Origin of the sequence: Polaribacter reichenbachii (genome assembly GCF_001975665.1) — a bacterium.
GTDB classification, from domain to species: domain Bacteria; phylum Bacteroidota; class Bacteroidia; order Flavobacteriales; family Flavobacteriaceae; genus Polaribacter; species Polaribacter reichenbachii.
Map to the genome: position 1 here is coordinate 230,685 of NZ_CP019419.1, position 57,671 is coordinate 288,355.

At 30.0% G+C, this 57,671-nt stretch carries 49 protein-coding genes (2 of these 49 cut by a window edge); 18 read left to right on the forward strand and 31 right to left on the reverse strand.

Going from position 1 to position 57,671, the window contains the following annotated elements:
* Window positions 1-210, forward strand: the 3' end of a protein-coding gene (locus BW723_RS00985; RefSeq protein ID WP_175335423.1) for a pyridoxal phosphate-dependent aminotransferase. 978 nt of this gene lie to the left of the window's left edge; the window shows 210 of its 1,188 coding nt (coding positions 979-1,188); its start codon lies beyond the left edge, outside the window; the stop codon is at window positions 208-210.
* Between the two features lie 87 nt (window positions 211-297).
* Here the strand turns inward: BW723_RS00985 and BW723_RS00990 are convergent, their stop codons facing one another.
* The 14 genes from BW723_RS00990 to mraZ all read right to left on the reverse strand — a co-directional run bounded on the left by BW723_RS00990 (window position 298) and on the right by mraZ (window position 16,178).
* On the reverse strand, window positions 298-510 hold the full coding sequence (locus BW723_RS00990) for a hypothetical protein (protein ID WP_068363803.1): 213 nt from the start codon (window positions 508-510) through the stop codon (window positions 298-300).
* 268 nt (window positions 511-778) lie between these two features.
* A complete protein-coding gene (gene ftsZ / locus BW723_RS00995; RefSeq protein WP_068363800.1) occupies window positions 779-2,668 on the reverse strand; it encodes a cell division protein FtsZ in 1,890 nt (629 codons plus the stop codon).
* 66 nt (window positions 2,669-2,734) lie between these two features.
* Window positions 2,735-4,060 (reverse strand): cell division protein FtsA, encoded by a 1,326-nt coding sequence (gene ftsA / locus BW723_RS01000; protein ID WP_068363797.1) that lies wholly within the window; start codon window positions 4,058-4,060, stop codon window positions 2,735-2,737.
* Window positions 4,061-4,066: 6 nt separating this feature from the next.
* Complete coding sequence (locus BW723_RS01005; protein WP_068363794.1) at window positions 4,067-4,792, reverse strand: cell division protein FtsQ/DivIB; 726 nt, start codon at window positions 4,790-4,792, stop codon at window positions 4,067-4,069.
* A complete protein-coding gene (murC, locus tag BW723_RS01010; protein ID WP_068363791.1) occupies window positions 4,782-6,134 on the reverse strand; it encodes a UDP-N-acetylmuramate--L-alanine ligase in 1,353 nt (450 codons plus the stop codon). The genes BW723_RS01005 and murC overlap by 11 nt, the downstream gene beginning before the upstream one ends.
* Complete coding sequence (gene murG, locus BW723_RS01015; protein ID WP_068363788.1) at window positions 6,131-7,222, reverse strand: undecaprenyldiphospho-muramoylpentapeptide beta-N-acetylglucosaminyltransferase; 1,092 nt, start codon at window positions 7,220-7,222, stop codon at window positions 6,131-6,133. The genes murC and murG overlap by 4 nt, the downstream gene beginning before the upstream one ends.
* Window positions 7,209-8,396 carry an FtsW/RodA/SpoVE family cell cycle protein gene (locus BW723_RS01020; RefSeq protein WP_068363785.1) on the reverse strand — a complete coding sequence of 396 codons (1,188 nt, stop codon included), beginning with the start codon at window positions 8,394-8,396 and terminating at the stop codon, window positions 7,209-7,211. The genes murG and BW723_RS01020 overlap by 14 nt, the downstream gene beginning before the upstream one ends.
* 37 nt (window positions 8,397-8,433) lie before the next feature.
* Entirely contained in the window at window positions 8,434-9,768 is a 1,335-nt protein-coding gene (gene murD / locus BW723_RS01025; protein WP_068363782.1) for a UDP-N-acetylmuramoyl-L-alanine--D-glutamate ligase, read from the reverse strand.
* A 1-nt stretch (window position 9,769) separates the two neighbouring features.
* Entirely contained in the window at window positions 9,770-10,996 is a 1,227-nt protein-coding gene (gene mraY / locus BW723_RS01030) for a phospho-N-acetylmuramoyl-pentapeptide-transferase (protein WP_068363779.1), read from the reverse strand.
* Between the two features lie 2 nt (window positions 10,997-10,998).
* Window positions 10,999-12,465 carry a UDP-N-acetylmuramoyl-L-alanyl-D-glutamate--2,6-diaminopimelate ligase gene (locus tag BW723_RS01035; RefSeq protein ID WP_068363775.1) on the reverse strand — a complete coding sequence of 489 codons (1,467 nt, stop codon included), beginning with the start codon at window positions 12,463-12,465 and terminating at the stop codon, window positions 10,999-11,001.
* A 1-nt stretch (window position 12,466) separates the two neighbouring features.
* Entirely contained in the window at window positions 12,467-14,428 is a 1,962-nt protein-coding gene (locus tag BW723_RS01040; protein WP_068363772.1) for a penicillin-binding protein, read from the reverse strand.
* A 59-nt stretch (window positions 14,429-14,487) separates the two neighbouring features.
* Window positions 14,488-14,814 carry an FtsL-like putative cell division protein gene (locus BW723_RS01045; protein WP_068363769.1) on the reverse strand — a complete coding sequence of 109 codons (327 nt, stop codon included), beginning with the start codon at window positions 14,812-14,814 and terminating at the stop codon, window positions 14,488-14,490.
* 1 nt (window position 14,815) lies between these two features.
* Complete coding sequence (rsmH, locus tag BW723_RS01050) at window positions 14,816-15,718, reverse strand: 16S rRNA (cytosine(1402)-N(4))-methyltransferase RsmH (RefSeq protein WP_068363766.1); 903 nt, start codon at window positions 15,716-15,718, stop codon at window positions 14,816-14,818.
* A complete protein-coding gene (gene mraZ, locus BW723_RS01055; RefSeq protein ID WP_068363762.1) occupies window positions 15,711-16,178 on the reverse strand; it encodes a division/cell wall cluster transcriptional repressor MraZ in 468 nt (155 codons plus the stop codon). The genes rsmH and mraZ overlap by 8 nt, the downstream gene beginning before the upstream one ends.
* A gap of 203 nt (window positions 16,179-16,381) precedes the next feature.
* Here mraZ and BW723_RS01060 point away from each other — a divergent pair, with 203 nt between their 5' ends.
* The 3 genes from BW723_RS01060 to BW723_RS01070 are packed head-to-tail and all read left to right on the forward strand — an operon-like array spanning window position 16,382 to window position 18,463.
* Window positions 16,382-17,146 carry an alpha/beta fold hydrolase gene (locus BW723_RS01060; protein WP_068363759.1) on the forward strand — a complete coding sequence of 255 codons (765 nt, stop codon included), beginning with the start codon at window positions 16,382-16,384 and terminating at the stop codon, window positions 17,144-17,146.
* A 12-nt stretch (window positions 17,147-17,158) separates the two neighbouring features.
* On the forward strand, window positions 17,159-17,770 hold the full coding sequence (yihA, locus tag BW723_RS01065) for a ribosome biogenesis GTP-binding protein YihA/YsxC (protein WP_068363757.1): 612 nt from the start codon (window positions 17,159-17,161) through the stop codon (window positions 17,768-17,770).
* A gap of 6 nt (window positions 17,771-17,776) precedes the next feature.
* Window positions 17,777-18,463, forward strand: coding sequence for an RluA family pseudouridine synthase (locus BW723_RS01070; RefSeq protein ID WP_068363753.1), 687 nt, complete (start codon window positions 17,777-17,779; stop codon window positions 18,461-18,463).
* A gap of 11 nt (window positions 18,464-18,474) precedes the next feature.
* Here the strand turns inward: BW723_RS01070 and BW723_RS01075 are convergent, their stop codons facing one another.
* Entirely contained in the window at window positions 18,475-20,859 is a 2,385-nt protein-coding gene (locus BW723_RS01075) for a penicillin acylase family protein (RefSeq protein WP_068363750.1), read from the reverse strand.
* A gap of 73 nt (window positions 20,860-20,932) precedes the next feature.
* Here BW723_RS01075 and BW723_RS01080 point away from each other — a divergent pair, with 73 nt between their 5' ends.
* Both BW723_RS01080 and galE read left to right on the forward strand, forming a co-directional pair.
* Window positions 20,933-22,096: a DegT/DnrJ/EryC1/StrS family aminotransferase gene (locus BW723_RS01080; RefSeq protein WP_068363747.1), complete on the forward strand. Its 1,164-nt coding sequence runs from the start codon at window positions 20,933-20,935 to the stop codon at window positions 22,094-22,096.
* Window positions 22,097-22,119: 23 nt separating this feature from the next.
* Complete coding sequence (galE, locus tag BW723_RS01085) at window positions 22,120-23,130, forward strand: UDP-glucose 4-epimerase GalE (RefSeq protein WP_068363744.1); 1,011 nt, start codon at window positions 22,120-22,122, stop codon at window positions 23,128-23,130.
* Between the two features lie 81 nt (window positions 23,131-23,211).
* Here galE and BW723_RS01090 read toward each other — a convergent pair whose 3' ends face one another.
* The 4 genes from BW723_RS01090 to BW723_RS01105 all read right to left on the reverse strand — a co-directional run bounded on the left by BW723_RS01090 (window position 23,212) and on the right by BW723_RS01105 (window position 27,068).
* Window positions 23,212-23,754, reverse strand: coding sequence for a DUF2911 domain-containing protein (locus BW723_RS01090; protein ID WP_068363742.1), 543 nt, complete (start codon window positions 23,752-23,754; stop codon window positions 23,212-23,214).
* Window positions 23,755-23,958: 204 nt separating this feature from the next.
* On the reverse strand, window positions 23,959-26,070 hold the full coding sequence (gene feoB, locus BW723_RS01095; RefSeq protein ID WP_068363739.1) for a ferrous iron transport protein B: 2,112 nt from the start codon (window positions 26,068-26,070) through the stop codon (window positions 23,959-23,961).
* Window positions 26,070-26,300: a FeoA family protein gene (locus BW723_RS01100; protein WP_068363735.1), complete on the reverse strand. Its 231-nt coding sequence runs from the start codon at window positions 26,298-26,300 to the stop codon at window positions 26,070-26,072. The genes feoB and BW723_RS01100 overlap by 1 nt, the downstream gene beginning before the upstream one ends.
* An 87-nt stretch (window positions 26,301-26,387) precedes the next feature.
* Entirely contained in the window at window positions 26,388-27,068 is a 681-nt protein-coding gene (locus BW723_RS01105) for an SCO family protein (RefSeq protein ID WP_068363732.1), read from the reverse strand.
* Between the two features lie 171 nt (window positions 27,069-27,239).
* Between BW723_RS01105 and rseP the strand changes: the two genes are divergently transcribed.
* Window positions 27,240-28,586, forward strand: a complete 1,347-nt coding sequence (gene rseP, locus BW723_RS01110) for an RIP metalloprotease RseP (RefSeq protein WP_068363730.1) — start codon at window positions 27,240-27,242, stop codon at window positions 28,584-28,586.
* Between the two features lie 56 nt (window positions 28,587-28,642).
* Here the strand turns inward: rseP and BW723_RS17665 are convergent, their stop codons facing one another.
* The 5 genes from BW723_RS17665 to BW723_RS01130 all read right to left on the reverse strand — a co-directional run bounded on the left by BW723_RS17665 (window position 28,643) and on the right by BW723_RS01130 (window position 37,022).
* The gene (locus tag BW723_RS17665; protein ID WP_157578326.1) at window positions 28,643-28,801 is read right to left on the reverse strand and encodes a hypothetical protein; all 159 of its coding nucleotides are present in this window, start codon (window positions 28,799-28,801) and stop codon (window positions 28,643-28,645) included.
* A 301-nt stretch (window positions 28,802-29,102) separates the two neighbouring features.
* Window positions 29,103-30,719 (reverse strand): RagB/SusD family nutrient uptake outer membrane protein, encoded by a 1,617-nt coding sequence (locus BW723_RS01115; RefSeq protein ID WP_068363727.1) that lies wholly within the window; start codon window positions 30,717-30,719, stop codon window positions 29,103-29,105.
* Window positions 30,720-30,749: 30 nt separating this feature from the next.
* Window positions 30,750-33,881, reverse strand: coding sequence for a SusC/RagA family TonB-linked outer membrane protein (locus tag BW723_RS01120; protein WP_068363725.1), 3,132 nt, complete (start codon window positions 33,879-33,881; stop codon window positions 30,750-30,752).
* Window positions 33,882-34,167: 286 nt separating this feature from the next.
* Window positions 34,168-36,060 carry a phosphoglycerate dehydrogenase gene (gene serA / locus BW723_RS01125; RefSeq protein ID WP_068363722.1) on the reverse strand — a complete coding sequence of 631 codons (1,893 nt, stop codon included), beginning with the start codon at window positions 36,058-36,060 and terminating at the stop codon, window positions 34,168-34,170.
* A gap of 140 nt (window positions 36,061-36,200) precedes the next feature.
* On the reverse strand, window positions 36,201-37,022 hold the full coding sequence (locus BW723_RS01130; protein ID WP_068363719.1) for a UbiA prenyltransferase family protein: 822 nt from the start codon (window positions 37,020-37,022) through the stop codon (window positions 36,201-36,203).
* A 186-nt stretch (window positions 37,023-37,208) separates the two neighbouring features.
* On the opposite strand from BW723_RS01130, the gene gcvP reads away from it, so the two are divergent.
* From gcvP to BW723_RS01145, 3 genes are all read left to right on the forward strand, one after another.
* Complete coding sequence (gcvP, locus tag BW723_RS01135; RefSeq protein WP_068363716.1) at window positions 37,209-40,094, forward strand: aminomethyl-transferring glycine dehydrogenase; 2,886 nt, start codon at window positions 37,209-37,211, stop codon at window positions 40,092-40,094.
* Window positions 40,095-40,236: 142 nt separating this feature from the next.
* The gene (locus tag BW723_RS01140; protein ID WP_068363713.1) at window positions 40,237-40,941 is read left to right on the forward strand and encodes a FadR/GntR family transcriptional regulator; all 705 of its coding nucleotides are present in this window, start codon (window positions 40,237-40,239) and stop codon (window positions 40,939-40,941) included.
* 205 nt (window positions 40,942-41,146) lie between these two features.
* Window positions 41,147-41,770, forward strand: a complete 624-nt coding sequence (locus BW723_RS01145; protein ID WP_068363710.1) for an outer membrane beta-barrel protein — start codon at window positions 41,147-41,149, stop codon at window positions 41,768-41,770.
* A gap of 65 nt (window positions 41,771-41,835) precedes the next feature.
* Here the strand turns inward: BW723_RS01145 and BW723_RS01150 are convergent, their stop codons facing one another.
* Window positions 41,836-42,507: a class I SAM-dependent methyltransferase gene (locus BW723_RS01150; protein WP_068363706.1), complete on the reverse strand. Its 672-nt coding sequence runs from the start codon at window positions 42,505-42,507 to the stop codon at window positions 41,836-41,838.
* Window positions 42,508-42,670: 163 nt separating this feature from the next.
* Here BW723_RS01150 and BW723_RS01155 point away from each other — a divergent pair, with 163 nt between their 5' ends.
* The 3 genes from BW723_RS01155 (at window position 42,671) to BW723_RS01165 (ending at window position 45,444) form a co-directional block, all read left to right on the forward strand.
* Complete coding sequence (locus tag BW723_RS01155) at window positions 42,671-43,600, forward strand: GYDIA family GHMP kinase (RefSeq protein ID WP_076686293.1); 930 nt, start codon at window positions 42,671-42,673, stop codon at window positions 43,598-43,600.
* Window positions 43,597-44,808, forward strand: a complete 1,212-nt coding sequence (locus tag BW723_RS01160; protein WP_068363700.1) for a BaiN/RdsA family NAD(P)/FAD-dependent oxidoreductase — start codon at window positions 43,597-43,599, stop codon at window positions 44,806-44,808. The genes BW723_RS01155 and BW723_RS01160 overlap by 4 nt, the downstream gene beginning before the upstream one ends.
* A 69-nt stretch (window positions 44,809-44,877) precedes the next feature.
* On the forward strand, window positions 44,878-45,444 hold the full coding sequence (locus BW723_RS01165; RefSeq protein WP_068363697.1) for a thioredoxin family protein: 567 nt from the start codon (window positions 44,878-44,880) through the stop codon (window positions 45,442-45,444).
* A gap of 5 nt (window positions 45,445-45,449) precedes the next feature.
* On the opposite strand, the gene BW723_RS01170 is transcribed toward BW723_RS01165, so the two are convergent.
* Window positions 45,450-46,958, reverse strand: a complete 1,509-nt coding sequence (locus BW723_RS01170; protein ID WP_068363694.1) for a hypothetical protein — start codon at window positions 46,956-46,958, stop codon at window positions 45,450-45,452.
* A 43-nt stretch (window positions 46,959-47,001) separates the two neighbouring features.
* Window positions 47,002-48,039 carry a glutaminyl-peptide cyclotransferase gene (locus BW723_RS01175; protein WP_068363691.1) on the reverse strand — a complete coding sequence of 346 codons (1,038 nt, stop codon included), beginning with the start codon at window positions 48,037-48,039 and terminating at the stop codon, window positions 47,002-47,004.
* Between the two features lie 241 nt (window positions 48,040-48,280).
* Here BW723_RS01175 and BW723_RS01180 point away from each other — a divergent pair, with 241 nt between their 5' ends.
* Window positions 48,281-48,532, forward strand: coding sequence for a type B 50S ribosomal protein L31 (locus BW723_RS01180; RefSeq protein WP_068363688.1), 252 nt, complete (start codon window positions 48,281-48,283; stop codon window positions 48,530-48,532).
* A 262-nt stretch (window positions 48,533-48,794) separates the two neighbouring features.
* On the forward strand, window positions 48,795-50,300 hold the full coding sequence (locus BW723_RS01185) for an FMN-binding glutamate synthase family protein (protein ID WP_068363685.1): 1,506 nt from the start codon (window positions 48,795-48,797) through the stop codon (window positions 50,298-50,300).
* Between the two features lie 359 nt (window positions 50,301-50,659).
* On the opposite strand, the gene BW723_RS01195 is transcribed toward BW723_RS01185, so the two are convergent.
* From BW723_RS01195 to BW723_RS01205, 4 genes are all read right to left on the reverse strand, one after another.
* Window positions 50,660-51,373 (reverse strand): DUF4197 domain-containing protein, encoded by a 714-nt coding sequence (locus tag BW723_RS01195; RefSeq protein ID WP_068363679.1) that lies wholly within the window; start codon window positions 51,371-51,373, stop codon window positions 50,660-50,662.
* 57 nt (window positions 51,374-51,430) lie between these two features.
* Window positions 51,431-51,595, reverse strand: coding sequence for a DUF5522 domain-containing protein (locus BW723_RS17795; RefSeq protein ID WP_162274028.1), 165 nt, complete (start codon window positions 51,593-51,595; stop codon window positions 51,431-51,433).
* 52 nt (window positions 51,596-51,647) lie between these two features.
* Window positions 51,648-53,456: a Xaa-Pro dipeptidyl-peptidase gene (locus BW723_RS01200; protein ID WP_068363677.1), complete on the reverse strand. Its 1,809-nt coding sequence runs from the start codon at window positions 53,454-53,456 to the stop codon at window positions 51,648-51,650.
* Between the two features lie 154 nt (window positions 53,457-53,610).
* Window positions 53,611-55,527: a CocE/NonD family hydrolase gene (locus tag BW723_RS01205; protein ID WP_068363674.1), complete on the reverse strand. Its 1,917-nt coding sequence runs from the start codon at window positions 55,525-55,527 to the stop codon at window positions 53,611-53,613.
* A 293-nt stretch (window positions 55,528-55,820) separates the two neighbouring features.
* On the opposite strand from BW723_RS01205, the gene BW723_RS01210 reads away from it, so the two are divergent.
* From BW723_RS01210 to cdaA, 3 genes are all read left to right on the forward strand, one after another.
* Window positions 55,821-56,549, forward strand: a complete 729-nt coding sequence (locus tag BW723_RS01210) for a DJ-1/PfpI family protein (protein ID WP_068363671.1) — start codon at window positions 55,821-55,823, stop codon at window positions 56,547-56,549.
* Between the two features lie 141 nt (window positions 56,550-56,690).
* Window positions 56,691-57,296 carry an ExbD/TolR family protein gene (locus BW723_RS01215; protein WP_068363669.1) on the forward strand — a complete coding sequence of 202 codons (606 nt, stop codon included), beginning with the start codon at window positions 56,691-56,693 and terminating at the stop codon, window positions 57,294-57,296.
* A 51-nt stretch (window positions 57,297-57,347) separates the two neighbouring features.
* On the forward strand, window positions 57,348-57,671 hold the 5' portion of the coding sequence (gene cdaA / locus BW723_RS01220) for a diadenylate cyclase CdaA (RefSeq protein WP_068363666.1). It continues 453 nt past the right edge of the window; 324 of the gene's 777 nt are visible here — the first part of the coding sequence; it begins with the start codon at window positions 57,348-57,350; its stop codon lies beyond the right edge, outside the window.

Consider the following 57,671-nt stretch of genomic DNA (forward strand, 5'->3'; position numbering starts at 1 on the left):
CCTGATGTTTCTGCATTTTTTGGTAAAACAATTGATGGTGTAAAAATTGAAACTGCTAGCGATTTTTCTTTATTTATTTTAGAAAAAGCAAATGTAGCTACAGTAACTGGTGATGCTTTTGGTGCACCTGATTGTATTAGAATTTCTTATGCAGCTTCTGAACTGCAAATTAGAGAAGCTATAAAAAGAATTAAAGAAGCTTTAAGCTAGTTTTAGTTCTTAAAATAGTTTTTATATATAAACATAAAATCCATCTAAAAAAGATGGATTTTTGTTTTACACTAGTTTTTTAGATGGTTATGAGATGATCATAATTATAGATCCAAAAAATAAGGCAACTCTTAAAATAGTACCTGTTTGACTTTGCACATGATCTTGATGAGTTTCTATCATAGATTTCATATTAGATAATGTTGCTCTTTTAGATTCTGAAATACTTTGCTTAATTTCTCTTTTATAAGCTGATGTTAAAATTCCTCTTTCTACTGTGTTTGTGTATACTGATTTCATAAGGTTTGGTTAAATTGATTACATACTTAAGACGAGATATATTTTATTTTGTTACAAGTTAAACATCGAGTAATCAGCCCTACAATTCCACTTTTGTAGCAATGACGGTTTACGACAATGAGAAAAAAAATTAAAAAAAAATTAAAAAACCATCAAAAACATCAACTTTAAAGTATTGAAAAAACGGTATAATTTGTTCTTATACCAATTTACAAAAAAAGCCACATCAAAAAGATGTGGCTTTTATAAATTAATTTAAATTTAATATTTAGTCTACATTATCATGTAAAAAAGAGTTATTTGATTTAAAATCAATACCTTCATTATCTTTTTTTAATGCAGTTTTAGTTTTACTAGTTGTCACATTTCTGTCTAAATCTACGCCTTGTCTTTTATAAGCTGGCTGACGTTCTATTTCATCTATGTTTTTATTTAAGCTTTCTTTAAAATCGTAATTGAATTTTTTCATATTCTTACGTCTTTCCTCTGCTCTTTTTTGCAACTCGCTTATGGTTAAATCCATAGGAGAAACTTCTTCACTTAAAGTATCTATGTGATTAACTTCATTAGGAGTAGCAGTTTTTAATTCGAACTTAATTTCTTCTTCTGCAACTTTTCTTTCTTCAGTAATTCTAGAACTTTTACCAATAGTTGGTGCTGCATCAAAATCTTCTAAAACATAACGTGTTTCTTTTTTTGCTACAATTTCTGTTGCATCAAACACTTCAATATCATTAACATTTACTTGCTTTTCATCGTTTGTAATGCTAAATTTAATTTCTTCATCTTTTGTTACTTCTGTGTAAGAATTTAAAGGTAAGTCAAATAACAAATCAGTTTGTATCTGTTTTGGCTCTTCTACTATTTTTTCTTCTTTAACTACATCAGTTATTATAAAATCTTCTTCTGCGACAGGATTCGAAGAAATTTCTTCGAATTCTACAGGCATACTTGCAATAATAGGATTTGTTTTAACTAAATCCATCTTAGGTTTTGTCTCTACTGCTTCCTCTACTAAAGTGTGTACAATTTTTTCTTCTACTTTATTGGTAGCTAAAGGTGCATCAATAATAGGTTGTCTTGTAATTGTTTTTTCAGCAAAATTATAAGTTGCTTTTTGCTCATCTTCTAAAGTATGAATTACTTTTTTTACTTCTGTGTTTGTAATTGTACTTTGTTGATCTGCAGCAAAACCTGTAGCTACAATAGTTACAGAAATAGCATCACCTAATTCTTCATCTTCACCAACACCCATAATAATGTTAGCATCATAACCTGCTTCATCTTGAATATAATCATTAATCTCTCCAATTTCATCTAAGGTAACCTCATTTGTACCAGAAACAATTAACAATAATACATTTTTAGCTCCTGTAATTTTATTATCATTTAATAAAGGAGAATCTAAAGCTTTAACAATTGCACTTTTTGCTCTTGTTTCACCTTCTTCTTTTGCAGAACCCATAATTGCTGTACCACTGTTAGATAAAACAGTTTTAGCATCATGTAAATCTATATTTTGTTTGTAGTGATGTGTAATAACTTCTGCAATACCTTTAGATGCAGTAGACAAAACCTCATCAGCTTTAGAAAAACCAGCTTTAAAACCTAGGTTTCCATAAACTTCTCTTAGTTTATTATTATTGATAACAATTAAAGAATCTACATTTTGGCGCAGTTGATCAATTCCTAATTGTGCTTGTTTTGTACGTCTTTTACCTTCGAAAGCAAATGGCATTGTTACGATACCAACCGTTAAAATGTCCATATCTTTTGCAATCTTAGCAATAATTGGTGCAGCTCCTGTACCTGTACCACCACCCATACCAGCTGTAATAAATACCATTTTTGTCTGGGTATTTAACATTTGCTGTACTTCTTGTAAACTTTCTTTTGCGGCTTGTGCACCAATTTCTGGATTTGCACCTGCACCCAAACCAGAAGTAAGGTTTGCACCTAATTGAATTTTATTAGGTATAGGGCTGTTTTCTAGAGCTTGTGCATCTGTATTACAGATTACAAAATCTACTCCGTTAATGTGTTGCTTAAACATGTGGTTTACAGCATTGCTACCACCACCACCAACACCAATTACTTTAATGGTATTAGATTGTGTTTTTGGCATATCAAATAAAATGTTATCAAATTCTGCGCTCATAATAACGTTTATCTTTTTTAAATTTATATTGTTCTTTGTTACTTATTGTATTATTCTTTACTGATGTTACTCAGCATTATCTAAAAAATCTTTTAATCCTTCTGTAAATTTTTCGAAAAAAGATTTCTTTTTTGGCTTTGCCTTAATTTCTACTTTTGGGGCTATTTCTTCTTCTGTTTCTTCTTCAATTTGTTCATTTACAATTTCTTCTACAACCTCTTCAATTTTTATTTCTTTTTCTAAACCTTCCATTAATAAACCAACTGCTGTTGCATAAGAAGGGCTTGACAAAGCTTCATCTGAATCGCCTGCTAAATGTTCGTTAGGAAAACCAATTCTAGCATCCATACCAGTAATATATTCTACTAACTGACGTAAATGTTTTAATTGAGAGCCACCACCTGTTAACACAATACCAGCAATTAGTTTCCCTTTTGCTGTTTCATGTCCGTAATTTTTTATTTCTAAATATACATGTTCAATAATTTCTTGGACTCTTGCATGTATAATTTTTGATAAATTTTTAAGCGTAATTTCTTTTGGTTCTCTACCTCTTAAACCTGGTATAGAAACAATTTCTGTTTCTTTATTTTCTCCTGGCCAAGCAGAACCAAACTTAATTTTTAATAACTCGGCTTGTTTTTCTATAATTGAACAACCTTCTTTAATATCATCTGTAATAACATTACCTCCAAAAGGAATTACAGCTGTGTGTCTAATAATTCCGTCTTTAAAAATGGCTAAATCTGTTGTACCACCACCTATATCTATTAAAGCAACACCTGCTTCTTTTTCTTCTTGACTTAAAACTGCTTGTGCAGATGCTAACGGCTCTAAAGTAATTTCACTTAAATCTAAACCTGCACTTTTTACACAACGCCCAATATTTCTGATAGATGAAACTTGCCCAACCACTACATGAAAATTAGCTTCTAAACGACCACCATACATACCAATTGGCTCTTTAATATCCGCTTGAGAATCTACCTTAAATTCTTGTGGTAACACATGAATAATTTCTTCTCCTGGCAACATTACTAATTTATGTACTTGGTTTACCAAATCATCTATATCTACATCTTCTATTACTTCGTCTGCGTTATTTCTTGTAATATAATCGCTATGATGTAAACTTCTAATATGCTGGCCAGCAATACCCACAACAACATTTTCAATTTTTACACCAGACACACTTTCTGCTTCATCTACTGCTTGTTGTATAGATTGTATGGTTTGTGTAATATTACTAACCACACCACGTTTAACGCCTAAACTTTTTGCCTTACCTATACCAACAACCTCAATTTTTCCATATTCGTTTTTACGACCAATCATGGCAACTATTTTGGTTGTACCAATATCTAAACCAACAGCTATTTTATTATCTTCCATTTTAGTTTATTTAGTGCACACAACTTGGTTGTGATATTTTACATTTATTGTTTTATAATTTTGAATGGTTTTATCCAAAAATGTTTTATTATAAAACGCTTTTAATTTTTTAAATTTTACATCAACCTCTTCTAATTTTCCGAAATCGATTTTATAATTACCACTTCTTACAGAAAATTTATAATCAGAAGCGTCAGATTTCTGAATTCCAACTACTTCTTTTTGCAAAAAATCATCCTCTAGAATTTTAGATATTAAAGGTAATATTTCTTTAATTTCTTCATCCTTTTCTACACCAGAAACCAAGATAACTCTTGCTGAATAATTCTCTGACAAAGGCACCTTTAACCCTTGTCTATCAACATAATAAGAACTACCATCAGCAATAATTCTTGCTACAGGAGTTCTTTGTTTTATGATAGATTTTAGTGTACCTTTTATGGTTAAAAATACAGATGCCTTTTCTACATAAGGGTTCTTAGCTACCTGTTTTTCTAAACCATATAAATTTATCACAGATTTTGCTTGGTTTATCACACTCGAATCATTTTGTATTAACAATTTATTAACCATTGCATGTGTTAAGAAATTATTGTCTCCATCTTCAAATTCTATGACAATTTCTGACACTTTTTTCTGTTGATTTCTTACCGACGAAAAACTATACAAAAACCCTAAACTTGCTATTATAACAAGAAATACTACGTATTTTAAAACCTTTTTAAACTTCATTTTCTTGGGGTTTTAAAAATTGATCTCTTACTTCATTTATCATTACTCCAATATCTCCTGCACCTAACATAACTACTATTTTTGATGCTGAATTCTTAATATCTTTAACTAATTTCGTTCTATTTGTTAACTTTTTGTTGCTATTCTCAATCTTATTTAATAACCATTCAGAATTTACTCCTTTTATTGGTTCTTCTCTAGCAGGATAAATGTCTAATAACAAGATTTCATCAAACTTTGATAAAGCATTTGCAAAATCATTAATAAAATCTTTTGTTCTTGAAAATAAGTGTGGCTGAAAAACAACCAACACTTTTTCATTTGGATACATTTCTCTTACAGCACTTTTAACCGCATTAATTTCTGTTGGATGATGTGCATAATCATCAATTAAAACAAAATCATTCGTTTTAATTTTATAAGAAAACCTACGTTTAACGCCTTTAAATGTTGCTAAACTTTTTTTGATATTCTCTAAAGAAACGCCATACACATCTGCCATAGCTAAAGCTGCTAATGCATTCATAACATTATGATTACCAGGCAAAAGAAACTCAATATTATTTATTTTTTCTGATGGAGTCTGTACATCAAAAATATATTTTCCTCTTTCAATTCTTAAGTTAAACGCCTTATAATCTGCATCTTCATTTATTGCATACGTTAATCCTTCAATTGGCAAACCTTTGGCAACAATTAAAGTATCTGATACTTTTTGAGAGAAAGCAAAAAATGATTCTTGCAATGCTTCTGGCACTCCATAAATATCTAAATGATCTGCATCCATAGAAGTTATACAAGCAATATTCGGACTTAATTGCAAGAAAGATCGATCGAATTCATCTGCTTCTACCACAGAAATTTTATCTTCTCCTAAAATTAAGTTAGAATTGTAGTTTTCTGCAATTCCGCCTAAAAAAGAAGTCGCATTTACTTCTGCCATAATATGCCCTAAAATCGAAGAAGTTGTTGTTTTACCATGCGTACCTGCAACACCCAAACAAAAAGTAGATTTTGTTATTTCTCCTAAAATTTCTGATCTTTTTAAAACCTTAAAATCATTCTCTAAAAAATAATTTAATTGCTTATGATTTTTAGAAATTGCAGGTGTATAAACCACCAAAGTTTTATCTTTATTTAAAAAAGATATCGGAATATTTTTAACAGCATCATTAAAATGAATTTCTACACTCAATTCCTCTAAATCTTTAGTGATTTGAGAAGGAGTTTTATCATAACCAGCCACAGCTTTTTTATTGGCAGCAAAATAACGTGCAATTGCACTCATACCTATACCTCCAATACCTATGAAAAAAACGTTATGTATATTTTTTAAATTCACTTATTTAATAACTTTTCTATTTCGTTTACAATATTTGTTGTTGCACTTGGCAAAGCCAATTCTTTAATGTTTTCTGATAAATTTTCTTGTTTCCCTTTATCTTTTAATAAAGTTTCAAAAACTATCGGAAATGTGTCTATTTCTTTTTCTGGTAACAAAATTGCCCCATGATTATCTGCAATTGCTTTGGCATTTTTTGTTTGATGATCTTCTGCCACATTTGGAGAAGGAATAAAAATTACAGGCTTACCTACAATACATAATTCAGAAACTGAACTTGCACCAGATCTAGAAATTACAAAATCTGCAGCTGCATAAGCCAAATCCATTCTATTGATAAATTGATGTACTTGAATATGCTTTAAATCAGAGTATTTTTTATAATCATCAATATAAAATTTACCACATTGCCAAATAACTTGAACTTCTTGTTTTTTAAAAAACTCTAAATTACTTTCTATTAACTGATTTATTTTTCTTGCTCCTAAACTTCCGCCTAAAACTAAAACTGTTTTCTTTGTTTTATCTAACTTAAAAAACTGTTTTGCCTCCTCTACTTTTGTATAAATATTTAATAAATCTTGACGAACAGGATTACCCGTTTTTACGATTTTATCCGAAGAAAAAAAACGCTCTAAATTATTATAAGCCACACAAATTTTATGAGCTCTTTTACTCAATAATTTATTAGTTATCCCTGGAAAAGAATTTTGTTCTTGTATTAATGTTGGCACTCCATTTCTACTTGCCATTATTAATGTTGGCCCACTTGCAAAACCTCCTGTACCAATAGCAATATCTGGCTGAAACTGTCTTATTATACTTGATGCTTTAATTAAACTACTGATGAATTTAATTGGAAACATTAAGTTACTGAATGTTATTTTTCTTTGAATACCAGAAATCCATAAGCCTTTAATTTTGTAACCTGCTTGTGGCACTTTTTCCATTTCCATTTTATCTTTTGCCCCAACAAACAAAAAGTTTGCATCTGGATAACGCAATTTTATTTCGTTTGCAATTGCAATTGCAGGATAGATATGACCTCCTGTTCCCCCTCCAGAAATAAGTATGTTATATCGTCTCATGCAAAATATCTAAAGGGTTATCATCTAAAATATCTTCTTCTGTTTCTTCTTTTGATGCACTTACACTTAAAATCATTCCAAGTGCAAAACAAGTCATCCAAATAGAAGTACCTCCACTACTAATTAATGGTAATGTTTGCCCAGTTACCGGAAACAAATTTGTAGCAACTGCCATATTTATCGTTGCCTGAAAAATGATTGGGCAACCTACACCAACTACTAATAAAGTTCCGAAAATTGTAGTTGTTTTTCTAATAACCACAAAAATTCTAAACAACAATAGAAAGTATATAAATATTACCATAAGCCCGCCAGCCAAACCATATTCTTCTATAATTATTGCAAAAATAAAATCTGATGATGATTGTGGTAAAAAATTTTTCTGCACACTTTTTCCTGGACCTCTACCAATTGGTCCACCTGTTGCTATTGCAATTTTCGCTTTTTCTACTTGATAAGCTTCTTTGCTTTCTTTATCAGAAAAATTGGCTATTCTATTTTGCCAAGTTTGCACTCTGTTTGGCATTGCATCTGGAAATGCTTTAGCTATTAATACAAAAAATGCTAGTGCAAAAATACCAGCTCCTAAAATGATTCCTATATATTTTATTGGGTATCCACCTATAAAAACGACCATTAAAATCATTATAAAAATAATGGCTGTTGTAGAAAAATTTGCGGGTAAAATCAATATTAAAACAAGAGCAACTGGTAACCAAAGCTGAAAAACACTTTCTTTAAATTTTATTTCTTTTTCTTTATTCTTTGCCAAATATCTTGCTACATAAACCATTAACACCAAACCTGCCAAAGTTGATGTTTGAAAACCAACACCAACAAACGGAATACGAATCCATCTACTTGCGTTTGCCCCTCCAATTGTGGTTCCTTGCATTAAAGTAAAAATCAATAGAATAATAACTATTGGCAACATTAAAACAGATCCACCAGAAAAATATCTGTACGGAATTTTATGGACTCCATATATAATTGCAAAACCCATAATTAATAAAACCATATGTTTTATTAAATATCCAAAAGTAGAACCTGAACCCACAACATACACCAGATTTGTACTAGCACTATATACCGGCATAAATGAGAAAACCGCCAAAATGGCAACAATTGCCCAAATGGTTTTATCTCCTTTTATATGTTGAAAAACGGTTTTCATTCCTAATTTATCTCTTTTTAAAACAAAGATTTATTTATTATAAATTTCTAACTGCATTTTTAAATTGACGCCCTCTATCTTCGTAACTTTCGAATAAATCGAAACTTGCACAAGCTGGCGATAATAAAACTGCATCTCCTTTTTCTGCCAATTTATGAGATACTTTTACAGCTTCTTCTGCACCTGCAGTTTCTACAATAAAATCTACAACATTGCCAAACGTGTTTTTAATTTTGGCATTATCTAAACCCAAACAAACAATTGCCTTAACTTTTTCTCTTACTAAAGGCAATAAATCTGCATAATCGTTCCCTTTATCTACACCACCAACAATCCAAACTGTAGATTTATCCATACATTCTAATGCATAAAAAGTAGCATTAACATTGGTAGCTTTAGAATCGTTTATATATTCTACGCCCATAATTTTACCAACATTTTCTAGACGATGTTCTGCACCCTCAAACTCTGCCAAACTTTCTTTAATAAACTCTTTTCTTACACTTAACAATTGTGCAGCCATAGCAGAAGCCATCGCGTTTTTTGTATTGTGTTTTCCTTTCACTGATAATGTTGAAATAGGCATATTTATTTTTTCTTTATTTATATTGATCATTATTGTATTTTCTTTGATATAAGCTCCATATTCTAATTCCTTTTCAAGCGAAAAAGGAACCAGTTTTGCGCTTGTTTTATTAACTTTTAACCAATTATTTATAGCTTCATCATCTGCGTCATAAATTAAATAATCAGTTAATTTTTGATTTTTTGTTATTCTAAATTTTGAGTCGATATATTTATCAAAATCATATTCATATCTATCTAAATGATCTGGTGTAATATTGGTTATAATTGCAATATGTGGACAGAATTCCTGAATACCATCTAACTGAAAACTACTGATTTCTAACACATAATTCTTAAAATCGTTTTCTGCTACTTGTTTTGCAAAACTGTCGCCAATATTACCAGCAACACCAACATTAATACCTGCATTTTTTATAATATGATGCGTTAATAATGTGGTCGTTGTTTTACCATTAGAACCTGTAATTCCGATAATATTTGCATTAGTAAATTGTGCTGCAAATTCAATTTCAGAAATTACCGGAATCGAATTTTTTATCAATTTTTGAATTAAGGCAACTTTATCAGGAATACCTGGACTTTTCATTACAACATCAGCATTTAAAATTCTGCTTTCTGTATGTTGATTTTCCTCAAAATCTATTTCGTTATGTAAAAGAACTTCTTTATACTTTTTTGATATTGCGCCTTTGTCTGACACAAAAACTTCAAAACCTTTTTGTTTTCCTAAAATTGCTGTTCCAGCTCCACTTTCTCCTCCTCCAAGAACAACTAGCCTTCTCATACTATCTTAATTTTAAAGTAACAATTGTAAATACTGCTAATAGAATTCCGATAATCCAAAAACGTACTACAATTTTACTTTCGTGATAATTTAACTTTTGATAATGATGATGCAAAGGCGCCATTTTAAAAATTCTTCTACCTTCACCAAATTTCTTTTTTGTGTATTTAAACCAAGAAACTTGCATAATTACAGATAGGTTTTCTACTACAAAAACCCCTGCTAAAATTGGCAATAACAATTCTTTACGAATCGAAATTGCAATAACAGCTATAATTCCACCAATGGTTAAACTACCAGTATCACCCATAAAAACTTGAGCAGGATATGTATTGTACCATAAAAACCCAATTAAAGCTCCTGCAAAAGCAAGGATAAAAACTGTCATTTCTCCCGAGTTTGGTATGTACATTACATCTAAATAATCTGCAAAAATGATATTACCAGAAACCCAAGCAAATACTGCTAGTGTTATCACAATAATTGCTGATGAACCTGCTGCTAATCCATCAATACCATCTGTTAAATTTGCTCCGTTAGAAATACCTGTAATAATAAATACTGATATAAAAATGAAGATTATCCAACCGTATTTTTCGTAACCATCACCTAAAAAACTTAAAGGTTTTGCATAATCGAATTCATTATTTTTAAAGAAAGGCACTGTTGTTTTTGTTGATTTATGTGCTTCTCCAAAAACTTGTTTCTTTCCATTTTCTTGTATAATTTGTTGTTCAACTGGTAATTGTTCTTTAATAGTTACTCCATCATTAAAATAAAGCATAGAACCAACAATAATTCCTAAACCAACTTGACCTAATACTTTAAACTTGCCACTTAAACCTTCTTTGTCTTTTTTAAATACTTTAATATAATCGTCTAAAAAACCAATAGAACCCATCCAAACTGTGGTAATTATTAAAATTACGATGTAAATATTATCTAACTTTGTTAATAAAATTACCGGAATTAAAGTTGCCAAAATAATGATTACACCACCCATTGTTGGTGTACCCGATTTTTGTTTTTGACCATCAAGTCCTAAATCTCTAACTGTTTCACCTATTTGTTGTTTTCTTAAAAAATCGATAATTCTTCTACCATAAATAGAGGAAACTAATAAAGACAAAATAAAAGCTGCTGCAGCTCTAAATGTGATAAACTGAAACACACTTGCACCTGGAATGCTAAACTGACTTTCTAAATATTCGAATAAATAATACAGCATTTCTAGTTCTTTTTTAGTTGTTTAAAACAATTAGTAACTTCCTCTAAATCATCAAAATGAGTTCTTACCCCATTTATTTCTTGATAATTTTCATGTCCTTTTCCAGCAATTAAAATGATGTCTCCAGTTTTAGACATTTTACACGCTGTTTTTATAGCTTGCCTTCTGTCTAATACTGTTAATGTTTTTCTATAGTTTTCAGGAGAAACCCCAACTTCCATTTCATCTAAAATGGTTTGTGCATTTTCTGTTCTTGGATTATCTGAAGTAAAAATGGCTTGATTACTTAATTGTGATGCAATATTTGCCATTTTTGGTCTTTTTGTTTTATCTCTATCACCTCCACAACCTACAACTGTAATTACATTTTCGTTGTTGGTTCTAATATCGTTAATGGTTTCTAATACATTTTTTAATGCATCTGGTGTGTGTGCATAATCTACAATTGCAGTAATTCCATCCTCAGAAATTGTGTACTGAAAACGCCCACTTATACTCTCTAACTGACTTACAATGGTTAAAATTTCTAGATTATCTAAACCTAATAATTCTGCTGTTGCAATAATTGCAGTTAGATTATAAATATTAAAAACGCCAATTAATTTAGTCCAAACTTCAGTTCCATCTACAGCAATTAAAGTTCCAGAAAGTTGTTTTTCTAAAATTCTAGTTTTATAATCTGCTAAGGTTTTTAAAGCGTAACTGTATTTTTTTGCCTTGGTGTTTTGCAACATAAAGTTGCCATTTTTATCGTCGATATTAGTTAATGCAAAAGCCGATTTTGGCAAAGCATCAAAAAATTTCTTTTTTACATTTCTGTATTCAGCAAAAGTTTCATGATAATCTAAATGATCGTGAGAAAGGTTGGTGAAAATTCCGCCAGCAAATGTTAAACCTTCAGTTCTTTTTTGATGAATTCCATGCGAACTTACTTCCATAAAACAATACTCAACACCAGCCTCTAACATCATATCTAAATACTTGTTGATTGTAACTGAATCTGGAGTGGTATGTGTGGCCTTAAATTCGGTTTCATCAACCAAAATTTTAACCGTAGACAATAAGCCTACTTTATAACCTGCTTTATGAAATAATTGATACAAAAGTGATGCAATTGTAGTTTTACCATTTGTACCTGTTACGCCAACAACCTGGAATTTTGTTGATGGATTATCATAAAAATTAGAAGCCATAATTGCCAAAGCAACATTAGCATCATTTACTTGAATATAAGTAATTCCTTCTTTTTTATCCGAAGGAAAATCTTCGCAAACAATAGCAGTTGCACCTAATTCAATGGCTTTATTTATGTATAAATGCCCATCTACTTGCACACCCTTTTGCGCAATAAAAACATCGTTCTTTTCAATTTTTCTAGAATCGAAAACAATCTGATTTACATCAATATTGGTAACACCAAACACTTGTTTAATAGCTACTTTGTATAATATGTCTTGTAAATTTTTCAGTTTATGATAATTTTAAAATAATGGTACTTCCTTTTACTAACTTTTCTCCTTTTTTTATCGACTGCGATTTTACTTTCCCTACTCCAGAAAATTTTACTTTTAAGCCAATGTTTTCTAACATAGAAATGGCATCCATTCCACTCATTCCCTTAACATCTGGCACTTTCGTAAAATCTACACTTAAAAGTTTGTTATACTTTTTATATTGATCGTCTATTGTAGCAAATTCTACTTTATCATCTACAGACTGATTATCAATAGGCGTAGTTGTATAAATTTTCTGAGCAATTTCTTTAAAAACAGGCGCTGCAACAGTTGCACCATAATATCCTTTCTTTTTATCAGGATTATGCACAACCACAATGCATGAATATTTAGGAACATCCGCAGGAAAAAAACCAGCAAAAGAAGCCACATATTCTTTTGTAGAATAGTAACCACCCTCCCATTCACCTTTATTATTTTTAGTTCTTGGAATATATTTTTTAGCAGTTCCTGTTTTACCAGCCATAGAAAAATTAGAAGAGTAAATATTATCTGCAGTACCTTTAATCACCACATTTTCCATTACTTTTCTAATCTTTTTTAAAGTTTCTTCGGATGCAATTTGTGGATTTATAATTTCGGTTTCAAAAACTTTTTCTGCTTTATCTTCTCTTCTTAATTCTTTTACAAAACGAGGTTTTACCATTACTCCGTTATTAGCAACCGCGTTGTAAAACATTAGCGTTTGCATTGGTGTTACAGAAATTCCATACCCCCAAGACATCCATTCTAAAGAAATTTTACTCCAACTTTTATCTGATGGTTTTGGCACATAAGGTTTACCTTCTCCTTTAATTTGAAAACCAATTGGTTTTGTAAATCCGTATTTTTCTACTTTATCAATAAATTTTTCTGGTTGATGATCGTAATGCTTTTTAATCAACTTAACAATACCCACGTTTGATGAAACCTCAAAAACACGAGCTGCAGAAATTTTACCATAACCACCTCTTCTAGAATCTTCTACTTTTCTATTATTGATATAAATTCTGCCTTTTTCTGTATCTACAACAGTAGAAGTATCTATTACTTTATCATCTAAAGCCGCCATTAAACTTGCCAATTTAAAAGTAGAACCTGGCTCGTGACTTTCCCAAACTGCGTAATTTCTTTTTTCGAAATATTTTCCTTTCGATGTTCTTCCTAAATTAGAAATCGCTTTAATTTCTCCTGTTGCAGTTTCCATAACAACAGCACAACCATGATCTGCCTCAAAACGCTCTAACTGACGTAATAATGCGTGATGTGTAATATCTTGAATATTAACATCTATAGTTGTAATGATATCATGACCATCTATTGGCTCTTTTTCGTTCACATCAGAAATTGGTTTCCATTGGTTTTTTGCTATTTTCTGCTTCCATCTTAAACCATTTTCACCTTGCATAAAATCAGCAAAAGCTCCTTCTATACCAGCTTCTCCTCTAAAATCATCGTAACCAATTGTACGTTCTGCAATTTTACCTATTGGATGCTCACGTACTGTTTTATGTTCTGCAATAAAACCACCTTGATAAACACCCAACTTAAAAATTGGAAATGTTTTCATTTTTAGATAATCGTTATAACCAACATTTCTGGCAATTAGCAAATACCTATTCTTACGTTTTTTTGCGTTTCTTAATTTAGTTTGATAATAATTTGCAGACCTACCAAACATTTTTGATAACTCTTTAGATAAACCTGCAATATTTTTTTCGAACACTTTACCATCTACAGCAACAACATCCATTCTAATGGTATATTTAGACATTGAAGTAGCTAACAAATTACCATCTGCAGCATAAACATTTCCTTTATTTGCAGCAATTGTAAATTGTTTAACAGTAAGTTCTGTAGAAAGCTTTTTATATTTTTCGCCTTGAAAATACTGTATATCTACAACCCTAAAAATGATTGCAAACAAAATTAGCGTCATAAAAGAAGCTACTATGTAGAATTTGGTAAGTATGCTTTTTTTGTGAGTTGCCAATTTTATTAATCTTTAATCGTTACTTTTATTTTTTTCGGAGGAGTTTCTGATGGTTTTAACCCTCTTGCCTTTGCTTTTTCTCTTATACTAGATTCCATTTTCATTCGCATTAAAATGGTACCTGTATCTACATATTCTGCTCTTAACTCTCTTTTCCTTTTATTTAATTCTGATATTTCGAAAACTTTCTTTTCAGAACTATGCGCACTATAAATCATTATTAACATTAACAACACCACAAAAATGATAATTCGCCAATTTTTAAAAGCTGATTCATCTGTAAGGAAACTTCCTCTTAGAAAATCGTAAATCCCTTTTTTAACTTTTGCCATTCTAATTCTTTAAAGTTGCAATTCTTAACTTTGCACTTCTTGCTCTGTTGTTCACTTTTATTTCTTCTGGTTTCGGCACAATTAATTTTCCCACTTTTTTTAATGGTTCATTAGAATTCCCAAAAACATCTTTCTCTGGTTCACCCTCAAACAAACCAGTTCTTATAAATCTTTTTACTAATCGATCTTCTAAAGAGTGATAAGAAATAACACTTAGCCTACCTTCTTCATTTAATAAATTTGGCACTTGTTCTAAAAACTCTTTTAAAACATCTAATTCTTCATTCACTTCAATTCTGATCGCCTGAAAAATTTGAGCCAATATTTTATGTTCTTTTGCTTTTGGCAAAACTGTTCTTAAAGCTTCTTTTAACTGAAAACTAGTTTCAATTTTTTTATTTCCTCTATCGTGAACTATAAGTCTAGCGATCTTTCTTGAATTTCTTAACTCACCATAAGCAAATAAAATAGCCGCTAATTGCTCTTCTGAATAATTATTGATGATTTCTTGCGCTGATTTTTTAGATTTCTGATTCATTCTCATATCTAAATCACCTTCAAAACGCGTAGAGAAACCTCTTTCCGCTTCGTCAAATTGATGAGAAGAAACTCCTAAATCCGCTAAAATTCCATCAACTTTTTTTATTCTGTGAAATCTTAAAAATCTTGATATGTATCTAAAATTCTCTGGAATTAACACAAAACGTTCGTCATCAATCTCATTTGCTAAAGCATCAGGATCTTGATCAAAAGCAAACAATTTTCCGCTTTTACCAAGTCTATTCAAAATTTCTCTTGAATGACCTCCACCTCCAAAAGTTACATCAACATAAACACCATCTTCTTTAATAGCTAATGCATCTATACTTTCGTGCAATAAAACAGGACTGTGGTAATTACTCATTATCATTATTATTTGAATCTCCCATTACTTCTTCAGCTAAACTTGCAAAATTATCTCTAGCAGCTGCAATTGCTTTTTCGTACTTCTCTTTATCCCAGATTTCTATAATCCCTGCTGATGCAGACATTACGATTTCTTTTTTTATACCAGCGAAATCACATAAATTCTTTGGAATTAAAAACCTACCAGTTGCATCTAATTCAACTAACTTTACACCCGCCGAAAATATTCTTATGAAATCGTTTGTTTTTTTATTGAACCTATTTTTTTTACTAACCTCTGCCATAGTTACATCCCATTCTTGCATTGGATACAACTCTAGACAAGATTCAAAAATAGATTGCTTTAACACAAAACCTTTTTGTAAAACTGGCGCAAGTGCCTTCTTGAAAGCTGATGGTAGCATCACTCTTCCCTTGGCATCTGCCTTGCAATTATGTTCACCAATTAGGTTTATCACTTAAAATCTCGATTTATAGGTCAAAAATATACAAAATATACCACTTTTTACCACTTTTTACCACTTTGTTAATAAAAACAGAGCATACCCTTTATTTATCAGCAAAAACAGTTGTTAACAACTCTAACTTACTGATACTGAAATCAATTTTTATATCATAAAAAAGAACTACATTTGCGATTAGTGAATTCAAATAAAAATCAATGACTGACAAGTTAAAAACTGAAGGAAAGTTTACATATGCAGAAGCTGGAGAAGGACCTGCAATCATTGTTTTACACGGTTTAATGGGAGCTCTGAGTAATTTTGGCTCTACATTCGAACACTTTTCTAAAGAAGGTTACACAGTGTTAATTCCTGAATTACCTCTATACACACTTCCGTTAATAAAAACTAATGTCAAGAACTTAGCGGCTTACTTAAAAGAATTTCTTGAATATAAAGAAATTGACAGCGCTATTTTGCTAGGAAACTCTTTAGGAGGTCATATTGCATTGTATTTTACTAAGCATTACCCAGAAAAAGTGAGTGGCCTTGTACTTACTGGTAGTTCTGGTTTGTATGAAAAAGCGATGGGAGATAGTTTCCCAAAAAGGGGGAATTACGAGTATATAGAGCAAAAAGCACAAGATGTTTTTTACGACCCTGCAATTGCAACAAAAGAATTGGTTGATGATGTTTATGCTACTGTAAACGATAGAATGAAAGCCTTAAAAACGCTATCTATTGCTAAAAGCGCTATAAGACATAATATGGCTAATGATTTACCAAACATGACACAACCAACGTGTTTAATTTGGGGAAAACAAGACGGAGTTACTCCACCAGAAGTTGCTAATGATTTTCAAAAATTATTACCAAATTCCAATTTATTTTGGATTGATAAATGTGGGCACGCAGCTATGATGGAAAGACCAGAAGAATTTAATCAAATTCTTGGTGATTGGTTAAAATCTACGAAATTTTAAATTTTTTACGTTGTGAAAATTAAATCTGCTGAATTTGTAATGAGTAACAGCAATGTTATTAATGCACCTAAAGAAAGGCTACCAGAATATGCTTTTATAGGGCGTTCTAATGTTGGTAAATCTTCGTTAATAAATATGTTAATGGAGCGTAAAGCGCTTGCAAAAACTTCTGGAAAACCTGGTAAAACACAATTAATTAATCATTTTAAAATTAATGATGAGTGGTTTTTAGTAGATTTACCTGGTTATGGTTATGCACAAGTTTCTAAGAAAAAAAGAGTTATTTTTCAGTACTTTATAGAGAACTATTTTAAAGAAAGAGAACAATTGGTTTGTACTTTTGTTTTGATTGATTCTAGACACGATCCGCAAAAAATCGATTTAGATTTTATGCGTTTCTTAGGCGAAAACCAAATTCCTTTTTGCTTAATTTTTACAAAATCAGATAAATTACCAAGTTCTAAATTAAACAAGCAAATAACATCTTATAAGAAAAAGTTATTGCAACACTGGGAAACTGTACCAACTTCTTTCTTAACCTCATCTACTACTGGTTTAGGTAGAAAAGAATTTTTAGAATTTATTGACGGTGTTAATAAGGATGTTGCCAAAGATTTTAAATAATCGATAATGCATTCTAATAAAGACAACTTACAGGTTTTGTTTGAAGACAATCATATTATAATTGTTAACAAACGTTCTGGTGATATTACTCAAGGTGATAAAACTGGCGACAAACCTTTAAGCGATGTTGTAAAAGAATACCTTAAAACTAAATACAATAAAGCTGGTAATGTTTTTTTGGGTGTTGTACATAGATTAGACAGACCAACTTCTGGCGTAATTATTTTTGCAAGAACATCTAAAGCTTTAGAGCGTTTAAACAAAATGCTACGTGATAAGAAAATTGATAAAACCTATTGGGCTGTTGTAAAAAATCATCCGAAGAAAGAAAAAGATACACTTATTAATTTCTTAAAAAAGAATCCTAAAAACAATAAATCTTCTGTTTTTAACAAAGAAATTGAAGGCTCTAAAAAAGCTGTTTTACATTATACTGTTCTTAAAAAATTAGACAATTATTCTTTGTTAGAAATTGATTTAGAAACAGGTAGACATCATCAAATTAGAACACAATTATCTTCTATAGGCTTCCCTATTAAAGGCGATTTAAAATACGGCTTTAACAGAAGTAATAAAGACGGAAGTATTCATTTACACGCAAGAAAAATCGAATTTATTCATCCAGTTTCTAAAGAGCAAATTTCAGTTATTGCACCAACACCTAATGAAGTAATTTGGAATGCTTGTAACTAAAATATTTTAGTTTATTCTTTTGGTTTCAAAATTAAAACGTGCTCACTTTTTTTAATTTCAGCTTCATTTAGTTTCATTTTTTCGAATTTACCATCTACATATTTTTCAGCTTGATTTTTGTAATAATCGCTAAAAATATTACCAGATTGACCTGTAGGAATAATTCCTAAGCTATTTTCTACATCAGAAAAATCGACAACTCTTCTTGAAGATGGACCTGAAGTTATTTTATAAATCCCTGTGCTATCTAACTTAAAAATCTGATTGTTAATCACCTCATTACCTCCTATTGTTTTAAATGGCCCAACATTAAAAATTTTTCGTAAAATTCCGCCAGCCTTACCTATTGCGTGTTCGTGTTCTACAGAAATCACCCTATCCCAAGTCCAACTTTCTACATTTGCACCCAATTGATTTTGTAAAAAAGCAATTGCACTTTTATACGATTTTGTAATAATTTCTTCTTTGGTTTCAACTTTGTTTTTGGTTGAAATATCATCCCACCAAACAGAATTTTCTCTATCTATTTGATTTACCAAAACCTGATCTTGCAACTGAGAATTGATAAATAAATCAAACCCACTACCTAATTCATCTTTATAGGTATTTTGTAAAAACTCAAACAAAAAACGGTTGTAAATTGTAGGTGCAATAGATGTTTTTAAATAAACACCTTCCCAATTTTCTAAAATTGAAAACGCTTGTTTTTCTGATGCTCCTAATTCGCCTTTCGAAACAAATTTCAATAAATCTCTAGCAATATTATGATCTACAGAAGAAGTAACATCGTACAACATTTTAGCAACATCTTGTTTTGTAAAATCGTTTTTAGCCTCTAAAAGATTTACAATTCTCTTAGATCTATTTTCTGGCTGATAATAACCAGGATACAATTTACCTCTTACAGAATCTGGTTGATGATTTGCAGAATACACATAATTCGATTTCGGATTTATCGATTTCGGGTTTTCGCTAAAATCTAAATATTCTATAATTTCATCTTTACCAGAAGCACCATTTAAATACATTTTAGAAAACAAACTATCTCTTAATTGATACAATTTTGCAGAAGCAAACCAGGCAATATTATCATCAGCATCACCATACATTACATTTAAACCTGGAGCGTGAATTTTAGCTACAGATTTTTTAAAATCATTTATAGAATTGGAATGCGATATTCCATAAGAAACATCTAACATTTCGTTTTTTAATTGTGTGTAAATCCAATTCATAGCTACTGGTCTTTCATCCTCTAAATGAGAAATGATTCCGTTCATTATTGGACCGTGTTTAGAAACTTTAACTGTAAAAGTAGTATCTGCACCTCCTTTTATATTGATGGTTTTTGTTCTAGTTTCATAAAATTGATAACCATTTTCAATTTTATAAGATTCATCATTTTTCGGATTATTTTCTTCGATATAAAAATTTAAATCGTCGTTTGCCAACATTGTTAAACCATAAGCATAATTTTTGTTATGTCCCAATAATGGAAAAGGCATTAAGGCAATATTAAATCCGTACATCTCAAAATCAGGCGTTTTTATATGATTTTGATACCAAACAGAAGGTTGAGAATATCCAATATGAGGATCGTTTGCAAAAATTACTTTTCCGTTTTTGGTTTTATCTGCACCAATTACCCAAGAATTGCTCCCAATTAAAGGCGGAACAGGCATTTGGTCCATAATGGCACTTACACTTTTAGAAAAATTGGAATTAATTTTAGAAACGCTATCCATTTTATTAATGAGTAAATTTTTAGAATACGCTCCTAAAACTTCATCCAAATAAGGTTTACCTAATTTCTCTTTAATTTCTGTTAAAAGCGGATCTGTTTTGTGAGCAACAGCAAAACTAAAAGACATATAACCAAACACATTATAAATATCTTTAATGGTATATTTCTCCTTTTCAATACCTAATAACCTAAATTCTAAAGGTGTACTTCCTTCTTCTAAATACTGATTAATTCCGTCTAAATAAGCCTGAGTTAACATATAAGAATCTGAACTTTTATCTAAACCAGCAATTGTTTTATCAGCAGCTTCTTCTATTCCTAATCCAGAGAAAAACACATCTGTACTTACTAAATCTTTACCAAAAATTTCTGATAATCTTCCTGGTGCAATTCTTCTAATTAATTCCATTTGCCACAATCTATCTTGAGCGTGAATATATCCCAAAGCCAAATATGCGTCTTTCTGATTTTGTGCATTTATATGTGGCACACCAATTTCATCAAAATAAACAGTTACATCATCTGATAGATTTTTGATTTCTAATTCACCTGAATATTTTGGTTCATTCACTTTTGAATACACAAATATTAAGACAACAATTAGAATTACAAGAAAAACTACAATTTTTAAACCTTTTTTTAGAAATTTCATTTGAAAATTTTTGAACTTATCAAAGATAAAGGATTTAAATCGTATTTTTGATGTATCAATATATGTAGCTTTTATGAAAAAAATTCAAATGGTTGATTTGCAAAGTCAATATCAACAAATCAAAGAAACTGTAGATACTTCAATTCAAGAAGTTTTAAATTCATCAGCTTATATAAATGGTCCTTTAGTTAAAGAATTTCAAAAAGATTTAGAAGATTATTTAGATGTAAAACACGTAATTCCTTGTGCTAATGGTACAGATGCCCTGCAAATTGCAATGATGGGTTTAGGTCTAAAACAAGGAGATGAAGTTATTACTGCAGATTTTACATTTGCAGCAACGGTAGAGGTTATTGCTTTACTAAAATTAACACCTGTTTTGGTTGATGTTGAAGCTGATACTTTTAACATTGATATAGAAGCATTAAAAAAAGCAATTACACCAAAAACAAAGGCAATTGTGCCTGTTCATTTATTTGGACAAGTAGCAAATATGGATGCAGTTTTAGAAATAGCTGCAGCACACAACTTATTTGTAATCGAAGATAATGCACAAGCTATTGGTGCTGATTATACTTTTAAAGATGGTTCGCAGAAAAAAGCAGGAACTATTGGTAATGTAGGTACAACTTCATTTTTTCCATCTAAAAACTTAGGTTGTTATGGAGATGGAGGAGCAATCTTTACTAATGACGATGATTTAGCACACACCATTCGTGGAATTGTTAATCACGGAATGTACGAAAGATATTATCATGATGTTGTTGGGGTAAATTCTAGATTAGATTCTGTTCAAGCAGCTGTTTTAAAAGCAAAATTACCAAAACTAGATAGTTATTGCGATGCTCGTAGAAATGCAGCATGTTTTTACAATAAGGCCTTTGCAAATAATCCTAATATTATTATACCTACAGTAAAATCTAACAAAACAGAAAACTGTAATTCAATATGCGATGTTTGTGATTGCCACGTTTACCATCAATACACATTACAAATTACTAACGGAAAAAGAGATGAATTACACAAACATCTGCTTGCAGAAGACATACCAAATGCAATTTATTATCCAGTGGCTTTACACTCTCAAAAAGCTTATCAAGATGAAAGATATAATGAAGAAGATTTCCCTGTAACCAACAGCCTAATAAAAACGGTTATTTCTTTACCTATGCACACAGAATTAGATGAAGAACAACTAACTTTTATTACTGAAACAATCATCAATTTTTTAAATTAACTAACCCTAAAAATAATAATAAAATGAAAAGAATTTTAGTAACAGGAGGCCTTGGTTTCATCGGATCGCACACAGTTGTGGAATTACAAAATGAAGGTTTTGAAGTAGTAATTATTGATAATTTATCGAATACAACAATATCTGTTTTAGATAGCATTACAGAAATTACAGGTATAAAACCAGATTTTCATCAAATAGATTTACGTGTTAAAGATGATGTAAAATTTTTTTTTGACAACAATAAAGTAGATGGAATTATTCATTTTGCTGCGTATAAAGCTGTTGGAGAAAGTATGGGAAAACCTTTAGAGTATTATGAAAATAACTTGGGAACTCTTGTATATCTTTTACAAGAAATGAGAGATCGTAAGCTAGATAACTTTATTTTTTCATCTTCATGTACCGTTTATGGTCAAGCAGATGAATTGCCTATTACAGAAAATGCACCTGTAAAAGCTGCTGAATCTGTTTACGGAAACACCAAACAAATTGGTGAAGAAATTATTAGAGATGCTAGTAATGCTCACAATATTAATACGATTGCATTACGTTATTTTAATCCAGTAGGAGCGCATCCAACCGTTAAAATTGGCGAATTACCTTTAGGAGTTCCACAAAACTTGATTCCTTTTATTACGCAGACTGCTGCTGGAATACGTGAACAATTATCTGTTTTTGGAGATGATTACCCAACCGAAGATGGAACTGCAGTTCGTGATTATATTCATGTAGTAGATTTAGCTAAAGCTCATATTGCTGCTTTAACAAGATTAATCAATAAGAAAAATAAAAAAGCGTTTGAGTATTTTAACATCGGTACAGGAACTGGTAGTTCTGTTTTAGAAGTTATTAATACGTTCGAAAAAGTAAATAACTTAAAATTAAACTATAAAATTGTAGACAGACGTGAAGGTGATGTTGTCGCTGCTTATGCTGATACTACAATTGCTAATAAAGAATTAAATTGGAAAACTGAAAAAGACCTTGGAGAGGCGTTAGAATCTGCTTGGAAATGGCAACAGAAACAATCTTAATTCTTTTTTGAATACACATAAAAAAACCTCAAAAGTAAATTTACTTTTGAGGTTTTTTACTTTATAAATTAGAATACCTTTTTATCCTTTTACTGGTAAAGAAACAATTGTTTCTCCCCAAGCCATATACATTGTTGCATCCTCTTCTTCTCCATCAAAAGCAATAGAAAAAGCCTCAACAGATTCTTTATTTTTAGAAACCTCTGCTGTAACTCTTACCACATCTTCTCCTTTATCATAAAAGTAAGAACCCCAAACATTTTTCTGGTTACTTAAAATTACTGTCCATTCTCCATCTGTAGGAATTGTAAATAAAGTATAAGTACCCGCTTTTACTTTTTTATCTCCAAAAGTTACATTTTTATAAAATGTAATTTCTGCAGCCTCGTTTGCACCTGTTCTCCAAACTTTATCTTTTGGTGCTAGTTTGTCTAAAGATCTTCCTTTTAATTGTGGCCTACTGTAAATTACTTTTACTAATTTATCTGCATTTCTCCAGTTTACAGGATAAGCAGCTGCATCCATAGGACTTACATCTAGTTTAGCAAATTCTTGAGCAAAAGTGTTGTTTGATGAAATTAAAGCAATTGTAAATATTGCAATTGATAAAATAGCTTTTTTCATTTTGTATAAAATTAAGTTTATGTTTTCTGTTCTGTCATCATAAAGGTAAAAAACCTTACAAAGAGAATCCTTAAGTTTCTGTTAATATTTAATGACAATCGCAATCTGAACTACAATTTTCATCCTTTTTTGATGGAAAAACGTACTTTTTCATCAAAAAAACAACAGCCAATGCTACTAAAAGATAAACGATAACTTGTTGCATTAACTTAAAATTTGATAGGTTAATAATGATGAAACATAAGCCAATAATGCCATTCCAAACAACTGAATTAATGGCCATTTCCAAGATTTAGTTTCTCGTTTTACTATAGCTAAAGTAGCCATACATTGCATTGCAAAAGCATAAAAAACCATTAAAGACATACCCACAGGAAAATTAAATCGTTTTTTGCCAGTATCCGGATTTATTTCTGATGCCATTTTTTGCTTAATAGTTGTTGTATCTTCATCATCTGCTTCTACACTATAAATCGTAGCCAAAGTACCTACAAAAACCTCACGAGCAGCAAAAGAAGTTATTAAAGCAATTCCAATTTTCCAATCGTAACCTAAAGGTTTTATAACTGGTTCTATAGTTTTTCCTAGAACACCAATGTAAGATTTTTCTAATTTTACTGATGCAATTTTTTGTTGAAGTTCCTCATCATTTAAATTCTGATTATCGACATTAGTAACAACAATTTGTTCTGCATTTTTATAATCAGAACCACCATTTGATGCCAAAAACCACAATACTATAGACAATGCTAAAATAATTTTACCTGCTCCAAAAACAAAAGCTTTTGTTTTTTCTACAACTTCAAAAAGAATATTTTTTACAGACGGTAATTTGTAATTTGGCATCTCTACCACAAAGAATGATTTTGTTTTAATCTTTAAGGTTTTGTGCAAAATATAAGCGGCTAAGATTGCAGAAGCAAAACCTAAAAAGTATAATAATAATAAAACCAAACCTTGTAGATTTAAAAATCCGAAGACTTTTTTATCAGGAATAATTAAGGCAATTAAAATTGCATATACAGGCAAACGAGCCGAACAAGTTGTAAACGGAGTAACTAAAATGGTAATTAAACGCTCTTTCCAACTCGAAATAGTTCTAGTTGCCATAATTGCAGGAATTGCACAAGCTGTACCCGAAATTAACGGAATTATACTTTTACCATTCATACCAAAACGTCGCATAATTTTATCCATTAAAAACACAACTCTACTCATATAACCAGTTTCTTCTAAAACTGCGATAAATAAAAAGAGAATAGCAATTTGAGGTATAAAAATAATAACACCACCAATACCCGGAATTATTCCTTGTGTTAATAAATCTGTAAAAACACCTGCAGGCAAATTTCTGTTTACAAAATCAGAAATTTGAGCAAAAGTGGCATCTATAATATCCATTGGCATTGAAGACCAATCGAAAATAGATTGAAAGATTACGAGTAAGATCAAACTAAAAAACACATAACCAAAAATCTTATGGGTAAATATTTTATCTAATTTACTTCTTAAATCTTTTGCTTTGCTTTTATCTATTAAATACGTTTTCTTTAAAATTTTATTTATTTCTTGATAACGATAAATAGTTTCTTTATGCTGATATTTCTTTAATTTAGAAATGTCTTGTTTAAAAGCTAATAATTTTTCTTTTTCCTCTTTTGTAATGGTTTCTGGAAAATTATTTTGCGTAACCATTAGCCATAATTGATACAGCGAATAATTAGGACTAATTTCTTTTAATTTATAAAAATAATCAGGATCAATTTTAGAATTTATACCACAAAGTGGTGATGCTTTTGCAGCTACATGACAACGAATAATAGCTTCTTTTACCGCTTTTATACCTTCGTTTTTTCTTGCACTTACAAGAACTATTTCTGTATTTAGCTCTTCTTTTAATAATGATAAATCAATAGAAATACCTTTTCTATCCATTTGATCTACCATATTAATGGCTAAAACTGTAGGAATTTCTAAATCTTTAATCTGAGAAAAAAGCAGTAAATTTCTTTTTAAGTTTTCTACATCAGCAACCACAAGAATAACATCTGGTGATGCTTTAATATCATTATTTAAAAGTGTTTTTAAAACTATACTTTCATCTAACGAAGTAGGGTTTATGCTGTAAGTACCAGGTAAATCTGTAATTATTGCATTTTGAGTAGGTGATAATTTACTTATTCCTTGTTTTTTATCTACAGTTACTCCTGGATAATTCCCTACTTTTTGATTTAATCCTGTAAGTTGATTAAATAATGAAGTTTTTCCTGTATTCGGATTTCCTATTAAAGCAACTTTTATATCGTTTTTAGACATTAATTATTTGCTTTAAGAATTTGAATTTGACTTGCTGTTTCTTTTCTAATTGCTAAATGACTACCATTTACACAAATATAAAGCGGGTCTTTTAATGGTGCAATTTGAACCAATTTAACTTCTGCTCCAGGCAAACAGCCCATTTCTAATAATTTTAAAGGAATAAAATCTAACGATTCTTCAGAAATATAACCTATTTCACCAATATTTAAAGTTGCAATTGTGCTCAATTCGTTTGTTATAAAAAGAATCCCGCATAAAAAAGCGGGATATGTTATTCTTTACAAAGATAATACTTTAGAATGATTCTAAACAAGTTATTTAGTGCTATATTCTTCTTTTAATAAAGCAACATCTTGTTTTAATTTTTCCATATCCTTTTTTTCTGTGCCATCATAAAATCCGCGAATGCGTCTTTGTTTATCAATTAGTACAAATTGTTCTGTGTGTATAAAATCATTTTCTCCTCCATCACCATCTTCAATTACTGCAAAATAACTTTTTCTTGCTAATTCGTAAATATGTTTTTTAGAACCTGTTGTAACATTCCATTTGCCATCAATAACACCTTTATTAATTGCATATTCTTTTAAAACAGAAACGCTATCTATTGTAGGAGTTACAGAATGAGATAAAAACATAATATCATTATCATTCTTATAGAAATCTTGTAGTTCACTCATATTATAAGCCATTGCGATACAAATATTGGTGCAACGAGTAAAAAAGAAATCTGCTACATAAATCTTATTTTCATAATTTTTATTGGTGATAATTTCTCCATTTTGATTGGTTAATTCAAAATTGGCAATTGTATGATCTTTGGTTATATGTTTAATAGAAGCATCTACTAAACTTGGGTTTACATCAGCTGGGCTATAGACTTTTAATTTTTTATCGGCTTTTAATAAATGATAAAAAACTGGTAGAGAAACTGCTGAAAAAACAATTAAAAAAATTAATGTTGATTTACTTTTTTTGAAGAATTTAAAATCCATTAAACAAGTTATTTCTGCAAATTTACTGCTTAAAAAGAGCTTAGAAAAGTGGGTTATAATAAATTTGATCTAAAATGTTTGTTAAAAATAAAAATCAACATAAAATAGTTCTTTTTATCCACTCTTTAAAAACGTACATTTGTGCGTTTTTTAATTATGATTTAACGCTGAATGGAAATATTAATAAAAGCATCGCAATTTATATTAAGTTTATCTTTATTAATTGTTTTGCACGAATTGGGGCACTTTATCCCTGCAAAATTATTTAAAACAAGAGTAGAAAAATTCTATCTATTTTTTGATTATAAATTTTCTTTAATTAAGAAAAAAGTTGGTGAAACTGTTTATGGTATTGGCTGGATTCCTTTAGGAGGTTATGTAAAAATCTCTGGAATGATTGATGAAAGTATGGATACTGAACAAATGAAACAACCTGCACAACCTTGGGAGTTTCGTTCTAAACCAGCTTGGCAGCGTTTAATTATTATGCTTGGTGGAGTTTTCGTAAACTTTGTTTTAGGTATTTTTATTTACATTATGTTAATGTATGCTTATGGCGAAAAATATTTACCAAACGAAAATGTAAAAGATGGAATTTGGGTACAAGATTCTTTAGCAATCAATTTAGGCCTACAAACTGGTGATAAAATTCTAACGATAGATGGTTCTAAAATTAAAAAATTCTCTGGTTTAACTTTAGAGTTTATCAACGGAAATAATTTTCAAATTGAAAGAAATGGGATTGTAATTGATAAAGAAATCCCTACAGATTTTATTTCACAGTTAATGGATAGAGGTAAAGATGCAGGTGCATTTTTATATCCACGTTATCCTTTTGCAATTGGTAAAGTTTCAGAAGATTCACCAAATATAGACTCAGAGCTTAAAGCTAAAGATATTATTACTGCTATAAATGGTAATGCTTTAAAGTATTATGATCAAGCAGAACAAGTATTATCTAATTACAAAGGACAAGAAGTTACTGCTACCGTAAAAAGGGGAACTGAAACAAAAGACATACAACTAAAAATTACTGATGAAGGTAAAATAGGGGTTGTTTTTGCTGGATTAAAATACAAGGATTTAGAAAAATTGGGGTATTATGATTTGGCTGATATAGAATATACTTTTGCTGAAGCAATACCTGCTGGCTGGAACAAATCTTGGAAAACCTTAACCGATTACGTTAAACAACTAAAGAAAATATTTAACCCAAGTACAGGAGCCTATAAAGGTTTAGGTGGTTTTATTTCTATTGGCAGTATTTTTCCTGATGAATGGAGTGCAGAATCTTTCTGGAATATTACAGCTTTCTTATCTATTATGCTTGGTTTTATGAACTTATTACCAATTCCGGCTTTAGATGGTGGTCACGTTGTTTTTACGCTTTGGGAAATGATTACAGGTAAAAAACCAGGTGATAAATTTTTAGAATATGCGCAAGTAGTTGGTTTTATTTTATTAGTTGCTTTATTACTATTTGCAAATGGTAATGATATTTTTAGATTATTTAAATAAGTTTTAAACCCATATTTATTACAAAAAAGAAACCTCGCAGATTGCGAGGTTTTTTTTTACACGATTAAGAAAGAACGATTAATTAGCGGAAACCAAGTATATCTTGCATTACATTTATCGCAGGAATAAGAATGTGTACCAGGTACAATTTTTACATACCACTCTCTTTTCATTCTGTATCTTGATGTAGATTTACAACGAGGGCAAGCTTTCATAATAAGTAAGATTTGTTTAGCCCCATCAATGTAACTAATTATCAATCACTTAACAAATTGTAAATTAACCAAAATGTGGTCTAAATTAATACAGCTTACTATTTCTAGTTTATTCTAAATTTAGTGATTTTAACATTAATTCATAAATGTAATTCATACAATTACTTTTATGAATTAATGTTAAAATTCTACTTCATAAAAAAACCAGAACAAATAATTGTTCTGGTTTTAATTTATAGAATCAATTGTCAATTAATTTATGACAATCTTAAACTATTAAAAGTTAAGTTTTAACTTATTATTAGTTTTGATCTGCTTCTGTTAAGTTCGGGTTAGCATCAATTTCTGCCTGTGGAATTTTCCAAATCCAAGCATCATTTACAGAAGGTTTATCTTGCATAAATCCATCTCTATATAAAGTTTCAGATGCACCTGAATTCGTCATATCGATACCTTCATCCCAACGAATGTGATCATGGAAACTAAATCCTTCACCATAAAGCTCAACAGCTCTTTGCCATTTAATATGATCTATTAAAGCATCTTGAGTAGCGAATGCTGTAGCATCATAAGCAGAATCTCTACTAGATCCAAATACTTGTAATACTGCTTGTGCACCAGAAATATCTGATAACATTGCTTTAGCTTCAGCTTCAATTAAATACATTTCAGCAGATCTCATATAGATAACATCATCAGGGTCAATTCCTCCAGGATTAGCCTGTAAAAATTTAACAGCCATATAAGGGTGTGTGTTATGACCAGTTGTCATACCATATTCATCAATTATCGCTTCCCAAGCATCCCAAAAATCATCTTCATTATCATAATTAGGATCTGTAACGTAACTACCTCCTAAACCATTAGAAGCAGAAGAATTAGTATTTGGCGCTAAAGGTAATGCCATATTAATTCTAAAGTCTGTATCTGGTATAGCATCGTAAGCCTCTTTATTAATCAACTTAGGATTTGTTCTATTCTGACTTCCATTGAAAGTTGGTGAAATATAATAAAAATAAGATTGATAATAATTTGTTTCAGAATCAATTACAGTACCAGCCCAAATTACTTCAGACAAACTTGCTGAGTTGAAACCTGAAAGCCAAGCACTTTCTGATAATAATGGAAAACCATCACGTGCAGCAGCAGCAGCCGTTGCAGCTTCTGACCATCTACCTTGTGTTAAATCTACTCTTGCTTTAATACCTTGTGCAGCGTTAATAGATAAGTGAGATTTATTATCAGGGCTTGAAGCTCCGTTAAAAAAGCTAATTGAATTAGCAATATCAGAATTAATTTGATCATATACTACTTGTACAGTAGATCTAGGTTCACTTGTATATGGTGCACCTGCAACTAATAATAATGGAACACCAGGATCTGTAGATGGAGAACCTACTAAATAACCTTTAGCAAAAGTAGATACTAATTGATGATAAGCCCAAGCTCTGTATGCATATGCTTGACCAAGAATATTTCTAATATCTGGATCTGTTGTTTCATATCCGTTATCCGCAATTAAATTTATTAAATTGTTTGCAGTAGCCACAAAGTGGTAACGCTCATACCAAAAATTATTAACAGTTGTAAAAGTAGCATTGGTGTGTGTTAACCAACGTAAATCACTAGTCATCCATCCATTACCTGGAGATGAGTGAATCATATCACCACCCATAGCATCTAAAGACGGCATAAAGTGACTTTGACCACTTCTACTTGAAGCTGTACCTGATAATGGATTCTGTGCATACATTTGTCTATGCAAACCATTAAGTACCAAAAACATATTATTTACACTTGCAAAAGCGTCTCCTTCTGATATAGAATCTGTTGGTGTTGTCTCAAGAAAATCTTCCGAACAACCGGTAACAAAAACTACTAGTATCCCTAAAATTAATAGGTTTATTTTTCGTAACATATTGTAATATTTTATAATTATTATTATTTTTTAGAAAGATAAGTTTAACCCCATACTAATAACTCTAGAAGGATTAAAGTCATTTCCACTTTGAGTACCTGCTAAGTTATATTGAGGATTGATCCCTTTTCTTTTAGCATTGATAAATAAATTTTCTCCAGAAAGAGAAAGACGTAAATTAGATAAACCTAATTTTTCTGCTACACTTTTGTTTAAATTATAACCTAAGTTTACATTTCTTAATGCTAAATAAGAAGCATCAGTTAAAAAACGAGTAGAACCAGCAATAGTTTGATTTGGGTTACCATTTTCTAAACGAGGAACATCAGTAATATCTCCTGGATTTCTCCAAGCATTTTCTGCATCTACATGTAATGATCTACCAAAAGTACCGGCATGCATTACGTTAGAGTAACCACCATCTAAGATTTTACCTCCAAGACCAAATGTGAATAAGAAATCTAAAGAAAATTGTTTGTAACTAAAAGAGTTAGAAACTGAACCTATTAAATCTGGTATACTACTATCTCCGGTATATGCTTCACCTGCTGCTTGATAATCGTTTGTAGTTGATTGTGTACCATCTGCGTTTAAAACTGGTACTCTAGTTCCTGCTTCTAAATCATCTTCGAACATATAGTAAAGTGCATCTCCATTATCTGGATCTACTCCTGCAAAATGATAAATATAAAAATCATATCTAGATTTACCAACTTCCCAACGTTTAGAACCATTATCTGCAGGGCTATCTAATTTTGTAATCTCATTCTTTAAAGTAGAAGCTTGTACAGTTAAATCCCAATTAAAATCACTAGATTTAATTAAGTGACCTGTTAAACCTACTTCAATACCTTGATTGTAAATATCTCCAATATTCGTTGGCGCTTCATTTAAACCTTCTGAGATTGGAATAGGTAAATTGTATAATAAATCTTTTGATGTTTTTTTGTAAAACTCAACAGAACCATCAATTAAATTATTAAACAAGCCAAATTCTAAAGCAACATCCCAACTAATTTGGTTTTCCCATTCTAAAAGAGTATTACCTGTAGTACTCCAAAAGATACCAGGAGTACCTGCGTTTGGTAAAATTTCATATAAAGCTTGAGATGCATAGTAACTACCAATTCTTTCATTACCTATTTCTCCATAAGAAGCTCTTAATTTTAATCTATCTACAAAAGATACATTTTCCATAAATTTTTCTTGATCTATTCTCCAAGAACCACCTACTGAATAAAAAGTTCCCCATCTAGCATCTTTAGCAAACCTAGAAGTACCATCTCTTCTTACAGAAGCACTTAAATAATATTTGCTATCAAAGTTATAGTTTAACCTTGCAAAATACCCTTCAATTTTATGTTCTGTTGTACTACCATCTACGTTATCTCCAGCAGCAAAGTTGTCAAACTCATAAATACCTGTTGCAGTTTGAGTATTAGCAATACCACCCATAGCAGAAAAGTTTCTATCCATACTTTCATGACCTAAAGTAACATCTAGGTTATGAACTTCATTAAAAGATTTACCATAAGTTAATAATTGCGTAAAGTTCTCAATAACTCTTCTATATCTATCTTCACTATATCTACCTGTTGGCGCACCATCACCTACAATTTCATTTTCGTAACCTTTAGTGATGTTATCTTGAATATCTCTACCATAAGTTACTTTAGCTTTTAAACCATCTAAAATTCCGATTTCTAAATAATTTCTAAATCCATAAAGATTTAATCTATTTACATCTTCATTTAAAATTAACTCAGCAATACCATGTCTACCTGGGTTATATGGTCTTGTTTGAATATTGTAATCTGGGTATCCTTCACCTAAATCGTATAATGGATTACCAGACGCATCATTAATAATTGCACCATTATTATCTACCTGATAAACAGGATAAATAGGACCCAAATCTGTTGCCCAGCTAAATGGATTAACAATTGAACTAGAACCTCCACTTGTTGGTCCGTGAGATTCTGTTGTAGTAATATAAGCACTACCTCCAATAGAAATATTTTCAGTTGGTTTAAAATCTGCATTAATTCTATTGGTAACTCTTTCGAAATCACTTTCGATTACATAACCTTTTTCTTTTAAAAATGAAGCAGAGTAAAATACATTATATTTATCACCTCCTGAAGCTACATTTACAGAATGATTTTCTCTAGAACCAGTTCTTTCTAAATAATCGAACCAGTTTAAAGATTGATATTTAAGATTAGCATTAGGGTTTATTTTACCATCAGTACCAACAATTTGATCGTTAGCAACATCAAAAGGATTATAACCTAATTGATTAAAAATAGTTGCAGAAGCTTGAGCAGCAACATCTGTACCGCTTAAAGTATTCTTGTATGCTTCCCACATTAATTCGTAGTAAGACTTAGCACCTACAGTTTCATAATTATCGATTGCTCTAGTTATTACACTGTACTGAGTTGATGCATTTACAGACAACTTACCATTTTTACCTTTTTTAGTCGTAATAATAACAACACCATTTGCTGCTCTAGAACCATATAAAGAAGTAGATGCCGCATCTTTTAATACTGTCATAGAAGCAATATCATCTTGATTAATAGCACTTAGGTCACCATCAAATTGCATTCCATCAACAATATATAAAGGATCTGTTGTACCATTAAGCGTACCAACACCACGAATTACAATCTCTGGTGAAGAACCTGGCTGACCAGAAGCTGCAATAAATTGTACACCTGTTGCTTTACCTTCTATGGCAGCAATTGGGTTAGTTACAGTTCTAAGCGCTAACTCTTTTTCACCAACAACATTGGCAGAACCTGTAAAAGCTTCTTTAGTAGTTGTACCATAAGCAACAACAATTACTTCTTCTAAGACACTACTATCTTCTAACATAGATACATTAATAGTCGTAGAATTCCCTACAGTTTTCTCAACTGTTTGGTAGCCTAAATAACGAAAAACTAAAACATCACCTTTTGCAGCTGAAATTTTATATTTTCCATCAAAATCAGTTTCCGTACCAGTAGAAGTACCTTTAATCAAAATACTTACTCCTGGTAAAATCCCAGAATCATCAGAAACAGTTCCCGTAACTGACAATTTTTGTGCACTAATTGAAGTAATTACTCCCAAGAGAAATACCAACAACAACGCTTTTTTGTTAATTTGTTTCATAAAAAATTTGAATTGATTTATATTAATATCTAACGAAACTAAAAGTTTTGTTAATATAATTCGCATCAAAATCAGATTTTAACAGTACCAGATACATGTATTTAACATTTCGTTAACTTTGTTGATTTGTTAACTATTTAAGAAAAATATGCATATAAACTCTATTTCACTAACTATTACGCATTATATAAGCACTTTAGCTTACACATTTTAAGTAGTATAAAACCAAAAAGCCTCTAAATGCATTTTAACATTTAGAGGCCTTAATTTATATGATAAAATAATGTTAATACAATACCCTAAATTTAATTGTACCATCTACCTCACGTAACTCGTCTATAACCTCTTTATTATACTCCTTATCAAGGTCTGTTATAACATAACCAACTTTAGGATCTGTAGATAAATATTGACCGTTAATATTCAGTTCATATTTTGCTAAAATTCTATTGATTTCTGCCATTACTCCTGGAACATTTTTATGGATATGTAAAAAACGATGTGCATTCGTTTGTCTTGGCAAACGAATATTAGGAAAATTCACAGCATCTACAGTATTACCAGAATTAATATAAGCCATGATTTTACTTGGTACAAAATCTGCAATATCTCTTTGCGCTTCTTCTGTACTACCACCAACATGAGGTGTTAATATAACATTATCTAAACCTCTTAATTCTGTTTCAAACTCACCATTTTTTCTTGGCTCAGAAGGATATACATCAATAGCAGCACCTGCTAACTTTTTACTCTTTAACGCAGCTACCAAAGCAGGAATATCAACAACAAAACCACGTGCTAGGTTTACCAACACAGCACCATCTTTCATCTGAGAAATTTCTTTTTCGCCAAAGAAGTTTTTATTTGCTGAATTATCATCAACATGTAAACTAACTGCATCAGAAATAGCTAAAAGTTCTTCTAAAGAATCCATTTTTGTAGCATTCCCTAAAGATAATTTATCTTCTACATCATAATAATAAACATCCATACCTAAAGCTTCTGCTAAAACTGATAATTGCTTACCAATATTACCATAACCTACAATACCTAATTTTTTACCACGCACTTCTCTAGAACCTGCAGCAGTTTTTTGCCATTGCCCATTATGTATTTCTGTACTTCTTTGAAAAACAGAACGCATTAGCATAATAATTTCTCCAATTGCTAATTCTACTACAGAACGCGTATTACTATAAGGTGCATTAAAAACTACGACTCCTCGTTCTTTACAAGCCTCTAAATTAATTTGTTTTGTTCCTATACAAAATGCACTAACTACCATTAACTTTTCTGCAGCATCTACTACTTTTTGAGTAACTTGTGTTTTAGATCGAATACCTAAAACGTGCACATCTTTTATTTTTTCTATCAATTCATCTTCTGATAAACTTTTAGAAACGGTTTCTACAGAAAAACCATCTTTAGACAACTTTGCAAAAGCATCTGGATGTACGTTTTCTAATAATAAAATCTTAATTCTGTTCTTTGGGTAACTTATATTTCTTGGCAACTTGTTAACGTATAAAAATTCATCTAAATTTGGAGCAATATGGTCTGCGTTTTTTGTGGTTTTATCTCTAGAAACATTTTCTGTGTATGCAAAAAACTTATCGGCTACACCAGCTTCTCTAGTTACATAATCGCTATAACCATCTCCAATTACTTGTATTTCTCCTTCAAGGTTCATATCACTTAAACACTTGATTTTCCCATTATGTTGTGATAATGGGTTGTTAGCATCAAAACTAACAATTTTTCCATCAGCATCAAATTCAAAAGTATTAGCAAACACTCTTTCTGATGGTATATTGTATTCTGCTACAATAGGGTCTATAAATTCTTTAAATCCACAGGAAATTACATAAATATCTTCTGCAAAATCTTCGAAAAACTCTTTATTACTTTCTATAGATTTAGAAACTTGCTTCTTTAAAGCTGTTATTAAACCATCTAAATCAGATTTATTGGCTTCTAATAACTTAATTCTTCTTTCTAAAGATTCTGTAAAAGAGATTTCACCATCAATTCCTAAATTGGTAATATCTATAATTTGCTGAATAATTTCGTCTTTCTTAGGGTTATTCTCTAGCGTAATTTCTGCTAAAACATCTAAAGCTTCAACACGAGTTAAGGTGCTGTCAAAGTCGAAAATGTAATTTCTTTTTGTAGTAATCATTACTTTAAAATCTTGGTTGAATTTAAGTGAGTAAATCTACAAATATAGTAGGGAATTAAGAAGTAAGTTTTCAGTTTTATGATATAAATTTTATTAATGCAATTCTGTAAAAAACAATGTAAAAAATAGGCGCTTTTTTATTAAAAATTATCAAATCCTAAAAGTATGAACCACCAAACAATTGGCAAAGATTCTATGTAAAAAGAACTGTAGTATTTAGATTGGTCTGTTTTAGCTCTCATTAAGAAAATAATCACTAAAAAAAAGAAAATCATAAATGGAGTTTTTAATACATTTAATGTTGATGCAAAATATTCTATAATCAACGAAAAAACCATTAACATTAAACCCAGTCTTTTGGTTTTTTCTACACCAATTCTCTTTGGGATAGTTTGTAAAGAAATCGCATCATATTTTACATCTCTAATATCAAAAGGTAAAATTAAAACCACGACAATTAAAAAACGCTGTAACATCAACAAAACAATATTAAACGTGATTTTTTTTTCTGCATCTATGATAGGAATTAAAACAGTAAAACCAGCCCAAACTAAAGCTACAACAACAATTTTAAGATAACTGACTTCTCTTAAGGTTTTATCAAATCCGCTTAAAAAAGGCACTCCATATAAAACTGTTAAAGCAATAAATGGTAATGTATAATAAAGTGTATTAATAGGAACTTGAAATGCATAATAACACATCCCCAAAAAACAAAAAAAAGAAAAAATTTGAATTACTTTTAAGCTATTTGTTAAACTTCTATGATGCAATTTTGCTACACCTGCATATTTCACAAAATTGTAACCTGTAATTGTGCCAAAAAACACAAAATAATTTAAGTTTGGGTTGTTAGGTAAATCAAAATAAATTTCTGTGATTCTTAAAAAAGCGTAAACTGCCAAAGCTACATGAATACTCGCTTTAATATAAAAATCGAAAATCAATTTTAAGAATCTCATTTTACAAAAGTAAAGTTTATGTTAATAACATTTTAATTTGGTTGATAATTAACAGAGTTTTATCATTTTTAATAGAACTTTAGAACTCATTAAATCATTATTTTTGTTGTTTTTTAAATCGATAAAAGTCGTTTATAATTTCAGGTACTAAATCGATTGAAATAAGACTTTTTAAAACTTTATTTAATGAACACAAATTCGTTTCAATTAAGGCATATAGGGCCAAATGTAAATGAGCAAGAAAAGATGTTAAAAGCTATTAAAGCAGATAGTTTAGAACAACTGATTTATGAAACTGTACCAGACAATATCCGTTTAAAAGATGATTTAGATTTAGATCCTGCAATGAGCGAATATGAGTATTTACAGCACATTAACGACCTTGCTAATAAAAATAAAGTATTTAAAACGTACATTGGTTTAGGTTACCATGAAGCAATTGTACCAAGTGTAATTCAACGAAATATTTTAGAAAACCCAGGTTGGTACACAGCTTACACACCTTACCAAGCAGAAATTGCTCAAGGTCGTTTAGAGGCTTTGTTAAATTACCAAACTATGGTTTGCGATTTAACTGGTATGGAATTGGCAAACGCTTCTTTGTTAGACGAATCTACTGCTGCTGCAGAAGCTATGGCATTATTGTTTGATGTTAGAGAACGTGTAAAGAAAAAAGCAGGTGCAAATAAGTTTTTTGTTTCTGATGAAATTCTGCCACAAACCTTATCCTTATTACAAACACGCTCCACTCCTATTGGTATTGAATTGGTAATTGGTAATCATGAAGAATTTGATTTTGCTGATGATTATTTTGGAGCCATTTTGCAATATCCTGGTAAATTCGGTCAAATTTTTGATTATGAAAATTTTGTTGACAAAGCCAATGAAAATGATATAAAAGTTGCTGTTGCTGCAGATATTTTATCACTTGTAAAATTAAAAGCTCCTGGTGAATTTGGTGCTTCTGTAGTAGTAGGAACTACACAACGTTTTGGAATTCCTTTAGGTTATGGAGGTCCTCACGCAGCTTATTTTGCTACCAAAGAAAAATATAAAAGAAGTATTCCAGGACGTATTATTGGTGTAACTAAAGATATGAATGGTAAGCGTGCTTTAAGAATGGCATTGCAAACCAGAGAGCAACATATTAAAAGAGAAAGAGCAACTTCTAATATTTGTACAGCACAAGTTTTATTAGCTGTTATGGCTGGAATGTATGCCGTGTACCATGGTAAAAATGGTTTACAATATATTGCTGATACAGTTCATAATAAAACAAAATTAGTTGCAGATTTTTTAGAAAAAGCTGGGTTTAAACAACTAAATTCTTCTTATTTTGATACACTTTTAGTAGAGATTGATGCCATCAGATTAAAACCAATTGCAGAATCTTTTAAAGTAAATTTTAATTATGTTGATGACAATTCAGTGTCTATTTCTATAAACGAAGCTACTACTCAAAAAGACTTAATGACTTTGTTTACCATTTTTGGTCAGATGAAAAAAAGACCAAATCCTGTAAATGAAGAAAATTACGATACTTTTTCTCAAATTTTAACGCAAGAACCTTTTCATTCGGATTTTGAAGTTATAAATGATTCTATTACTAGAAATACATCATTCTTAAACAATGAAGTATTTAACACGTATCATTCAGAAACAGATATGATGCGTTATATAAAGAAATTAGAACGCAAAGATTTAGCTTTAAATCATTCTATGATATCTTTAGGATCTTGTACTATGAAATTAAATGCAGCATCAGAAATGTTGCCTTTAAGTAATCCTAATTGGGGTAACATTCACCCTTTTGTGCCTTTAAATCAAGCGCAAGGTTATCAAGAAGTTCTTAAAAAATTAGAACATCAATTAAATATTATTACTGGTTTTGCAGGCACTTCTTTACAACCTAATTCTGGTGCACAAGGCGAGTTTGCTGGTTTAATGACCATAAGAGCTTATCATCAATCTAGAGGAGATGATCATCGAAATATTTGTATTATTCCTGCTTCTGCACATGGTACAAATCCTGCTTCTGCTGTTATGGCTGGTATGAAAGTGATTGTAACCAAAACTGCTGAAAATGGTAATATTGATGTTGCTGATTTACGAGAAAAAGCAGAATTACATTCAGATAATTTAGCAGCGTTAATGGTAACTTATCCATCTACACACGGTGTTTTTGAAAGCGAAATCAAAGAAATCACCAAAATTATTCACGATAATGGTGGTCAAGTTTATATGGATGGTGCAAATATGAATGCTCAAGTTGGTTTAACAAATCCTGCAACAATTGGCGCAGATGTTTGTCATTTAAACTTACATAAAACTTTTGCCATTCCTCATGGTGGTGGTGGCCCAGGAGTAGGGCCAATTTGTGTAGCACCTCAACTCGTGCCTTTTCTGCCTACAAATCCGGTTATTGAAACTGGTGGAGAAAATGCAATTACAGCTATTTCTGCAGCTCCTTGGGGCTCTGCTTTAGTTTGCCTAATTTCTTATGGATATATTACAATGTTAGGTTTTAGAGGATTAACTAACTCAACAAAAAATGCAATTTTAAATGCAAATTATATTAAGGAGCGTTTAAATGGTCATTTTGATACTTTATATACAGGTGAAAAAGGACGTGCAGCTCACGAAATGATTATTGATTGTAGAGATTTTAAACAAAAAGGAATTGAAGTTGTAGATATTGCCAAACGATTGATGGATTATGGTTTTCACGCACCAACTGTTTCTTTTCCTGTTGGTGGCACAATGATGATAGAACCAACAGAATCAGAATCTATTCCTGAATTAGATCGCTTTTGTGATGCTATGATTGCCATTCGTGAAGAAATTAAAAATGCTACTAAAGAAGATGCAAATAATCCTTTAAAAAATGCCCCTCATACTCAAGAAATGTTAACTGCAGATGATTGGCAATTGCCATACACCAGAAAACAGGCAGCTTTTCCTTTAGAATATATTGCTGATAACAAATTCTGGCCAACTGTTAGAAGAGTTGATGATGCTTTTGGTGATAGAAACTTGAATTGTTCTTGTAACCCAATAGAAGATTATATGTAGAAATAATTGTGTGATTAATAATTTTAACAAAAATATTCAAATAACCATTAAATTATTATTGATAAATAAATAAATTTGATAGTTTTAAGAATTGTTTTAGATATACAAAAGAAATTACATAATTAATTGATTGATTTTTTAAATGAAGATTAGCTTAATAGATTCTAATGAAAATAGAATTTTACAGAATGATATTATTAGAAAAATTAGAGATTTAATAAACTCTAAAAATTTAGAACGTGGAGAAAAACTACCTTCTGAACGTGTTATTTCTGAAAAAATTAATGTCAAAAGAAATCATATTAAAGAAGCGATTAAAAGATTAGAGTTTTATGGCGTAGTAAAATCAATATCGCAAAGTGGTACTTTTTTATCTATTGGCTTAACAGGTTTTAATGGAATTGTAGAAGAAATTTTAACAATAGATTCGCCTTCTTTTATAGAACTAGCAGAAACCAGAATTTCTTTAGAGTTAAAAACAGTTGCTTTAGCTTCTAAAAGAAGAACAGAAGAAGATTTAATTAGAATTGAAAACACACTTAAAGCATTTGAATTAAAAATTACTAATGGTAAAGATTATTTAGAAGAAGATTTATTGTTTCATTTAGCTATTGCAAAAGCAAGCAAAAACAATACAATGCTTTCTGTAATGTTATTAATTATACCTCCTATTTTAGATACTTACGAAAGAGATGCGGTTTGCGATGGCGATCAAGTATTATCAGAAATAAATAAACATAAAGATATCTATTTAGCAATAAAAGCAAAAGACACTAAAAAAGCCGAAGAAATGATGCAAAAACATTTCTTTAAACTATCAAAATTTATAGAAAATAAAAAAACTTAAAATAAACTTATAATTATTTGAATAGTTAATTTATTTTAAAAATACACATACCTTTTAAACATTAAAAAACTGTTTCTGTTTACTGATTTTTTTTCAGTTTCAGAAGCTGTTTTTTATTTAACATAGAAGTTACAATTACTTAATAATTAGTAGTCAATTTGGAATAGTTATTGGTTTTAGTAAAAACTAATTTTAAAACTATAAAATGAAAAAATTATTACTGATTACTTTGTTAATTGCAAACACAATTTACGCACAAGAGAAAAAGGAAAAAGTAAATATTCTAAAAAATACTTGGTTAATTGGAGGGAAAATATCCCTAAGCTCAACAAATGCAGAAACAACAGATAACAACACCTCCAAAGGCTATGGAATTTCACTAAATCCTGAAATCGGATTTACAATAAAAAACAATCTAGTCTTAGGATTAGGTTTGGGTTATGATTATTATAAAAATGAAAACACAGATGCTCTAAACTACTCAAGATCTAGAAACGTTTTGAGTATAGCACCATATGTCAAAAAATTTATACCAATCAACTCTCATTTATTATTCTCTTTAAAAGGTGAAGCTAGATTTTCTACGGATGAAAACAAAAACAGTGATTCAACAAATCTATCTAGAAATAAGACTTTCTTTGTTGGTTTTAGACCTGGTATAACCTATTTTTTATCAAAAAGAATTTCTTTGGATGCTAATATTGGTTCAATTGGCTATTCTCACTTTAATAGAAAGTATGACACCAATGATGAAACTTACAAGTCAAATTCATTTAACCTTAATTTAAATTCCTCAGATTTTCTGTTTGGTTTCACTTATTATTTATAATTAAATTAGTAAGCTAATTTTTATAATCAATCCGTTTAAAATAATTTAGACGGATTTTTTTATGATTAAAAAACCTCAAAAAACCAAGTAACAACAACACCTTTCCCATCAGCTAAATCAATAGATAACAATTCTTTTTTAGTTTTTGCTTTAAAATTAAAAGGTGATTTTAAAATATCTAATCCGCTTTGTTTTTTTATTCTGATGCCTTGTCCTGAAATAATATCTTTATTGGGCTCAAAGTCTCCTTTTGGTAAGTGTTCAGTTAAAATTAAGTATTTATAATTGCTTAATTTGTTTAGAATATTTTCAACTTCTGCATTCGATAAATGTTGTAAAACCTGTCTAATAAATACACAATCAGCTTTTGGTAATTCGTCTTTTGCAATATCTAAACATTTGAATTCTAAATTATCCGCTTTAAATTTCTCTTTATTATAATTGATTAAATCCTCTACAACATCAATTGCAGTATATTTTTTTGTGTTTTTATAAAGTGCTTTACCAATATTAAAATCGCCACAACCTAAATCTAGAACAGAAATAGGATTATCAAAAGAATTTAAAAATTCATTTATGATTTTAATATAAGGATCAACCAATTCAGGATTATGAGAACCAAAACCAGAGTAGAATTCAGTTTCATTTCCTCCCCAAAGATTTAGGTCGTAAATCTGATCCATTATCTTTTTAGTTGGCCAAGGTTTTTTTATTTTTTTTGATTGATTTTTCTTCATTAAATAATTTAATCAAACACAAATTTAAAATTTTATGAGTTGTCTGATCTTTTTATCAAAAGAAAAATCATCAAAACTGACACTTACCAGTATTTCACATTTTAAGTAAACTAAGATAACTATCTTTGCAATTATCTAAGCAAAATGAAATCTTTACAACCCAATGACAAACTATTACTCTAATGGAAAACTGTTGCTAACAGGAGAATATCTTGTATTAGATGGCGCAAAATCATTAGCAATTCCCACAAAATTTGGGCAAGATTTAATTATTGAAAAAATAAAAGAACCTCAAATTATTTGGGGAAGTTTTACAATGACAGGCGAATGTTGGTTTGAAGCCATTTTTGATTTGCCAAAATTACGTTTGGCAAACTGCACTTTTAATTCTGATAAAGAAGGAAGTGCAGAATTTATTGCAGAAACTTTGTTAGAAATTTTGCATGAAGCCAAAAGAATGAATCCAGATTTTTTAGCTGCTGAAAATGGTTTTGTTGTAAAAACGAAACTTACATTCCCAAGAAATTGGGGTTTAGGGAGTTCATCAACCTTAATAAATTCTATTGCTTCTTGGGCAAAAGTAGATGCTTTTCAATTATTATGGAATTCTTTTAAAGGCAGTGGATATGATATTGCTTGTGCACAAAATGATTCGCCTATTTTTTATGAAATTCAGGATAAAAAACCTGTTGTACAACAAGTCAATTTTAATCCGAGTTTTAAAGAAAACATCTTTTTTGTGTATTTAAATCAGAAACAAGATTCTAAAGAAGGTATTGCAAAATTTAGGGAAAGTAATATTAATTTTGATAAAGAAATAATGCGTATTTCTGAAATTTCTGAGTCTTTTTTAAAGGTAAATTCAATTACAGAATTTAATAAATTGATTATTGAACACGAACAAATTATAAGTTCAATCATCAAATTAAAACCAGTTAAAGAACAATTATTTTCTGATTATTTTGGAGAAATTAAAAGTTTAGGAGCTTGGGGTGGAGATTTTGTAATGGCTACAGGAAACGAAAAAACAAAAGCATATTTTAACAACAAAGGATTTAATACAATTCTTACTTATTCAGAAATGATTTTATGACTAAAATAATTATAATTGGAGGTGGTGCAGCAGGATATTTTACAGCCATAAATGCGAAAGAAAACAACCCAGAGTTAGATATTACCATTTTAGAAAAAGGTAAAGATGTTTTACAGAAAGTAAAAATTTCTGGTGGTGGACGTTGTAATGTAACTCACGCTTGTTTTATTCCTAAAGATTTGGTTCAGTTTTATCCAAGAGGAAAAAAAGAACTTTTAGGTCCCTTTCATCAATTTATGACAGGTGATACTTTTGAATGGTTTGAAGAAAGAGGTGTGCCTTTAAAAATTGAGGATGATAATCGTGTTTTCCCTGAAGCAAATACAAGTCAAGCAATTATAGATTGCTTTCAAAATGCTGTTGATAAGTTGAAAATTAAAGTGTTAACAAACTGTGGTGTAAATGAAGTTTATCAACAAGAAAATAAATGGGTTATCAACACAAAAAACGAAACTTTTACAGCAGATAAAGTTGTTTTTGCTGCTGGAAGTTCTAAAAAAGTTTGGGATTTATGTAAAACTTTAAATCACTCTATTGTAGAACCAGTTCCATCTTTATTTACATTTAATATTAATGATAAAAGATTGGTTGATTTATTAGGGACTTCTGTGCCCAATGCTACTGTAAATATTGTGGGCACAAAATTAGAAGCTTCTGGCCCATTATTAATTACACATTGGGGTATGAGTGGCCCAGCTGTTTTAAAATTATCGGCATTTGGAGCAAGAATTTTAGCTGATAAAAATTATCAATATAATGTAATGGTGAATTGGTTATCTAGACCAACTGATAAAGTGTTAAATGTTTTATTAAATCTTAAAAAGAAAGAACCAAGAAAAACTGTGATTTTAAAATCGCCATTTTCTGAAATTTCAAAGCGATTATGGGAACGTTTTGTAATTGCATCAGAAATTAGAAATAATCAAAATTGGGCAGATTTAAAAAATGCTCAATTAGAGAATTTAGCCAATCAACTAACAAAAGGAATGTTTAATGCCAATGGCAGAACTACTTTTAAAGATGAATTTGTAACTGCTGGTGGTGTAGATTTAAAAGAAATTAATTTTAAACGCTTTGAAAGCAAACAACATAAAAATTTATTCTTTGTAGGTGAAGTTTTAAATATTGATGCTGTTACTGGCGGATTTAATTTTCAGAATGCTTGGACAGGTGGCTTTATTTGTGCAAAAGCTTTGGCAGAGGTTTAATATTTACCAATTATATTCGTTTCGAATAAAAAACTAACAACTAAACATTAAAACCTTATAACTAAATAAATGGCAAGAACAGAATCTAACGAATTTAAAATAGGTGAAAAAGCACCAGATTTTAATTTAATCAATACTATTGATGATGAAATTTATGCGTTAAATGATTTAAAAGGTGATAAGGGAACTGTTATTATGTTTATCTGCAATCACTGTCCGTTTGTAATTCACGTAAATGCTGAATTGGTAAAAATGGCAAATGAATACGAGCAAAAAGGAATTCGTTTTATTGCTATAAGCTCTAATGATGTTGAGAATTATCCACAAGACGCACCTCATTTAATGAAAGAATTAGCTGCACAAGAAAAGTATTCTTTTCCTTATTTATATGATGAAACCCAAGAAGTTGCTAAAGCATATAATGCTGCTTGTACTCCAGATTTTTATGTGTTTGATGCGGATTTAAAATCTGTTTATCATGGTCAATTAGATGATTCTAGACCAGGAAATGGAAAACCAGTTACAGGTATTGATTTAAGAAAATCTTTAAATAATATATTAGAAAATAAAAATCCGACAGAAAACCAAAAGCCAAGTGTAGGTTGTGGTATTAAATGGAAAATTAACCTTAACTAAAGAATTTATTCGAAAGTAATGCTTTGATATGCTCCTATATCAGGATTTGTAGTTCTAACAATCCCTAGAATATCAAAAGAAAAAGAAGTCGTTTTAGCTTTATTTATGGCATCAGAATCTTGACCAATTATAAAATCTTCATTCTGCGAATCTCTAAAATTTGCAAAACCATTTAAAATTATATTTTGATAATTGGTATTGTTTTCGAAATCTAACTCAACAACATCAGTAAAAGAATCGCTTGCGTCATTAAATTGAATCATACAATTGCTAATGTTGTAATTGAATAAACTTCCATCAACCTTATCTAAAACAAATTCAATATTATTATTACCACCAAAAATACAATTGGTAAAATTTGCAGCATTTAAAGCTCTAGTTTCAGTAATTTCTTGACCATTAGCATCATTATAAGTAAAGAAATTATTCACTAAAACTGCTGGTAGTTGTCTAATTCCGTTATTCCAAAAATTAGCAAAAGTACTGTGTGTAAAATTGTAAGTACCACCAATTGTTGCTGCTAAAGAAGCTTCGCCTGCAGCACCAATAACCACATTATGCGCTTCTATATTCGTTTCTCTTGCTAAAATACCAAAGTTAGAATGATTGTAGATTTCAGTGTTTTGTAATTTTAAAGTTGGGTTAGTATCAGAACCAATACTATCAATTAAAATACCAATAATTCCGTTTTTAATTTGAGCGTGATAAACTTCGTTGTCTTTGCTTCCTGCACGCATCCAAATAGTACCCCATTGACCTGGAGTTTGGTTAAATCTGTGCTCTAAACGATCACCTTCAAAAACTACTTTTTCATTTAAAGTTCCATTTACTTTTAAGGTAGCTTTATCATCGATTATTAAACCAGAATTGTTGTGAAAATAGACTTTAGCACCAGCTTCTATAGTTAAAGTTTTATTTGCTGGAACAGCAGCATAACCATAAATTACTGTAGGTTTTTCTTTTGTAATGATTAACTCAGTATCTGTTAAATAACGTCCTTTTATTGTTGTTGCTTGCCCATCAATAGTTAAACTATCAATTTTCATTGTAATTGGATCTCGTTCTGGAAAAATAAAATAGGCATCTTGCACCAAAGTTACCAAATCTACATCTTGCTGATTTGCGCCATTATCAAACAAAATTCTATCTGTATATAAAGGATCTGAAATTGTAGATTCATCAATTGTAGTTTCTACAAAAACGTAAATGCTATCTTTTGCTAAAATATCTATATCGTTAAATTCTTTACCTGGAATTCCATCAACATTTAATCTATAGTTAGATGTAGAACCATTTTCTAAAGTAATTTTCGGAATTGTAATAGCTTTATTACCTCTATTGTATACTTTTAAATTATAAGTTGCAGAACCAATGTTTGTAAAAACAGTATCTAAAAAAACAGTGTCTTTAGAAAACTCTAAACTACCAAAACTTGGTACTGTAGAAAAATCTTTTCTGCAAGAACTCATAGAAATTAGAGCAATACAAATTAAAAGAGTAATAAAGTAACGCATAAATCAATTTTTATAAAAATAGAACTTTAAAATAAATAGTTTATTATTCTGTTAACAATTTGATTTCAAAAAGTTTACCCCAATTTTTACCGGTAACAAAAAGTCTGTCGTTTTCTTTATCGTAAGCAATACCATTTAAAACATCATCTTGACCTTCTAATTTTTGAGTTTTCTCCATTTCTTTAACCAAACCTTTTAAGTTAATAATACCATCTACAACTCCGTTTTTAGGATTTATGATTGCTATTAAGGGTTTCTGCCAATAATTAGCATAAATTTTACCATTTACCCATTCTAATTCATTTAAACTTTTTAACGAGACTTTATTGGTATAAGCTTGTATAGATCTTATTTCATTTAGAGTTTCTAAATCTAAAAACCAAATTTTATTAGAACCATCAGATTTAATAAATTCTTTATCATTATGTGTTAAACCCCAACCTTCTTTACTCTTATTATACTTAAACTCACTTACTTGTTTAAAAGTTTTTAAATCATAGACAAAACCTTTTTTAGCTTCCCAAGTTAACCAATAAACCTTATCATTAACAATAGTCATTCCTTCTCCAAAAAACTGCTTATCTAAATCTATCTTTTTTAGTACTTTACCTGATTTTATTTCCACTTTTCTTAAGGTAGATTGCCCTCTTCTACCTGTTGTTTCATATAAAAAACCATTGTTATATTCTAAACCTTGGGTAAATGCATTTGTATCATGAGGATAAGAATTTACAATTTCAAAATTATAAAGCACAGGTTTTTTATCAGAAAAAATTTCAAACGAATTGTTTAACTTTTTCGTTTTACCAGGATAAAATGCCAAAGCAGAAACAGCATATTTACCTACACCATAATCTGCAGCATTTAGCGTTATCGAATTTCCATCCGAAGAAATTTCTTTACCGTTTACAAAAAACTGAACATTATCTACTTGTTGATTATTCTCTTCTTTTAAAGTAATTTCAATTTTATCTTTGATTGTATTTTTTTTGGAAACATCTAGCGTAAATTTGTAATCTTTATCGCAACTTGTAAATAAATAGAACGATAATAGCAATGTAACTAAGGCAATTTTCTTCATTATAATAATTATTTTATAAGATTTAAAGTAGCTAAAACAGAGGTTTAACCACTTATATTTAATGTTTTAAACCAGATATTTACTACAACTACAAAGAAAAGTAATTTATTTATTTGTAAATTAAAAAATATCCTTAAATTTGCATCCTCAAAATAGTAATTTATAGCTATTTAGAGAATTTAGTAAAGCCTTACCAACTTTACTTTGCAAACATAACATTAAAGAATTAAAATATTATAAAATGAAAAAAGGAATTCATCCAGAAAATTATAGAATGGTAGCTTTTAAAGATATGTCTAACGAAGACGTTTTTTTAACACGTTCTACTGTAGACACTAAAGAAACTTTAGAAGTTGATGGTGTAGAGTATCCTTTAGTAAAATTAGAGATTTCTAGAACATCTCACCCATTTTACACTGGTAAATCTAAACTTATTGATGCTGCAGGACGTATTGACAAGTTCAAAAACAAATACGCAAAATTCAAGAAATAATCTTAGAATTTTCAAAATATTTAAAACTCCAACATTCATTTGTTGGAGTTTTTTTGTTCTGATTTTGTAATTGTCAATTCCATTACAGTCGAGAAGTTGGGCGTTTCCTTTCAGGTCGGGTTTTACGCTACAATCTTTTTAAGCTGAAAAAACAGCTAAAAAAGGATTTTCACTGCAACCCCTAACGCAATTATTTGCCAACTATTTTAATAATTAAAAACAAATAGATTACTTTTAATCTTCTTAAAACGAAAATTAAATAATGAGAAATACCATTCTTTCTTTTTTAATAACAGCAACAGTATTAAGTGGAGTTTTAGTTTATTTTTTGCCACATATAGGCAACATAATTCTACTTTCAATATCAGGTTTATTAACTTTAATTGCTATTTACGATAGTTTACAAACCAAACATTCTTTATTAAGAGCCTTCCCTTTATTAGCTCGTTTGCGTTGGCTTTTTGAAGAAGAAAGAGATAAAATTCAACAATATTTTATAGAGGATAATTTAAATGGAACACCTATAAATAGAGAAAAAAGAAGCGTTGTTTACCAAAGAGCAAAACTATCTAAAGACACCATTCCTTTTGGCACACAACATAATGTTTATGCCAAAGGATATGAGTTTGTAAAGCATTCTTTATTTCCAAAAAATCATCATTATACAACAGGAGAACGTATAATTTTTGGCTCTGACAAATGCTCTCAAAAATATGATGGTTCTATCATAAACATTTCTGCAATGTCTTTTGGCTCTTTAAGTAGTAATGCAATTATGGCTTTAAATCAAGGAGCAAAAATGGGAAATTTTGCGCATAATACTGGTGAAGGAGGAATTTCTCCTTATCATTTACAAGGTGGAGATTTAATCTTTCAAGTAGGTACAGGTTATTTTGGTGCAGGAAAATCTGTAGATAGCAAACGTGTTTTTGATGCCGAAATTTTCAAGAAAAACGCAATTCGTCCTGAAGTAAAAATGATTGAAATTAAATTTTCTCAAGGTGCAAAACCAGGTCATGGAGGTATTTTGCCAGCAAAGAAAAACACACCCGAAATTGCAGAAATTCGTTCTGTAGAAGCTGGCACTCAAGTAGATTCTCCTCCAGGTCATTCTGCATTTTCTAATTTTGATGAAATGATTAACTTCATTCAAAAAGTAAGAGATTTATCCGAAGGAAAACCAGTAGGAATTAAATTTTGTGTGGGTAATAATGAAGAAATTGAACAAATGATTAAAGCATTTGCTGATGCTAATAATTATCCAGATTTTATTTCAGTTGATGGTGGTGAAGGGGGTACTGGTGCTGCGCCCTTAGAGTTTACCAATTATATTGGATCTCCTTTAGTAGAAGGTTTGGTTTTTGTAAATAAACTTTTAAAACAATACAACTTAAGACATCAAATAAAAATTATAGCTTCTGGTAAAGCTGTTGATGCTTTTGATGTTGTAAAATACCTAGCCTTAGGTGCAGATGCAATAGGTATGGCAAGAAGCTTTATGCTAAGCTTAGGCTGTATACAAGCTAGAGAGTGTAATTTAGATACTTGTCCTGTTGGTGTGGCTACACAAGATGAAGATTTAGTTGAAGCTTTGGTTGTAGAACAAAAGAATATTCGTGTAAAAAATTATCATAATAAAACAATTACAGCTGTTAAAGAAATGGTTTCTGCAATTGGTTTAGATTCTATTGATGACATACAACCCAATCAAGTTTTTAGACGTAGAAAAGACGAAGAAATTGCTAGTTTAAAAGAAATTTATTATTAATATTTCTTCTGAGTTAATTCGTATTAAATCTATTCTAAAAACTTTTGAGTTAAACTGTTACAAAATAAGGTTTAGTCGATAACTTCTCTGTTCAAATAACGAAATCTATTTAGTTTTTCTAAAACTTTCATTGCCTTAAAGGCAGCTAAATCACTTATTGATTCATTGATATATCTATAACTATTAGATTTTTCAACAAGTTTCACGTAACGATTTTGTAATTGCTTTTTAAAATTGGAAAGCTGTATTTTGTAGTACATAATAATTGGGGGTTAAAATTATATACTCAAATATAACAAAAATTACACTTGAGTATACCTCAATTATCTTAAAATCTTCTTAAAATATGTTAATTTTAACTATCTATTGTCCTGTAAAGCAAAAACTTGCTTTAATAAAGCTGTATCTCTTAAACCAACTTTTTCTCTAATCCCTTTTTCTTCTACTTCTATCATTGTAAAAACTCCTTTTAAAGCTTCATTAGTTACATAAGCTGTTAAATCTGGATCTACTTTATTTACAAACGGAATAGAATTATATTTAGTAATTAAGTTACTCCAAATTTTATCTGCTCCTACTTTAGAGAAAGATTGATTAATTACAGGACTAAAACTATTGTATAAACTTTGATTGGTTTTAGATTGTAAATAAGATGTTGCTGCATTTTGATCGCCTAATAAAATATTTTTTGCATCTGCAAAAGTAATTTCTTTAACAGCATTTACAAAAATAGGAGTTGCAGTTTTTACAGCATCTTCTGCTGCTCTGTTTAGTGCTTTAATTCCTTCATCAGCTAAATTACCTAAACCAATTTTTCTTAAGCCATTATCTACAGCTTGTAATTCTTGTGGCAATAAAATTTTAACCAATTCATTTTTATAAAAACCATCTACAGCAGTTAGTTTTGTAACTTGATTTTCGATACCATGATCTAAAGCTTGTCTCAAACCATTACCAATTTGCTCTTGTGTTAACACTCCACCTCCACTTGGCAACTGACTAACAACTTTTTGCAACTCTGCACAACCTACAAACTGAATCGCAATTACTAATACTAAAATTCTTTTTATCATTTTTATTGATTTATTTTCTATTGTTATTAGACACTTTTATCTTTAAAAGTCACTCAATTATTTAAAACTATCTGTTTTTTTATCATAACCAAAAGGACAGTGTTTACAGCCACTTTTACAACAATAACCACGTTTTAAGTGATATTTTTCTGTAAAAACTCTGTAACCTTGCTCGTTAAAGTAAAAATCGTCTTTTTCGAATTCTATTCTTGGATTAAACATAATGCAAAAATAGATAAACTGGTTGTAATTAAATTCTATATTTATTCTTTATCTAATATTTTATACCATTAGAACCATCCACAATAGGAATTGTAATAGAAGTATTTTCTAAATCAACCGTTAGTTCTGTACCTGGTTTTGGTAATAATGTATAATTATTATCACTAGAAAAAATCATTAAACCAATTTGTTGTCCTTTTTTAATAATTTGATCATCTGGTTGTAAAGTAAAAGTCATTTCGTAAAACTTACCTGGTTTTAAAGGCTTACTCTTTGTTAACGACTTGTAATTTTGTAAATCAGCCCAACCACGTGTAATAATATTATCAGTTATTTTTGCTCTTCTTCCTTTATTCCAAGGTAATGAAACTAAATACACAGATAAATTTACGGCCGGTTTAGAACTTGCAGCTTTTATGGTTATGGTTGATAATCCAGAAATATGAACATCTTCTTTTAAAACCGGAGTTACATATAACAAACGATGATTTGTATAATCCGCTTGTGCTAAAGCATCCGAAGAAAAAGAATAATTATCAACTAAAGTCTCTTTTGTATTTGATGATGGTTTTTCTGTAGATAAAGTACCAGCTCCTGGCGCACCTGGATTTAAATAAAAAGTAACTGGTTTTGCTGATGGATTTGGGTAATTCTCATAAGAAGTTGGTGCATCTCTTTTATCATTTTCTCTAACAATCCAAGCTTTTGCATCGTTTTCTACTCCATTTTCTACTCCATGTAAATAACGTGTAAACCAACGATTCATCATTGTAATTGGTGGTGGACCTCCATGACCATTTTGATGATAAAATATTTGAGTTGGCAACCCCATTTCTGATGCTTTCTTATAAATTCGATAACTATGCTCTGGCATTACATTCCAATCATTAAATCCGTGAGACATTAATAATGCAGCTTTCATTGGTTGCATTTCATTTAAATAATCTCTACCAGCCCAAAAATCATTATAATCTCCAGTTGCTCTATCCATTCCATTCACTAATTCTGTATCTCTTACAACTTTGTTATTTCTAGCACGATTTTCTTCTTTTCCACTGTGGATAAAATCATATAAAACATCAATATCTTCTCCTAAATATCCGCCAGGAGAACGTACCAAACCATTTGAACGATAATAATGATAATAAGAAGTATTTGGCGCAATTGGTATAATAGCTTCTAAACCTTCTACTCCTGTTGTTGCAGCAGCTAACGGAATTGTTCCATTATAAGAAGTCCCTGTCATACCTACTTTTCCTGTAGACCAAAATGCTTTAACTTCTTCGTTTCCTGTTCTAGAGGCATAACCTTTTGCTTTTCCATTAAGCCATTCTATAACTGCTTTGGGTGCTAATGATTCATTATCGCCACCAACAGTTGGTGAACCATCAGACAAACCTGTTCCTGGAGAAGAAGAATGTACCACAATATAACCTCTAGGTACCCAAGTTTTAATTTGAGAATTCGAAATAATTGGTCTTTTTCCTCTTCTTTTAACATTAGAACGTGTTGGTTCTGCTACTTTTTCTCCAAATTCGTGTTTTACATTCCAAAATAATTCTTTTCCTCCACTAGCAACTCCTGCATAATAAGGACTAGATTCATAAACTACAGGTAATTTTAAACCTTCTGTTTCTGTTTGATTTGGTCTTGTAACATCTACGTGAACTCTGTCTAATTTTCCATCTCCATCTGAATCAAAACTTGTTTCGACCCATAAATCGTGACGAATCCAATTTTTAGAATGACTAAAAGCTTCTACAACCTGAGCTTCACCATCTTTAAACACAGGAACTGTTTTTTCTTGTGCATTTATTTGAAAAATAAAAACAAGTAATATAATTAATAATGATTTTTTCATTTTTTAAATTGGTTTATAATTTTATTCTGATGATAATAATTTTTCGTGTTTCGTGTTTAAAAAAGTCTAACACATAAAAACATAGAATACATAGGTTTCTTTTATCTTTTATCTTTTTTCTTTTTTCTTACCTCTTGTCTCTTCTCTCTAAGGACTAATCTTTTAAAACTGAAAACTCAATACTAGAATCTGTAAAAACAGTGTGCGTTTGAGTTTTAAAGTCTGCCTCGTCTGCTTTATAAATATTATCTACATAAGTCTGCGGATTTAAATCGATTAAAGGAAACCAAGTACTTTGCACTTGAATCTGTAATTTATGTCCTTTTTTAAACGTATGAAAAACATCTTGCAATTTAATATTTACATCCGTTTTTTTGTTTGGTATAAAAGGTTCTGGTTTTGCAAAACTATTTCTAAAACGCCCTCTTAAAACTTCGCTCCTAACCATTAAATGATAATTGCTCATTTTTAAATGATCTTGTAAACCTTCATTATCTTCTTTTGTATCTGTAGGATGCACATCAATTACTTTTACAATCCAATCTGCTGCAGTACCAGTTGTAGCAATTTTTAATTTTGCTAAAATATCACCAGCCAATGTAAAATCTTCTGATAAAACATCAGTTTCAAAAACCAAAACATCTGGTCTTCTTGCTGCAAAACGTTGATCGTCTGTCATATATTTTCTTGGAGTAAAAACGGTTTTAATATCCTCAGAATATGGTACAGGACGTTTAACATCACTAATAAAATTAATTTTTGATGTTGATTTTTTACTTGAAGTTAATTCTTGATTTTCAGATAAAAACCAATCTTCTTTTACTACATTTTTTGGTGGCCAAGAATCATAAGATTTCCATTCTTTTTTACCTGAATCAAAAACATAAGCTTCTGGTAATCCTGAATTTTTATCACCTTTACCTTTTAAGAAATGATTAAAGAATTTTGTTTCGATTTCTGATTGAAATTTTAAAGAAATAGAATCGCCAAAATAATAATTACCAACTGTATTCTTTACAGTATTTCTAGACCATTTTCCATGATCCCAAGGACCAAAAACCATTGTATTGTAGTTTTCTTTTCCGTTTTTTTCTATTCCTTTATACGTTTCTAAGGGTCCGTATAAATCTTCGGCATCAAACCAACCACCAACAATCATTGTTGCTACAGTGCTTGGCACTTTACCCATATGTTGAATAATTCCTTTACTTTGCCAATTCTCATCATAATTTGGATGTTCTACAATTTCTTTCCAGAAAAAATCATCAATTCTATCTTCAGAAGCTGTTGAGTTTACGTCTAATTTATCGTACTGAAAAAATTCGTTTAAGTTTTTTAAAGGCCCTTTATCTAAGAAAAATTGGTATTGATCTTGAGAATTCATTTTTGGAAAAGAATACCAAGAAGTATCTGTTGGTGTGTCTTTATAAGTACCAAAAAGAGAAATTGCTCTAAAATAACTTAATAAAAAAGCTCCATTATGATGAAAATCATCAAAGAAAAAATCGCCAATACAAGCTTGTGGAGAAGCTGCTTTTAAAGCAGGATGCGCATCTATAGCAGAAACTGTTGCATAATGCCCAGGATAAGAAATACCCCAAGTACCCACATTTCCGTTATTATTTTCTACGTTTTTAACTAACCAATCTATAGTATCGTAAGTATCAGAAACCTCATCAGATTCGTTTTCTTTTTTATTTGGTTTGTAAGCACGCATATTATCATAAACGCCTTCACTCATCCATCTACCTCTAACATCTTGATAAACCACAATATTACCCTCTTTCATTAAATGAACATTTGGACCAATTTTAGATTTCATTTTACCTTCTCCATAAGGAGCAGAACTATATGGAGTTCTTTGCATTAAAATAGGATATTCTTTAGAAGTATCTTTAGGAGAATAAATTGTAGTATGGAGTTTTTTGCCATCTCTCATTTCTATATCTACTTCTTTTTTTGTGTAATTATCAACTACAAAAGTGTCTTTTTTCACTTCTTTTTCTTCGGATGAATTACAGGAAATAAAAATAAAAATGCTTACTAAAAATACAATAAATTTTGTTTTCATAATGGTGTTTGATTTGATGTTATAAACTTACAAAAACTTAAATTAAAAAGGTCTTTTTAGTGCGCTAGGAGGTTTATATAAATCATAATTATTTCTTAAAATTAGTATTTAAAAGTTAAAGAAATTGACATTTTTATTCGTTATTTATAAAAATATAAAAGTAGGTTTAGACAAAGTTCTATCAGCAAAAGAATTAATTTCTACATAATTTTTAATTCTTATTAAATTACAAAAGCTTTCTTTACTGAAAGTTTTTTTTATGTTTTATATTGTGCTTTTTGAAATACTTACTTATGAAAAATACAGTTTTATTACTTTTAACTTTTATATTTTTTAGTTGTTCTAATAACAAAATTGATAAAACTCACATACCCAAAAAAGAATTTCCTGAATTAGTAGAAGGTAGATATAATGTTGCTTTTCTAATTATGGACGGAACTTTCAACACAGAATTAACAGCTCCTTTTGATATTTTTCAGCACACCATTTACAGAGAAAACATAAAAGCAATGAATGTGTTTACAGTAGCAAATACAGATAAACCTATTACCACATTCGAAGGAATTAAAATGCTACCAGATTTTAATTACCTAAAAGATTCATTACCAAAAATTGATATTTTAGTAGTGCCTTCTGCAGAACATCATCTAGATTCTGATTTAGAAAATGAAGCTTTAATTAACTTTGTAAAACAAGTAGATAAAGAAGCAACTTATGTAACTTCTCATTGTGATGGTGCTTTTGTTTTAGCTAAAGCTGGATTATTAAACAATAAAGTTTCTACAACTTTTCCTTCGGATATTGATAAAATGAGAACTATGTTTCCTGATTTAGATATTAGAAAAGAGGTTTTTTTCGTACACGATAACAAATACATTACTTCTGCAGGTGGTGCAAAATCTTTTGAAGCTGCTTTATATTTATGCGAATTTTTGTACGGAAAAGAAATTGCGCAATCTTTAGCTGGTGGTTTAGTCATTGACTGGAATTTAGACAATGTACCTCATTTAATTATCGAATAATTTTTTCTACTTGGTTTTTTGGCATTCTTTTTGTTAAAGAAATGTTAACGCAATCAACTCAACTTACCTAAACTTTAATAAGCCTCTTGAATTTTATCAAGAGGAAAAATTAAATTTATTAACTTTTAAAAACTAGGTATTATGAGTAGAAAAGAATCTCCAGAAATTAATGCAGGATCAATGGCAGACATTGCATTTTTATTATTAATCTTCTTTTTAGTTACTACAACTATGAATGTAGATACAGGAATTAATCGAAAAATCCCAAAGAAAGAACCAAATTCATCAACATTAACCATTAAAGACAAAAATATTCTAGAGGTAAACATCAACCTTAATAATGAAATTTTTGTTGATGGTAAAATTGTAAAACCCATAGAATTGAAACAAATTGCTATCGATTTTATAGACAATGCTGGTGGTTTAGACATACATCAAAAACCTTGTGATTGGTGTAATGGAAATCAATTACCAACTTCTTCAGATCATCCAACAAAAGCATTTATATCTGTAAAAACAGATAGAAACACCAATTACGAAACATATATTTTAACGCTAGATAACTTGAACTCAGCTTACACACATTTAAGAAATAAATTGGCATTAAAAATGTATGGTAAAAATTATGTAAGCATACTTGAGGATTACAAAAAGACAAATCACCTAGATAAATCTCTAGAAGGAAAAATTAAATTAATTCGTGAAAAATATCCGTTATTATTATCAGATGTAGATATAAAAAACTGATATGGTACTCACAGAATTTATTAGTACTTTTACCTAAAATCAATCTATTGCGTGTTAGATTTTATTGAGTTTTCTTTTTTAGATATTTTAGACATTTTGCTAGTTGCAACTTTACTCTATTATATTTACAAACTACTAAAAGGTACTGTAGCCATTAACATTTTTATTGGTATTGCTCTTATTTTCTTAATATGGAAAATTACACAGGCTTTAAAAATGGAAATGTTAAGTGGTATTTTAGGCTATTTACTTTCTGGTGGTGTTATTGCATTAATTATAGTTTTTCAGCAAGAAATTAGAAAGTTTTTATTGATGATTGGTACCACAAACTTTTCTAATAAAAGAAGCTTTTTAAATCAATTAAAGTTTTTACAA

Bases quoted from the DNA above. Each gene is read 5' to 3' on its own strand.
- BW723_RS01115 (WP_068363727.1), bottom strand. From the start codon at position 30,719: ATGTTACGAAAAATAAACCTATTAATTTTAGGGATACTAGTAGTTTTT.
- BW723_RS01130 (WP_068363719.1), bottom strand. From the start codon at position 37,022: ATGAGATTCTTAAAATTGATTTTCGATTTTTATATTAAAGCGAGTATT.
- rseP (WP_068363730.1), top strand. From the start codon at position 27,240: ATGGAAATATTAATAAAAGCATCGCAATTTATATTAAGTTTATCTTTA.
- BW723_RS01155 (WP_076686293.1), top strand. From the start codon at position 42,671: ATGACAAACTATTACTCTAATGGAAAACTGTTGCTAACAGGAGAATAT.
- BW723_RS17665 (WP_157578326.1), bottom strand. From the start codon at position 28,801: ATGAAAGCTTGCCCTCGTTGTAAATCTACATCAAGATACAGAATGAAA.
- BW723_RS00990 (WP_068363803.1), bottom strand. From the start codon at position 510: ATGAAATCAGTATACACAAACACAGTAGAAAGAGGAATTTTAACATCA.
- BW723_RS01080 (WP_068363747.1), top strand. From the start codon at position 20,933: ATGAAAAAAATTCAAATGGTTGATTTGCAAAGTCAATATCAACAAATC.
- BW723_RS01165 (WP_068363697.1), top strand. From the start codon at position 44,878: ATGGCAAGAACAGAATCTAACGAATTTAAAATAGGTGAAAAAGCACCA.
- BW723_RS01215 (WP_068363669.1), top strand. From the start codon at position 56,691: ATGAGTAGAAAAGAATCTCCAGAAATTAATGCAGGATCAATGGCAGAC.
- rsmH (WP_068363766.1), bottom strand. From the start codon at position 15,718: ATGAGTAATTACCACAGTCCTGTTTTATTGCACGAAAGTATAGATGCA.
- murD (WP_068363782.1), bottom strand. From the start codon at position 9,768: ATGAGAAGGCTAGTTGTTCTTGGAGGAGGAGAAAGTGGAGCTGGAACA.
- BW723_RS01185 (WP_068363685.1), top strand. From the start codon at position 48,795: ATGAGAAATACCATTCTTTCTTTTTTAATAACAGCAACAGTATTAAGT.
- BW723_RS01145 (WP_068363710.1), top strand. From the start codon at position 41,147: ATGAAAAAATTATTACTGATTACTTTGTTAATTGCAAACACAATTTAC.
- BW723_RS01105 (WP_068363732.1), bottom strand. From the start codon at position 27,068: ATGGATTTTAAATTCTTCAAAAAAAGTAAATCAACATTAATTTTTTTA.
- BW723_RS01140 (WP_068363713.1), top strand. From the start codon at position 40,237: ATGAAGATTAGCTTAATAGATTCTAATGAAAATAGAATTTTACAGAAT.
- serA (WP_068363722.1), bottom strand. From the start codon at position 36,060: ATGATTACTACAAAAAGAAATTACATTTTCGACTTTGACAGCACCTTA.
- BW723_RS01060 (WP_068363759.1), top strand. From the start codon at position 16,382: ATGACTGACAAGTTAAAAACTGAAGGAAAGTTTACATATGCAGAAGCT.
- BW723_RS01170 (WP_068363694.1), bottom strand. From the start codon at position 46,958: ATGCGTTACTTTATTACTCTTTTAATTTGTATTGCTCTAATTTCTATG.
- BW723_RS01160 (WP_068363700.1), top strand. From the start codon at position 43,597: ATGACTAAAATAATTATAATTGGAGGTGGTGCAGCAGGATATTTTACA.
- gcvP (WP_068363716.1), top strand. From the start codon at position 37,209: ATGAACACAAATTCGTTTCAATTAAGGCATATAGGGCCAAATGTAAAT.
- ftsA (WP_068363797.1), bottom strand. From the start codon at position 4,060: ATGGAAGATAATAAAATAGCTGTTGGTTTAGATATTGGTACAACCAAA.
- BW723_RS01045 (WP_068363769.1), bottom strand. From the start codon at position 14,814: ATGGCAAAAGTTAAAAAAGGGATTTACGATTTTCTAAGAGGAAGTTTC.
- BW723_RS01120 (WP_068363725.1), bottom strand. From the start codon at position 33,881: ATGAAACAAATTAACAAAAAAGCGTTGTTGTTGGTATTTCTCTTGGGA.
- BW723_RS01175 (WP_068363691.1), bottom strand. From the start codon at position 48,039: ATGAAGAAAATTGCCTTAGTTACATTGCTATTATCGTTCTATTTATTT.
- BW723_RS01210 (WP_068363671.1), top strand. From the start codon at position 55,821: ATGAAAAATACAGTTTTATTACTTTTAACTTTTATATTTTTTAGTTGT.
- murG (WP_068363788.1), bottom strand. From the start codon at position 7,222: ATGAGACGATATAACATACTTATTTCTGGAGGGGGAACAGGAGGTCAT.
- feoB (WP_068363739.1), bottom strand. From the start codon at position 26,070: ATGTCTAAAAACGATATAAAAGTTGCTTTAATAGGAAATCCGAATACA.
- BW723_RS01200 (WP_068363677.1), bottom strand. From the start codon at position 53,456: ATGAAAAAATCATTATTAATTATATTACTTGTTTTTATTTTTCAAATA.
- BW723_RS01020 (WP_068363785.1), bottom strand. From the start codon at position 8,396: ATGAAAACCGTTTTTCAACATATAAAAGGAGATAAAACCATTTGGGCA.
- BW723_RS01005 (WP_068363794.1), bottom strand. From the start codon at position 4,792: ATGAAGTTTAAAAAGGTTTTAAAATACGTAGTATTTCTTGTTATAATA.
- BW723_RS01075 (WP_068363750.1), bottom strand. From the start codon at position 20,859: ATGAAATTTCTAAAAAAAGGTTTAAAAATTGTAGTTTTTCTTGTAATT.
- mraY (WP_068363779.1), bottom strand. From the start codon at position 10,996: ATGCTGTATTATTTATTCGAATATTTAGAAAGTCAGTTTAGCATTCCA.
- ftsZ (WP_068363800.1), bottom strand. From the start codon at position 2,668: ATGAGCGCAGAATTTGATAACATTTTATTTGATATGCCAAAAACACAA.
- galE (WP_068363744.1), top strand. From the start codon at position 22,120: ATGAAAAGAATTTTAGTAACAGGAGGCCTTGGTTTCATCGGATCGCAC.
- BW723_RS01205 (WP_068363674.1), bottom strand. From the start codon at position 55,527: ATGAAAACAAAATTTATTGTATTTTTAGTAAGCATTTTTATTTTTATT.
- BW723_RS01040 (WP_068363772.1), bottom strand. From the start codon at position 14,428: ATGACGCTAATTTTGTTTGCAATCATTTTTAGGGTTGTAGATATACAG.
- BW723_RS17795 (WP_162274028.1), bottom strand. From the start codon at position 51,595: ATGTTTAATCCAAGAATAGAATTCGAAAAAGACGATTTTTACTTTAAC.
- BW723_RS01195 (WP_068363679.1), bottom strand. From the start codon at position 51,373: ATGATAAAAAGAATTTTAGTATTAGTAATTGCGATTCAGTTTGTAGGT.
- BW723_RS01070 (WP_068363753.1), top strand. From the start codon at position 17,777: ATGCATTCTAATAAAGACAACTTACAGGTTTTGTTTGAAGACAATCAT.
- BW723_RS01090 (WP_068363742.1), bottom strand. From the start codon at position 23,754: ATGAAAAAAGCTATTTTATCAATTGCAATATTTACAATTGCTTTAATT.
- BW723_RS01180 (WP_068363688.1), top strand. From the start codon at position 48,281: ATGAAAAAAGGAATTCATCCAGAAAATTATAGAATGGTAGCTTTTAAA.
- BW723_RS01150 (WP_068363706.1), bottom strand. From the start codon at position 42,507: ATGAAGAAAAATCAATCAAAAAAAATAAAAAAACCTTGGCCAACTAAA.